Raw genomic sequence first — 57671 nt, 5'->3', positions numbered from 1 at the left:
TTCGGTTGACAACCGCGGGAGGCTCGGCCGGTGAGCCTCCTGGAGCCGTTGCGGCACCGCAGTTTCCGTGCCCTCGCCGTCGGGCGGACGCTCGGCACCTTCGGCAATTCGGTCGCTCCGGTCGCGCTCGCGTTCGCGGTGCTCGACCGCACCGGGTCGGCGGTGGATCTCGGGCTGGTCGTCGGGGCCCGGTCGCTGGCGAATGTCCTGCTGCTGCTTTTCGGCGGGGTCCTCGCGGACCGGCTGCCGCGCGCGGTGATCCTCCAGGGCACCGAGATCGCGGCCGGGCTCAGCCAGGCGCTCATCGCCGCGAGTGTCCTTTGTGGATTCTCCTCGATCCCGTTCCTCGTCGCGCTGGGCGTGGTCAACGGGGCGGTCTCGGCGATGTCGCTGCCCGCCGCGGGGGCGATCACTCCGCAGACCGTGCCGAGGGAACTGCTCGCGCCGTCGAACGCGCTGCTGCGGTTGCTGATCAACGGCGGCCGCATCGCCGGGGCCGGAGTCGCCGGGGTCGCGGTGGCGGCGACCGGATCCGGCTGGGCGCTGGCGCTGAACGCGCTGCTGTTCTTCGCCGCCGCGCTCGCCTATCACGCGGTCCGGTTGCCGCGGACCGAACGGGCATCGGGCAGCAGGCCGATCGCCGACCTGATCGACGGGTGGCACGAGTTCCGGTCCCGCACCTGGGTGTGGGCGGTGGTCGCGCAGTTCGGCGTCGTCAACGCCGCCGGGTTCGGCGCGCTCTCGGTCATCGGGCCAGTCGTCGCGGACGAGACCTTCGGACGGTCCGGCTGGGGCCTGGTGCTGGCGGTGCAGACCGCGGGCGCGTTCCTCGGCGGGATCGTCGCCGCGCATTGGCAGCCGCGGCACGCCCTGTTCATCGGGGTGGCCCTGGTGACGATGGACGCGCTGCCGGTGCTGACGCTCGGCTGGTGGCCGTCGCTCGTCCCGCTGCTGATCGCGATGCTGGCGGCCGGACTCGCGATGGAGCAGTTCAGCGTCGCGTGGGACGTTTCGCTGCAGGAACACATCCCGCCCGACCGGCTCGCCCGCGTGTACTCCTACGACATGGTGGGTTCGCTCGCCGCGATGCCGCTCGGGCAGATCGCGGCGGGACCCCTCGTGCAGCACTTCGGCCGCGAGCCGGTGCTCGTCGCGTGCGGGGTGCTGGTCCTCGTTTCGACCGGGCTCGCCCTGTGCAGCCGCGAGATCCGGCAGCTCACGAACCGGCCGTCGGCACCGGCCGCACCGACAGGAAGTTGACCGCGCTCGCGCTGAACACCAGCTCGTCGTCGCCGTTGAACAGTTCCATCCGGGTGCGCACGAGGCCGCGATCGGGCTTCGACTTCGACAGCCGCGCCTCGGTGACGGTCGCCCGCATCCGCAGCCGGTCCCCCGGCCGCACCGGGCGCGGCCAGCGCAGCTCGTCGACGCCGGGGCTGCCGAGGCTCGCTACCGACGACAGGTAGTGGTCGGCGAACATCCGCATCATCAGGCTCGACGTGTGCCAGCCGCTCGCGATCAGCCCGCCGAACGGGCCCTCCTTCGCCGCCACCGGGTCGACGTGGAAGCTCTGCGGGTCGTACTTCCCGGCGAACTCGATGATCTCCGCCTCGGTGACGGTCGTGTCGCCGAACTCGTACACCGATCCCTCGGGGTAGTCCTCGAACCAGCGGTCGTCGATGGGCGCGGTGAACTCGGTCATACGCGACAGCCTGCCACAGCCAGCCGCCCCGGAAACGTGCCGAGAGTCTCCCGGGCGAACGTCACGGAGCGGCCCAGGGCCGGACCTCCTCCAGCAGCTTCGCCACCGCCAGCACCAGGTCGTCCGAATGCCGCGGGCCGACGATCTGCAGGCCGACCGGGAGGCCCGATTCGGTGCGTCCGGCCGGGACGCTGATCGCGGGCTGCTGCGTCATGTTGAACGGGTAGGTGAACGGCGTCCACTCCGGCCATTCGGTCATCCCGCTGCCCGGCGGCACGTCATGGCCTGCCTCGAACGGCGGGATCGGGACGGTCGGCGTGAGCAGCACGTCGTAGCGGGTGTGGAACTCGCCCATCAGGATGCCGAGCGCGGCGCGTTCCGCGGTGGCGTCGAGATAATCGCCCGCCGAATAGGTGCGGCCCTGTTCCCACACGCGGCGCAGGCCCGGATCGATCCGCGACTCGCTGCCCGGCGGGAACGCTTCGAGCGACTTCGCCGCGCCTGCCGACCACAGCACGTCGAAGGCGTCCTTCGGATCGGCGAATCCGGGGTCGGCCTGCTCCACCTGCAGTCCGGCGTCGGCGAGGGACTGCACCGCCGACTGGACGATCGCCGCGACTTCCGGGTCCACGTCGGCGAAACCGAGCGCCGGCGAGTACGCGGCGATCAGCCCGCGCACGTCGCGCCGCACGGCCTCGCGGTACGCGCTGATCGGCGGCGCGAGCCCGGTCGGGTCGCGGTGGTCCGGGAGCGCGAGGACGTCCAGCAGCAACGCCGTGTCGTCCACGCTGCGCGCCATCGGCCCGGCGTGCGCGAGCGGGCCGAACGGGCTCGCCGGGAACAGCGGGACCCGGCCGTGGGTCGGCTTCATGCCGACGATTCCGCAGAACGACGCGGGAATCCGGATCGAGCCGCCGCCGTCGGTGCCGACGGACAGCTCGCCCATCGCCGCCGCGACCGCGGCCGCGCTGCCGCCGCTGGACCCGCCCGCCGTCATCCGCGGGTTCACCGGATTGCGCGTGATGCCCGCGAGCGCGCTGTCGGTGACGCCCTTCCACGCGATCTCCGGCGTGGTCGTCTTGCCCAGCACGACCAGGCCCGCCTCGCGCATCCGCGCCATCACCGGGCTGTCGACCTCCCACGGCTGGTCGGCCGGGATGCTCGTGGAACCGCGCAGCGTCGGCCAGCCCTGGGTGAGGAAGATGTCCTTGATCGACGCCGGGACACCGTCGAGCGCGCCGATCGGATTCCCGTCGCGCCAGCGCGCCTCGGCCGCTTTCGCCTGTTCGAGCGCGCGTTCGGCGTCGACGAGGCAGTAGGCATTGACCTCGCCGTCGCGGTCCTCGATGTTCTGCAGGGCGCTCTTCGTCGCCTCGACCGGCGACAGTTCCCCGGTGGCGTAGGCGGCGACGAGTTCGCTGGCGGTCAATTCCCGGTCGCCCATCCGGCGCCTCCCTGCGATTCGGACGGCACGTAGCCGAGCCGTTTGTCCACGACGTTCCACAGCGGTTCCCCGGCGAGCCAGCGCCGGAAGTTCCCCGCGAACACCTCGACCAGCGTCCGCCGCCAGCCGATGAAATCGCCCGACATGTGCGGGGACAGCAGGACGTCCGGCATGGTCCACAGTGGACTCTCGGCGGGCAGCGGCTCGGTTTCGAAGACGTCGAGCGCGGCGCCGGCGAGTTCCCCCGCCTGCAGCGCCGCGATCAGATCGGAGGTGACCACCAGTTCGCCGCGGCCCACGTTGACGAACCGCGCGGACGGTTTCATCGCGGCGAACGCGGCGGCGTCGAACATGCCCTTGGTCTGGTCGGTGAGCGGCGCGACCGCGACGACGTAGTCGAACTCGGGCAGATACCGCGTCAGCGCGGCGGATTCGTGCACGACGCCGAAGTCCGGGTCCCCGACCCTTGCCCGCCGTCCCGCCCCGGACACACGCATCCCGGCCGCGCGCAGCATCCGCGCGATGGCCCTGCCGATCGGGCCGGTGCCCACCACCAGCACCTCCCGCCCGGCGATCCGCTCGGTCTCGCGGTGCTTCCACGTGCCGGCGCGCTGCAGGTCGAGCGAGCGCGCGAAGTCCTTGGCGAACGACAGCACGACGCCGAGCACGTACTCGGCGATGGCGTCGTCGAACACCCCGCGCGAGTTCGTGAGCACGACGTCGCTCTCGCGCAGCCCCGGGAACAGGACCGGGTCGACGCCGGCGCTCGCGATGTGCAGCCACTTCAACCGGTCCGCGGCATGCCAGGCGCCGGGGACGGCTCCGGACAGGAAATCGTAGACGAAGAGCGCGTCGGCACCGGCCAGCGCATCGGCGAGGCCGCGCTCATCGGTGTAACGAACTACCGCCGCGTCTTCGATAGCGGCCATGTCCGGTGGATGGTCTGCCCCGCAGAGCACTGCCAGTACGGGGTTTTCCGGGGCGATCACGATTGACACGGTAAAAGTGGCTCGTATGATTGTCAACAATCCGAGGACCACCCCCGGAGCACCGGACGGGCATCGGCACAGCGTATTCCGGAGGCTGAACCTTGGATCTGGACTTCCTCGCGTTCGAGGGCCCGCTCGCCCAGCGCGGCATCGGCGTGATCGCGCCGTTCGACCTCGCGCTCGAGCGCGAACTGTGGCGCTGGGTGCCGATGGAGGTGTCGCTGCATCTCGCCCGCACCCCCTACGAACCGGTTCCGGTGAGCATGGAGATGGCACAGCTGGTGAGCGACAGCAGGCACCTCGCCACGGCCACGCGCGACGTGCTGCACGTGGAGCCGGAGGTGGTCGCGTACCTGTGCACCTCGGGCAGCTTCGTGAACGGCATCGACTACGAACGCTCCCTCACCAAGGCGATCTGCGACGCGGGCGCGCCGGACGCGGTCACCACCTCCGGAGCCCTCGTCGAGGTGCTGCACCAGCTCGACCTGCACCGGGTCTCGGTGCTCACGCCCTACGACGCCGACCTCACCGGCAAACTCCACGATTTCCTCGGAGAGGTCGGCGTGACCACGGTGTCGAGCGACCATCTCGGACTGGGCGGCGGCATCTGGAAGGTCAGCTACCGCACCATCGCCGAGCGCATCCTGGCCGCGGACCACCGCGACGCCGAGGCGATCTTCGTCAGCTGCACCAACCTCCCCACGTTCGATCTGATCGAACCGCTGGAAAAGGCGCTCGGCAAACCCGTGCTGACCGCCAACCAGCTGACGATGTGGGCCTGCCTGCGCCGGATGCAGCTGCCCATCGTGGGACCCGGCCAGTGGCTGCGGGAGGTGTCTTGACCCGTCCCGCTAATATTGTCGACAATTTGCGCATCCCGGAGGTTTCGTGACCACGATCGGCTTCATCTACCCCGACCACGCGGCCGAGGACGACTACCCGCTCGCGGAACAGCTTCTCGGCGGCTCCGACGGCGACATCAGCCTGCCGGTCGCGCACATCTACGGCACCGACCTGCACGCCGTGCCGGAACTGCTCGACCTCGGCAGCGAAGCCCGCCTCGCCGAAGGCGCCCGGCTGCTCGCGAAACACCAGCCGGAAGCGGTGGTGTGGGCGTGCACGTCCGGCAGCTTCGTGTACGGCTGGGACGGCGCGCGCACCCAGGTCGACCAGCTCGCCGCGGTCGCCGGGGTCCCGGCTTCGAGCACGTCGTTCGCCTTCGTGCACGCGGCGAAAGCCCTTGGCGTGCAACGAGTCGCGGTGGCCGCGAGCTACCCCGACGACGTCGCGCGGCTGTTCGTGGACTTCCTCGCCGCGGGCGGCGTCGAGGTGGTCTCGATGTCGAGCGCCGACATCGACACCGCCGCCGAGGTAGGCCAGCTCGCCCCCGAGGCCGTGGTGGACCTCGCGGTAAGCCACGACCATCCCGACGCCGACGCGGTTCTGGTGCCCGACACCGCGATGCGCACGCTCGGCGAGATCACCGACATCGAAGCGAAGCTCGGCAAGCCGGTGCTGACCGCCAACCAGGTGACCGTGTGGGAAGGCCTGCGCCTGACCGGGTCGACCCGGCTGGTGCGCTCGCTGGGCGCGTTGTTCCGGACGAGGGGCTGACCCGTGGTCGCACTCCCTGACATAGAACCGGTCAGCCGCGAATCGACCGCCGCCGTGATCGCGCGCCAGTTGCGCGACGCGATCATGACCGGCGCGCTGCCGCCGGGCACCCAGCTCGGCGAAACCGACCTCGCCGCCCGCTTCCAGGTCTCGCGCGGCCCGCTGCGCGAGGCGATGCAGCACCTCGTGTCCGAGGGTTTGCTGCGCAGCGAACGCCACCGCGGCCTGTTCGTGATCGACCTCGAACCGGCGGATGTCTTCGACATCTACCTCGCCCGCTCGGCGGTCGAACGGGCCGCCCTGCTGTGCGCGTTCCGCGGAGACCGCGAGGCGGTGGCGACGACGCTCGAACAGAACGTGGCCGACATGGCTGCCGCGGCGGACGATCCGGCCGCGTTGTCGGAGGCCGATCTGCGGTTCCACGAAGCGCTGATCAATGCGTCCGGCAGCAAACGCCTGGTGCGCATGGCCCGGACGCTGCTGATCGAGACGCGGATGTGCCTGACGCTGCTGCAGAGCACGTATCAGGGCGTGGAGGACCGGCTGGAGGAGCACACAAGGATCATTGAAGCCCTTCGGTCGGGTGACGAGGAAACGGCGCTGCACTTGCTGGACGCGCACATGGAGGACGCGATCAGCCGGTTGCTTCCGGGGCGGAGTTTGAAGGACGGAGTCGCGGCCGGGGAGTGAGGCAGGCGGGATTTTCGGGCGGCTGCCGCTTGACCCTCGCACCGCACAGAGCGCACCGCCGGAAATCACGCCGCACTGCCCGAGTACCGCATGGGCATCCGCAATCCGCGCTTGGCCTGGGGCGGCTCGGGTGTCTCCGCACCCGGCTTGGATCCTTATCCCCGTGGTATCGAACCGCGCGATGGCCCGTTCCTCATGGGCGAACCGGTGCACCGCCACGAAACCGAAAGTGCCGCAAGCCAACGCGAGCAGCAGCAGCGGAACGGCTGAGTTCTCGTCGAGGTCTCGATAGCTCAAGGCCGGGCCCCCACCGCTCCGCGATGGCGAACAGCAGGTGCGCCTCAGAGCACTTCGAGCGTGATCCAGTACCGCCGCACCGGCCCGTGGCCAGTCTGGCGGACCTCCTCCAGCACGCCGCCCGCGCGTTCGATCGTCCTGGCGGACGCCAGGTTCTCGGCCGCGCACACCAAGAGCACGCGAGGCAACTCCAGACGCCGGGCCTCGGGCAGCATCTGTCGCAACGCCCAGGAAGCGAGACCCCGGCCGCGCGCCGAGGGGCGGATGCCGAAGCCTAGGTGTCCGGCCCATTCGACATATTCGGCCGGCCCAGTGCGCAGAGCGATTCCGCCGAGTACCTGTCCGTCCTCGACCAGCCAGCGGCAGACGGCGTGGGCTCCCGGCAAGGAAGCGACCCAGGCGGCGAAGCCAGCCGGAGAATCGACCTGGTCCGACGCGGACAGGCCGAACCCGTCCTCGTGCAAGCCCGGTCCCCATTCGCGATGCGCTGCCAGCCACGGGCGGTGCAGGCGGACAGTGGGGGCCAGAAGTTCGGGCATGCTTCGACCTTACCGGCCACCAGCGAAGAAAACCCTGGCACAGCAGGAAAAACTCAGCCATGCCGCACCCCCAGCACGGGCTGCCCGCCGCGGCCGGAGTTGTATTGCGGAGACCACGGGAACCAGCCCGCGGAGTCGGCGTAGACCAGCTGCCTGGCTTCGATTCCCGTGCCATAGCAGCACACCGCGATGTCCAGGTGCGCCGCGGGATCGCTGAGCTGGACGATTTCCAGCCGGGGCAACCGGGGCAGCAGCCACTGTTCCCCGGGCACCGGCGGACCGGTGTGCAGCGACTCTTCGGCCGCGGCGCTGAGCAGCCGCACCGCCTGGTGCGGCAGCAATCCGGTGACGACCAGCTCGGGCAGGCCCTGCACGGTCAGGCCCGCGGTGTACGCCCAGGGCGGCCGGGAACCCGTTCCCAGCACGCCCTGGACGCACCAGCCGTTCTCCCTGATCTCGTCGAGCACCTCGATCAGGTACTGCTCCTCCGGTCTTCCCGGTTCCTCGCACCTCTGGCACATCGGCGCCTCCTCCCCTCGGGGACCCGTCGGCGGGTCAGGGAAGAGTCAACCGCGCGGCACCGACGAAAAATCAGCGGAGCGAAGCGGCCACCGCGGTGCCGAGCGCGGTTGTGGTAGCGGTTCCGCCGAGGTCGGGGGTGAGCGTTTCGCCCGCGGTCAGCACCTCGTCGACCGAAGCGCGGATCGCTTGTGCGGCAACGGTTTCCCCGAGGTGATCGAGCAGCATCGCCGCGGCGAGGATCTGCGCGACCGGGTTCGCGATGCCCTGTCCGGCGATGTCCGGAGCACTGCCGTGGACCGCCTCGAACATCGACGGAAACTCACCTGATGGGTTGATGTTTCCGGACGGGGCCATGCCCAGTCCGCCGGTGATCGCGGCCGCGAGATCGCTCAGGATGTCGCCGAACAGGTTCGACGCCACCACCACGTCGAGCCGGTCCGGAGCCTGCACCATCCGCGCGGCGAGCGCGTCCACATGGCACTGTTCCGCGCGGACGTCCGGGTACCGCGCCGCGACCTCGGCGAAAATCTCGTCCCAGTAAGGCATCGAGTGGATCAGCCCGTTGGACTTCGTCGCCGAGGTGACGTGCTGAGACCGCGTGCGCGCGAGTTCGAAGGCGTACCGGATGATCCGTTCCACCCCGACCCGGGTGAACACCGATTCCTGCAGCACGAACTCGTCCGGCCGCCCGGCGTTGTGCCGTCCGCCGATCGCCGAGTACTCGCCCTCGGAGTTCTCCCGGACGATCACCATTTCCAGCTCGTCGGCCTTCCGCCCGGCCAGCACCGAGGACGTCCCCGGCAGCAGCCGGACCGGACGCAGGTTGACGTACTGCTGGAACGCCCGCCGCAACGGGATCAGCAGGCCCCACAGCGAAACGTGGTCCGCGACGCCGGGGAAGCCGACGGCGCCGAGCAGGATGCCGTCGAAACCCGACAGCTGCTCGACCCCGTCCTCCGGCATCATCGCGCCGGTCTTCGCGTACCGCTCGCAGCTCCAGTCGAATTCGGTCCACTCCAAGGAGAATCCGTACTTGTCCGCGGCCGCGTCGAGGACCCGGCGCGCCTCGATCGTGACGTCGACCCCGATCCCGTCGCCCGGGATGCTGGCAATCCGGTGTGTCACAGGCTCACCGCGATGTACTTGGTCTCCAGGAACTCGTCGATGCCGACCGTGCCGCCCTCGCGGCCGAGACCGGACTGCTTGACGCCGCCGAACGGGGCCGCCGGGTTGGACACGATGCCCTGGTTGAGGCCGATCATCCCGGCCTCCAAGCGTTCCGACACGCGCAGCGCGCGCTTCAGGTCGCTGGTGAACAGGTAGGACACCAGGCCGAATTCGGTGTCGTTGGCCTTCTCGACCGCCTCGTCCTCGGTGTCGAACGGCGTGATCGGCGCGACCGGGCCGAAGATTTCCTCGCTGGCCAGCCGGGCGTCCACCGGCACGTCGGTGAGCACGGTCGCCGGGTAGAAGTGCCCCGGACCGTCGACCCGCGAGCCGCCGGTGAGCACCCGCGCGCCCTTGTCCGTGGCGTCCTTGACCAGTTCGGTCACCTTCTTCACCGCGGCCTCGTCGATGAGCGGGCCGACCACGACGCCTTCGTCGGTGCCGCGGCCCATCGGCAGCGCCTGCATCCGCTCGGTGAGCCGGCGGGAGAACTCCTCGGCGACGCCGCGCTGCACGTAGAACCGGTTGGCCGCGGTGCACGCCTCGCCGATGTTGCGCATCTTGGCCTGCATCGCGCCCTCGACCGCGGCGTCCAGGTCCGCGTCGTCGAACACGACGAACGGCGCGTTGCCGCCCAGTTCCATCGACGTGCGCAGCACCTTCTCCGCGCACTGCTCCAGCAGCTTGCGCCCGACCCCGGTCGAACCGGTGAAGGACAGCTTGCGCGCGCGGCCGTCGCGGATCAGCGGCTCCATCACGCCGCCGGCGTCCTTGGTGGTGACGACGTTCAGCACGCCTTCGGGCAGTCCGGCGTCGGCGAGGATCTGGGTGAGCGCGAGCATCGACAGCGGCGTCTGCGCGGCGGGCTTGATCACCATCGTGCAGCCCGCGGCGACGGCCGGGCCGATCTTGCGCGTGCCCATCGCCATCGGGAAGTTCCACGGCGTGATGAGCAGCGTCGGACCGACCGGCTGGCGCGCGATCAGGAACCGGCCCGAACCGTTCGGGGCCACCGCGTAGCCGCCGTCGATCCGCACCGCCTCCTCGGCGAACCAGCGGAAGAACTCGGCGGCGTAAGTGATTTCCCCGGCGGCCTCGGCCAGTGGCTTGCCCATCTCCAGGGTCATCAGCAGGGCCAGCTCGTCGCGGCGCTCGATGAGCTTGTCGTACGCGCGGCGCAGGATCTCGCCGCGCTCCCGAGGGGCGACCGCGGCCCAGTCGGCTTGCGCCGCGACCGCCGCGTCGAGCGCGGCGAGACCGTCTTCCGGTGCGGCGTCCGCGACCTGGCACAGCACCTCGCCGGTGGAGGGGTCCTGCACGTCGAAGGTCTTCCCGCTGCGCGCGGCGACCCACTTGCCGCCGATGAAGAGTTCCTTGCCGACCGCGTCCACGACGCCGTTCTCGGTGATCCCGCTCATCCAGCTCGCTCCTGTTCCTGTTGTCCCGAACTCATGCTATGGATATTGTCAACAATCGACAACCGTCTCCACCCGCACCCAGGAGGGCGCCGCATGGCCCAGCTTTCCCCGCTGCTCAAGCAGGCAACGCCCGTCGTCGTCGACCACGGTGAAGGGGTTTACCTCTACGACGTGGACGGGAAACGTCACCTCGACTTCACCGCGGGCATCGGGGTGACCAGCACCGGGCACTGTCACCCGCGCGTCGTCGAAGCCGCGCGCGAGCAGATCGGCAAGCTCGTGCACGGCCAGTACACGACGGTGATGCACCAGCCGCTGCTCGAACTGACCCGCAAGCTCGGCGAGGTGCTGCCGTCCGGGCTCGATTCGCTCTTCTACGCGAACTCCGGCAGCGAGGCCGTCGAGGCCGCGCTGCGGCTGGCCCGGCAGGCGACGAAGCGGCCGAACGTCATCGTGTTCCAGGGCGGTTTCCACGGCCGCACGGTCGCCGCGGCGTCCATGACCACCTCGGGCACGCGGTTCAGTGCGGGCATCTCGCCGCTGATGTCCGGCGTGCACGTCGCGCCGTTCCCCTACGCCTACCACTACGGCTGGGACGAGGAGACGGCGACGAAGTTCGCCTTGCGCGAGCTGGACTATCTCTTCCAGACCGTCTCCGCGCCGAACGAGACGGCCGCGTTCTTCATCGAGCCGGTGCTCGGCGAGGGCGGCTACGTCCCGGCCAACACCGAGTTCATGGCCGGGCTGCGCGAGCGCGCCGACCGGCACGGCATCCTGCTGGTGCTCGACGAGGTGCAGGCCGGGTTCGGCCGCACCGGCAAGTTCTGGGGCCACGACCACTTCGACGTCCACCCGGACGTCGTGCTGATCGCGAAGGGCCTCGCGAGCGGCTTCCCGCTGTCGGGCATCGCCGCTTCGGAAGAGCTGATGGCGAAGGCGTACCCGGGTTCGCAAGGCGGCACGTACGGCGGCAACGCGGTGTCGTGCGCGGCGGCGATCGCGACGCTCGACGTCATCCAGGACGAAGGCTTGGTCGAGAACGCCGCGGAGCGTGGCCGTCAGCTTCTCGAGGGCGCGCGCGTCATCGCGGACAAGACGCCGGCTATCGGCGACGTACGCGGTCTCGGGCTCCTCGTGGGCACCGAGTTCACTACCGCGGACGGCGAACCGGACACGGCCACCGCGCAGGCCGCGCAGCAGGCAGCCGCGAAGAGCGGACTGCTGCTGCTCACCTGTGGTGCGTACTCGAACGTCGTGCGCATGGTGCCGCCGCTGGTCGTCAACGCGGAACAGGTCGACGACGCCCTGCGCATCTGGGGCGAGGTCGTCACGTCGGTCACGGGGAGCTGAGGCATGGCGCGCTACATCACCATCAGCCTCGACAAGCGCGGCGTCACCTGTCGCGCCCGGCTGCTCGACGACGAAGCACCGCGCACCTGCAAGGCGGTGTGGGACGCGCTGCCGCAGAGCGGTTCGGCCTATCACGCGAAGTACGCGCGCAACGAGGTTTACACGCTCGTGCCGCCCTTCGCGGAGCCTAAGCCGGGGCGCGAGAATCCGACCATCACCCCGATTCCGGGCGATGTCGTCTACTTCGGATTCGAGGCGTGGGAAATCGGCAATCCGGCGTACGGCTACGACGAAGGCAGCGAGGCGCACAGCGACCAGGGTGCCACGGATCTCGCAATTTTCTACGGACGCAACAACCTGCTGATCAACGGCGACGCGGGCTGGGTGCCCGGCAACGTGTTCGCGACGATCGAGGAAGGCCTGTCCGAGATGGCAGCGGCCGCGCAGGATCTGTGGCTGCGCGGCGTAGAGGGCGAGACGCTGTCGTTCGCGCGGGCGGACTGACAGTCAGACGGCATCGCGCAGGTGGGGTCGTGAGTGTTCATGCCGGTTAGAACCGTCACGAACACTCACGACCCCCGGCCGCCGAGACGGGCCACCGGCAGGGCAGAACTCTCGCGCACCGCCGACTCCGCACCCGCTGCAGGGAAACCCCCATCGGGCCAAAATGTTCCTCCAGAGTGAATCCGGGTTGACCCTCCGCGATCATGATCTGGACCCGATATTCGCCGCCGGACAAGGGATTCAGCCCTGTTGATCACCCAGCGGTGTGAACCTCGGCAACTCACCAATCGTGGCTTCGCATTCACCGTTTCGAGGGGCCGCGCCGCCCGGTTGCCGCAGTGCGCGTCTGCTACCCAGGGTGATCGGAGCCGGGGTTCGCTACGAACCGTGGCGAAGAGTCCACAATGCACCCCCGGCGACAAACCCGAAAGCCTTACATGTTTAACATGGGAAGATTCTTCGGCCGCCGATCCCTTGCCAGCACAGGGAAAACCGCGTTTTGACACCGCGGCAGCGCCGGTGGAAATCTGCGATGGCTCCTCGCGAGAGCACCAAGGAAGAACAATCCGAACAAGGAGCCCCTCAATGCAGATGTTCACCCAGCACGTGCACCACGGCCACGACCTGATCTCGGGTCTGCTCGCGCACCTGGCGCACGTGCTCGGCTGGCTCGTCTGACCGGCACCGAGGATTAACCCAGGGGCCGGCCTGTTGGCGCGGGCCGGTCCCTGCTTGGGTTCTCCCCCCTTCCTGGCCACGCGCGCGGCGTGGCCTTTTTCGTGCCCGCGTGCGCTAACGTGAAACTTATTCATGGCCAGTCCGGCGGCAGAACGGCTAGGCTTCGGCCACGACGTACGCGCGCGCACGAGGGAGTGGCATGAGCGAGATCGCAACACAGCTGGCAGGGGCCGTCGGAGCGGGGAACCTGCTGACCGGTGACGCGATCTCCGACGACTACGCGCACGACGAGGCGCTCAGCACGCCAGGCCAGAAACCGGCGTACGTCGCGAAGCCTGCCACTGCCGAAGAGGTCTCCGAGCTGCTGAAGATCGCCGCCGCCGAGGGCATCCCGGTGACCGCGCGCGGGTCCGGCAGCGGGCTGTCCGCCGCGGCGCGTCCGGTCGAAGGCGGGCTGGTCGTCTCGTTCGAGCGGATGAACTCGGTGCTCGAGATCGACACCGGCAACCACGTCGCCGTCGTCCAGCCGGGCGTCACGCTGGCCGAACTCGACGCGAAGACCGCCGAACACGGCCTCACCTACCCCGTTTATCCCGGCGAACTGAGCGCGAGCGTCGGCGGCACCGTCGGCACCAACGCCGGCGGCATGCGCGCGATCCGCTACGGCATCACCCGCGGCAACGTCTCCGGCCTCCAGGCGGTGCTCGCGACCGGCGAGATCATCCGCGTCGGCGGCCGGATGTCGAAGATCTCCAGCGGCTACGACCTCACCCAGCTGATCATCGGCTCGGAGGGCACGCTCGCGCTGGTGACCGAGGTGATCGTGAAACTGCAGCCGCGGCTGCCGCACGGCGCGACGGTGCTCGCCCCGTTCGACGATTTCGCCCAGGTCATGGCGGCCGTGCCGAAGATCGCCGCGAGCGGTCTCGCCCCGCAGATCCTCGAGTACATCGACAACATGACGATGGCCGCGATGGTCTACAACGACAAGCTCGAACTGGGCGTTCCGGCGGAAATCCGCGACCGGACCCAGGCGTATCTGGCCGTGGCGCTGGAAAACCGGGTGGCCGACCGGCTCGGCGAGGACGTCGAAGCGCTCGGCGAACTGCTGGTCGAACTCGGCGCTGCCGATGCGTACGTGCTCGAAGGCGGTGCCGCGCGCAAGCTCATCGAAGCCCGCGAAAAAGCCTTCTGGAACGCCAAAGCCGCGGGCGCGGACGACGTGATCGACGTGGTGGTGCCGCGGACCGCGATGCCGCGGTTCCTGGACAAGGCCCGCGAGCTGGCGATGGCCACCGGCGGCGGCGCGATCGGCTGCGGGCACGCCGGCGACGGCAACGTCCACCTGGCGATCTTCTGCAAGGACCCGGACACGCGCTCGCAACTGCTGACCGACATCTTCGGTTACGCCTATGAATTGGGCGGCGCGATCTCCGGCGAGCACGGACTCGGCCGCACCAAGACGAAGTACTACGCCAAACTCGAGGACCCGGCGAAGCTCGATCTGCTGCGCCGGGTCAAGGAAAGCTTCGACCCGGCCGGGATCCTGAACCCCGGCGTTCTGTTCGCGCAAACCGGAAAGTGAGCACAGTGAGCACGCTCAACGGCGCCCAGTCCCTCATCCGCACGCTCGTCGACAGCGGGGTCGACGTGTGCTTCTCCAACCCCGGCACGTCGGAAATGCATTTCGTCGCCGCGCTCGATTCGGTGCCGGAGATGCGCGGCGTGCTCGCGCTGTTCGAGGGCGTCGTGACCGGTGCCGCGGACGGGTACGCGCGGGTCGCGGGCAAGCCCGCCGCGACGCTGCTGCACCTCGGCCCCGGGCTCGGGAACGGCCTGGCGAACCTGCACAACGCGCGGCGCGCGCACACGCCGGTGGTCAACGTGATCGGCGACCACGCCACGTATCACAAGCAGTACGACGCTCCGCTGGAGTCGGACATCGACGCCATCGCGGGCTCGCTCGAAGGCTGGGTGCGCCGGTCCGGGCACACGAAGGATGTCGGCGCGGACGCCGCGGCGGCGGTCGCGGCGGCACAGGACGCACCGGGCCGGGTCGCGACCCTGATCCTTCCCGCCGACGCGTCGTGGGGCGAGGGCGGCGAAACGTGCGAGCCGATTCCGCCGCGCGTGCCGCAGACGGTCGATTCGACGACCGTGCAGAAGATCGCGGACCTGCTGCGCGGCGGCGAGCCGGTGGCGTTGCTGATCGGCGGATCCGCTTGCCGCGAAGCGGGTTTGCGCGCGACCAGCCGGATCGCGGCCGCGACCGGGGTGAAGGCGTTCGCCGAAACGTTCCCTGCGCGGCTGGAGCGCGGCGCCGGGCTGCCCGCCATCGAACGGCTGGGTTATCTCGCCGAGCACGTCAAATACCAGCTGGACGGGATCAAGCACCTGATCGTCGCGGGCACGAGGGCGCCGGTGTCGTTCTTCGCCTACCCCGGCATGCCGAGCGAGCTGACCCCGGAAGGCGCCGACGTCCACGTCCTCGCCACGGCGGGCCAGGACGTCTCCGCCGCGCTGGAAGCGGTCGCCGCGCTGGTGGCCGCGGACACCGAGCCGGTCTTGCAGGAGGCCGGGCGGCCGGCACTGCCCGCCGGTCCGCTCACCCCGCAGAACTGGGTCGACGTCATCGGCGCGCTGCTGCCGGAGAACGCGATCATCGTGGACGAGGCGAACACGTCCGGGCTCATGCTCCCCGCCGCGACCGCGGGCGCGCCGCGGCACGACGTGCTGACCCTGACCGGCGGCGCGATCGGCTACGGCATGCCGGTGGCCGTCGGCGCGGCGATCGCGGCTCCGCAGCGGCCCGTGGTCAACCTCGAATCCGACGGCAGCGCGATGTACACGATCTCCGCGCTGTGGACGCAAGCGCGCGAGAACCTCGACGTCACCACAGTGGTGCTCAACAACAACGCGTACGCGATCCTCCGGATGGAACTGCAGCGGGTCGGCGCGGCCGGAGACGGGCCGCGCGCGAAGGACCTGCTGGACATCGGCCGTCCGGACCTGGACTTCGTGAAGATCGCCGAGGGCATGGGCGTCCCGGCGACCCGGGCGACGACCGCGGAAGAACTGGCCGAACAGTTCCGGCGCGCGATCGCCGAACCGGGGCCGCACCTGATCGACGCGGCCGTTCCGCCGCTGCTCTAGACGCGGGCGAGTTCCGGGCTGGCGGGACGGAACCGCGGCACCACCGCGGTCAACGCCAGCCCGGCCGCCGCCGCCACCGCGGCGACCGCGAACGTGGCGCGGAAACCCGCGAGCGAGGGCACGGTGAACGAGCCGACGGTGATTGTCAGGTGGGCGAGCATCGTGGCCATCACGGCACTGGACGTCGAGGTGCCGACGGACCGCATGAGCGAGTTCAGCCCGTTCGCCGACGCGGTTTCGGTGACCGGCACCGCGCTCATGATCAGCGCTGGCATAGCGGCGTAAGCGATTCCGACGCCAGCCCCGATGATCACCGACGCGATGATCAGCTCGACCGCGTTGGCCATCAGGAAAATCGCGAAGACGTAGCCGACCGCGATCACGATCGCGCCGGTCATGAGCGTGACACGCGCGCCGTAGCGGTTGGTCAGCCGCGCGGAGACCGGGGACAGCGCCATCATGACCAGGCCGTTCGGCGCGAGGCACAGCCCGGCTTCCACCATGCTGAGCCCGAGACCGTAGCCGGTGGCCGAAGGCGCCTGCAGCAACTGCGGGAACGACAACGACATCGCGTACATCGCGAAGCCGACGAGGACCGACGCGAGGTTCGTGAACAACACCGGCCGCCGCGCCGAAACGCGCAGATCGACCAGCGGGTCGCGACGACGCAGCTGATACCAGCCCCACGCCGCGAGAACGACCGCGGCCGTCGCGGCGAACCCGAGCGTCGCCGGACTGCCCCAGCCCCACTCGCCGCCCTTCACGATCGGCAGCAACAGGCTGGTGAGGCCGACGATCAACCCGAGCGTGCCGAGGAAATCGAACGGCGCGGGCGTGCGGACCGGCGATTCCGGCACGAACCGCAGGATCAGCAGTGCACACCCGAGTCCGAGCCCGGCCGCGCCCCAGAACAGAACGTGCCAGTCCGCGTGCTCGGCCACGATCGCCGCGACCGGCAACCCGATCGCACCGCCGACGCCGAGCGTCGCGCTCATCAGCGAAATCGCGCCGCTCACGCGTTCCGGCGGCAGTTCGTCGCGCATGATGCTGATGCCGAGCGGAATGACGCCCATCGCGCAGCCCTGCAACCCGCGGCCGACGATCATCAGCGCGAGCGAACTGGTGAGCGCAGAGACCACGGACCCGGCGATCAGCACCGCCAGGCTCACCAGCAACACGCGACGCTTGCCGTAGAGATCGCCGAGCCGCCCGGCGACCGGCGTGCACACCGCAGCGGCCAGCAGCGTGACGGTGATGACCCACGACGCGTCCGTCGGCGTGGTGTCGAGCAGTCTCGGGAACGCCGGGATCAACGGGATGACCAGCGTCTGCATGAACGAAGCGACCAGCCCGCACGACGCGAGCACCACGATGATCGGCCCCGAACCCGCCCGCGCCACCACGTCCCCCGTCCCGTATGCCGTACCGGATTCGCACGCTACCGGTCGGGACGGGAGGAACGGGCGGTTCGTGATCGATCCGACTTACCGGGATGGTCCGTTTGGCCCAATGCCGGGTTGGGTCAGAGCCACTGTTTGACGCCGCCGTGGCCGGAGCAGGTGCCGGAACGGTGCTGGCTGTAGCTGTAGGTGCCGTCGTTGCAGAGCGCGGTCGCTCCCGAAGGGTTCGAAGACGGATTGTGGACGCAGGTTCCCGAGGAGTTGCGGTAGTAGCCGGGGCCGCAGTCGGCGGGCACGGGATCCGGGGTCGTTGGCTGTGCCGAAGGCGCAGCCTGGTACGGCGGAGCGGCCTGATCGGGCACCTGGAATGTGGGTACCTCGAACGTCGGCACGTCGAACGTGGGCGCCTGGATCTCCGGCGCGGCCGGGGTTTTCGGCGCGGCCTTGGGTTTCGCCGCGGTCGTGGGCGGCGCGAACTGCTGCTGCGTGGTCTCCGGCGACGTGACCGACGTCGTCGAGGTTTCGGAGTACGTGTCCGGCTCGCTGTACGTGGTCGACGGCGAGTAGTCGCTCGGCACGACCGAAGCCGGGTCTTCCGCCGGCGCGGTTGCCGCTCCGCACCCGGCGACCAGAACACCCGCGGCCAGAGCCATCCCCAGTTTTCGCCACATGCGGAACCTCCCTCACGATCCAGGTAATCGGAGAGGTCGAGAAGCCGCGGAAAACTGTTACAGCGGCCGCCTGCGCACCCGCAGGGCATCGCCTGAACGCGGCGAGACAAAACGGCTACGCCGGCCCGCGGAAAACCGCCGCGGGCATTTGGCCGACCGCCCGCGGTTCAGCCGTCCGCGGGACACCACGGATCCGGCGCCCGGAAGACCGCCTTGCCGCAGAAGCCCTGCAGTTCCGGGTCGACCTCGCCGCCTTGGACGCGCAGTACCGCGAGGGGTTTGTCCTGCGGGACGTGCCTGCCGATGTCTCCGCCGTAGTCGATGGTTCCGCTGACTCCTTCGATGTATTTGTTGGTCTGGTTGGCGTCCGGCCGCGAGGTGTGAATCGCGGCGATCTCGCGCCATACCGCGCCGGGCGTTACCGGGATGTTCGTTGACGTCTCGCGCAGGTACGCGGTCGCGGTGATCATCACCAATGCGGCGTCGTAGGACAGCGCGGCGTGACCGTCGAACGATCGGCCTTTTTCCGTGTGCTCGAAGGCGAACTTGGCGTTGAGCGTGGTGTAGAAGTCCCGCGCGAGGCCTTTCGCGGGCGTCGCCGGGGCGCTCGCTAGCGCGAGATAGTAGTAGGACAACGCGCGATTGCCTTCCCGCGAAACGGAATTCGCGACGTAACGGGAGACGTCGTCGTCGCCGATGATCGTCGCTTTGCTGCCGCATTGCGCGGCTCCGGCGAGGAATTCGCCGAAGTCCGGGACGCCCCGGCCGGCGAAGAACGCGAAGCCGTCGTAGGAGCAGATGTCCCGTCCGGCTGCCCCGGCCTTGCCGACAGTCCGGTTGCCGGACGGGGCCTTCGCGTCTCCGCTGTTCGGTTCGAACGCGCGTGCCTCGACGGTGAAACCCGCGTGTTTGAACGAGGTCAGCACATCGTCGCGGAGGTTCGTGCTGTAGTAATCGGTGTCGTCGTCGGGGTAGTAGACGCGGAGCGACCGGGGGCCGGGGCGCTGGGCGGCGAACGCCGCGGCCACCGCGGCTTCCCGGCGGTTCTGGGGCGCGACCTGGTAGTAGATCGGGTTCTGGTCCGCGAGCTGATCGGCGGTGAGCGTCGCGGCGACCACCGGAATGCCCGCGTCGGCCAGCGCGCGGATCGTGTCGGAGGTCGGGCGGCTGCTCATGTCGAGTCCGACCACGCCGACGATGCTGGGGTCCTGTTTCGCCATTTCCAGCAGCGTCCTCGCGACCGCAGCGCCCTGGAGCATTCCCCTGCCTCCGTTGGCGATCAGCATGCGCACGATCGGTTCGGCCGCGGCGGTCGCGTCGAGTTGCCGCGACTGCGCGACCGCGAACCCCTCCAGCGATTCCCGTTCCGCGGTGAGCCCTTCGGCGGTGTCGTTCGACGACGTCAGCGCCTCCAGGTCGACCAGCGTGATGTACGGCCGTTCCGGATGCTGCTGGTGCAGTTCCTCTGCCCGCCGGTTCTGGTCCGCGATCACCGCCTCGACCTGCTGGATCGTCCCCTCCTTGTCGACCGGGGAGAACAGCGTGAAGGTGCCGTCGGACACCCCGACGCACTGGTCGTCCACCCGGGTCAGCCACTCGCTCGACGTGCCGCAGTGACTGTCCAGAAAGGACTGATAGCGCACGACGGCGAACCCGGCGACCAGCGCGAGCACGACCGCGGGCACCCCGGCCCGCACCCAGCGCGTCGTCCACCACGCCGCCCGTCCGCGTCCGCCGGACAGGTCGTAATGCTCGCCGAGGGCCAGCATTCGCTTGCGCACCTCGGTTTTTTCGGTCTCGGTCTGCGGTGCGTCGAGCCCGATCGGCAGGTACCACGCGGTGGGGCGGCGGGCGCGGCGGTCCGCGCCGAGCCGGTTCTGCCACACCCGGTACGCGTCGGCGGCGTCGGCGGCGTGGTACTTCGGCCGGTCCTCGCTCGGCGCGGCATCCGGCGGCGGCGCCTGGCTCGCGCTGACCACGAGCAGTGGGTCGAAGAGTCCGACCTGGTTGCGGACTTCGTTGATCAGCTCCAGCAGCCGGTAACCGCCGTTGGCCGGGCCGACCTCGTCGAGCAGCAGCACCGGATACGTCATCCGGCGACGCCGCCAGAACTGCCACGGCCGCAGCCGGTACTCGCGCCGCAGGTCCTCCAGGAACGCGTTGACCAGCAGCCGAGCGACGTACTGAGGCGATTCCTTCTGCCATTCGCCGTCGGTGAGCCGCATCGCGAAGCGAACGAAGCTGCCCGACATCTCCGGGGCGAGATGCGGCTGGCGCAGGAACCAGCGATACCGTCCGGACAGCCCGGGGACGCGCCCGGTGACAGCGATCCGGAAGGTGCCGATCGTCAGCCAGCGCAGCAGCAGCAACGGAAACCGCCAGGTCGGATGCTGCGGCACCAGTTCGCGGCTGACGCTCTCGATAGCCGAGCGGAACCGGATCAGCAGGCCGTTCTCCTGCAACTCGCGCAGCAACGTGCGTTCGGGATCGGTGTCGTCGTCCGGAAACTGCTTCGCCATGAGCTGGTCGACCAACGTGAACAGCCGGAACCGCAACCGGCTTTCGCGCGTGCGGCCGCTGCGGACGAGGGTGTTGCGGACGCGCCACAGAAGATCGCGCACCACCTCGACGCTCGCCTCGGTCGCTTTGCCCGGCGTGTCGACGTCCGGCCGGTCGGCAAGCGAGAAATAAACGGAACGCACGGTGCCCGCCGGTTTCGCGTTCTGCAACCGCGAACCCAGCTCTTCGAGCACCCCCTCGCGCGCCTCTCCTACGAGGCACACCATCGGGAGCCCGCGCCGCTCGGCACGTTCTCGGTGATAACCGGGACGCCATTCTCCGTCGTCCCGCAATTCCCGCGGCCGGTCGCCGACGCGGGGCCGCTGATAAAGCGCCCCGATCAGCTTGACGAGCCGATCCGCACCAGCGAACGCGAGCTGCTCCCCCGCGACGGCCACCGTCTGGTCCATGCCGAAGTATCCCATGCGGCGGCCGGGAGGGGTCCCGGATTTATGCCGACATGGCAAGGGTTATTCGATTTGTTCCGGACCGCGTGCGGCCGTTCGGGTGGCCGGGGTTCAGCCGTTCGCTGGACGCGCGGTTGCGCTCAGCTACCCCCGCGGCGATCAATTCACCACTGCTACGAAAAACGTAGAATAAGTCCGCAATAAATAGGGAATTAACTGTTCGCGAGGCGCTTAATCGTTCCCAGCATCCTCCGCATGCCGAGGACGTGCCCGCCGCTCCCGATGACGAGCAAGCGGTAGCCGGACCCGAGCACCCCGGGAAACCGCGCTCGGCTCTCAGCGAGGATCAGGGTCTGTCCTCGAGCCTCGGGTTCAAGCCGGAAAGTAAGGCGATACTCGGAAAACCGGTGCCGTCCGGCCAGCGCGAGCAGCCTGGGCGGTTCGGCGGCGGCGACCCGGAACCCGGGGACGGTCGCCCCCTCGGCGAGCGGACGGGAGCCGGTCGCCTTCCAGTCGTCGGCGCCGACGGCCCAGGCGTAGCCGGTGGCCAAGCGGCCGGAGACACGTTCGATGACCTGGTTGACCGCACGCCAGGCGGTCTCGGCGTCGGCGTGGACGACGACCCGGTGTTCGTCCAGGAACGGCAGTTGCTCTTCCGGCATCGTCACCTCCGCGAAAAACGGGGCCGCCCCGGGAGAATCCCCGAAGCGGCCCCGTCGTCACAAGATCTTTATTCGTAGATCTCGCCCTTGGCGGCCTTCTCCACCAGCGACTGCGGCGGCTCGAAGTGGCTGCCGTACCGCGCCGCCAGCTCGCGGGCCCGGTCCACGAAGCCCTGCAAGCCGCCCTGGTACTGGTTGATGTACTGGATCACGCCACCGGTCCAGGCCGGGTAGCCGATGCCGAAGATGGACCCGATGTTGGCGTCCGCGACCGAGGTCAGGACACCCTCGTCGAAGCACTTCACCGTTTCCAGCGCCTCGGCGAAGAGCATGCGCTCCTTGAGGTCCTCGAACGGCACGTCCGCCGAACCCGAGTTGAACGCCTCGCGCAGACCCGGCCACAGACCGGTGCGCTTGCCGTTCTCGTCGTACTCGTAGAAGCCGGCCCCGCTGCTGCGGCCCTTGCGGTCGTACTTGTCGAGCATCGTGTCGATGACGGCCTCGGACGCGTGCGCGTTCCAGGTGCCGCCAGCGGCCTCGATCGCGGCGCGGGTTTCCGCGCGGATCTTGCGCGGCAGCGTCAGGGTCAGCTCGTCCATCAGCTGCAGCGGCGGGGCCGGGTAGCCGGCCTGCGAACCCGCCTGCTCGATCGACGCCGGTTCGACGCCCTCGCCCAGCGCGGCGACCGCCTCGTTGATGAAGGTGCCGATGACCCGCGAGGTGAAGAAGCCGCGGCTGTCGTTGACGACGATCGGGGTCTTGCGGATCTGCAGCGTGTAGTCGAAGACCTTCGCCAGCGTGGCGGGCGACGTCTTCTCGCCGCAGATGATCTCGACCAGCGGCATCTTGTCCACCGGCGAGAAGAAGTGGATCCCGATGAAGTCCTCGGTGCGCTGCACGCCCTCGGCGAGGGTGGTGATCGGCAGCGTCGAGGTGTTGGAACCCAGCACCGCGTCCGCGTTGACGATGCTCTCGATCTCGCCGAACACCTTGTGTTTCAGCTCGACGCTCTCGAACACGGCCTCGATGACGAAGTCGACGCCCGCGAAGTCGGCCGGGTCGGCGGTCGGCTTGATCCGCGCCAGCAGCGCGTCCGACTTCTCCTGCGTGGTCTTGCCGCGCGAGAGCGCCTTCTCCTCGAGCTTGACCGCGTAGCCCTTGCCCTTGTCGGCCGCCTCCTGCGAGACGTCCTTGAGGACCACGTCGATGCCCGCCTTCGCGGACACGTAGGCGATCGCGGCGCCCATCATCCCGGCGCCGAGCACGCCGACCTTCTTGGCGGTGAACTTCTCGAACCCGTCCGGACGCGAACCGCCGGAGTTGATCGTCTGCAGGTCGAAGAAGAACGCCTTGGTCATGTTCTTCGAGACCTGCCCGGTGGCCAGGCTCACGAAGTAGCGCGTCTCGACCGTGATCGCGGTGTCGAAGTCGACCTGCGAACCTTCGATCGCGGCGGCGAGGATCGCGCGCGGCGCGGGCATCGGCGCGCCCTTGAGCTGCTTGCGCAGGTTCGCCGGGAACGCGGGCAGGTTCGCCGCGAAGCTCGGGTTCGACGGGGTGCCGCCCGGGATCTTGTATCCCTTGACGTCCCACGGCTGCACGCCGGCATCGGGGTTGGCCTTGATCCACGCCTTCGCGGCGGGCACCAGCTCGTCGACGGTGTCCACGACCTCGTGCACCAGGCCGATCTCCAGCGCCTTGCGCGGCTTCATCCGCTGGCCCTGCAGCAGGACGTTCAGCAGCGCGCTCTGGATGCCGAGCAGCCGCACGGTGCGGACCACGCCGCCACCGCCGGGCAGCAGGCCGAGGGTGACCTCGGGCAGGCCGATCTGGCTGCCCTTGACGTCGGCCGCGATCCGGTGGTGCGTCGCGAGCGCGAGTTCGAGGCCGCCGCCGAGCGCCGCGCCGTTGATGGCCGCGACGACCGGCTTGCCGAGCTGCTCGAGCCGGCGCATCTGGCCCTTCATCGCGGTGCTGGACGCGGTGATCTCGGCCGCGTGCTCCGGCTGCGCCTGGATCAGGTCGCGCAGGTCGCCGCCGGCGAAGAAGGTCTTCTTCGCCGAGGTGAGCACGACACCGGCGATGTCGTCCTTCTCCGCCTCGAGCCGGTCCACGGTCGCGGCGAGCGACTCGCGGAAGGCCTGGTTCATCGTGTTGGCCGACTGGTCCGGGTCGTCCAGGGTCAGCGTGACGATGCCGTCGGAATCCTTGTCCCAACGGATGGTTTTGCTCTCGGTCATCTCGGTCCTCACACCCGCTCGATGATGGTCGCCACACCCATGCCGCCGCCGATGCACAGGGTCACCAGCGCCCGGCGCGCCTCGCGGCGCTCCAGCTCGTCGACCACCGTGCCGACCAGCATCGCGCCGGTGGCGCCGAGCGGGTGGCCCATGGCGATCGCGCCGCCGTTGACGTTGATCTTCTCGTCCGGAAGGTTCAGGTCCTTCTGCCACTTGAGCACGACGGAGGCGAACGCCTCGTTGAGCTCCCACAGGTCGATGTCGTCCGGGGTCAGGCCCGCGGTCTTCAGCACCTTCTCGGTGGCCGGGGTCGGACCGGTCAGCATGATCGTGGGCTCGGAGCCGATCGAGGCGGTGGCGACGATGCGCGCCCGCGGCGTGAGGCCGAAGGTCTTGCCCGCCTGCTCGGAACCGACCAGCACGATGGCCGACCCGTCGACGATGCCGGACGAGTTGCCGCCGGTGTGCACGTGGTCGATCTTCTCGACCTGGTGGTACTTCTGGAGCGCGACGGCGTCGAAGCCGCCCATCTCGCCGATCGTGGTGAAGGCGGGCTTGAGCTTCGCCAGACCCTCCACAGTGGACCCCGGACGGCGGTGCTCGTCGTGGTCGAGGATCGTGACGCCGTTCATGTCCTTCACCGGCACCACGGACTTCGCGAAGTAGCCGCCGGACCAGGCCGCCTCGGCCTTCTCCTGCGAGCGGACCGCGAAGGCGTCGACGTCCTCGCGGGAGAAGCCCTCCATCGTCGCGATCAGGTCCGCGCCGATGCCCTGCGGGGCGATGTAGTGGTCGTAGGCGGTGGCCGGGTCCATGAACAGCGCGCCGCCGTCGGAACCCATCGGCACGCGCGACATCGACTCGACACCGCCCGCGATGACCAGCTGGTCCCAGCCGGAGCGGACCTTCTGCGCCGCGACGTTCGTGGCCTCGAGCCCGGACGCGCAGAACCGGTTGAGCTGCACGCCCGCGACCGTCTGCGGCAGGCCCGCGACGAGCGCGGCGGTGCGCGCGATGTCCGCGCCCTGCTCGCCCACCGGGGACACGACGCCGAGCACGATGTCGTCGATCGCCTGCGGATCGAGGTTCGGGTGGCGGACCTTCAGCTCCTGGATGAGGCCGACCACCAGGTCGACCGGCTTGGTGCCGTGCAGGGCACCGCCCTTGTTCTTGCCCCGGGGCGTGCGCAACGCCTCGTAGATGTAGGCCTCGCTACTCACTGAACACTCCTCCGCGAAGCGGCGTGGTTGGACACTGCGGTGTATCTCGCCGCCGACTATACCGGCCAGTAGGTGCTAATGGCCATTAACATAAGCCCGATGAACCCCATGGTGTCAATGGGTTGCCGTAGTTTCGATTAGCGCTATGGTCAGTTCACCATGAGTACGTCTCCCGCCCGCGGCACGCGACCTCGCGACCGCAAGGCCCAGCTCGCTGCCGTCGCGGCCGAGCTGTTTCGCGCGCGGGGGTTCCACGGCGTCGGGATCAATGACATCGCCGCTTCGGCGGGCGTCACCGGACCCGCGCTGTACCGGCATTTCGCCGACAAGCAGGCGATCCTCGCCTACGTCGTGCTCGCCGGGATCGACGACATGGAGACGGCCACCGCGGCCGCGCTCGCCGATTCCGCGCCGCCGCTTTCCCAGCTGGAAGCCCTGCTCACCGGCCTCGCGACACAGGCGGTCGAGCGCAGGGAGATCGCCGCGCTGTGGCGCTGGGAAGGTCCGCATCTGCCGCGCGAGCAGCGCCGGGAGATCCGCCGCCGGTCCGGCGCGGTGCTCGACGCGTGGACGAAAGCGCTGCTCACACTGCGTCCGGAGCTGTCCGCGGACGAGGCCGAACTGCTGTGCTGGGCCGCGCTCTCGGTGTTCGGGAGCGTCGCGGTGCACCACACGTCGGTGGCACGCAAACGCTTCGTGCCGCTGCTGGTCGAACTGGCGCAGACGGTGCTCAACGTCTCACTGCCGGTCCCGGACGAGCCCGCGCCGCCGGTCGCGAGCAGCCTTGGCACGCCGTCCCGTCGCGAGCAGGTGCTGACCGCCGCGACCGGGCTCTTCGCCGAACGCGGCTTCCACACGGTGAGCATGGAAGACATCGGCGCGGCGGCGGGCATCGCCGGGCCCAGCGTGTACCGGCACTTCCCCAGCAAGGCCGCATTGATGGTCGCGATCGGACACCGCGCCGCCGACCGGCTCGCACTGGCCGCCGAGCAGGCGTTGCGGGCCCCGGACGAACGGTCCGCACTGGGCAAGCTCGCCGCGTCGTACGTGCATGTATTGCTGCGCACGCCGGAACTGCTGGTGTCCTTCACCGCGGATCGCGCGACCATGCCCGAACGCGACAAGGCCGATCTGCGCCGCGTCCAGCGGGACTACGTCGACCAGTGGGTTTCCTTGCTGTGCGCGGTGTTTCCGGAACTTCCGGCCCGCGAGGCGAAGATCCGCGTGCATGCCGCGCTGACCATCGCGAACGATCTCAGCCGGACCGGCCGGATCAAGAGCAGGCCGCATTTGCAGACCGAACTGACGACGGTGCTGCACGCCGTTCTCGGGCTCGGCTGAGCGCAGGCCCGGAGGCCACGCGGACTTCGAAAGTGGTCTTCTGTTTTGCCTGGTTACTTCACTAGTGAAGTACTTCATAGGTGAAGTCACAACTTCAGAGAGAAGAGAACCTCGCGAGGTCGTCGCACGCTGTCAGCGAAACCGCGCCGATCGATCGCCCATTCGTGTCAGCATCTGCCGTGCCCACGAGACGGTTGCATCTGGTTCGCGCGGACGAAGACCACCGCGTCACGACCCTTGAGCTTTTCTTCGACCTGGTCTTCGTCTACGCCATCACGCAGACGACCGAACTGATGGCCGGACATCTGAGCCTCCTCGGCGTCGGCGAGGGACTGCTGGTGCTGATGGTGCTGTGGTGGTGCTGGTGCAGTTACGCGTGGCTCGGCACGACCATCCATGTCGACCACGGCATCGCCCGGCTGGCGATGTTCGGCGCGATGGCGGTGATGTTCCTCGTCGCGCTCGCGGTGCCGCAGGCGCTCGCCAACGAACCGGGCGGGCTCGACGGGCCGTTGCTGTTCGTCGCCTGTTACGGCGTCGTGCGGCTGCTGCACATCGTCGCCTACGTCGGGGCCGCGCGGCACGACGCCGAATTGCGCCTGGTCCTGCTGAAGATGCTGCGCGGTCTGCTCCCGAGCCTGGCTTTGCTGACGGTCGCCGCCTTCGTGGGCGGAGCGTGGCAGCCCGCGCTGTGGGTGGTCGCGCTGGCGGTGGACTACCTCAACGTCTATTTGTCCGGTCCGGCGGGCTGGCGGCTGCATTCGCCGGCGCACTTCGCCGAGCGATTCGGGCTGATCGTGATCATCGCGCTGGGCGAATCGGTCGTGGCGATCGGCATCGGGATCGGGCACGTGCCGATCACCTGGCTCGTCGCGGGGTCGGCGATCTGCGGGATCGCACTCGCCGCCGGGATGTGGTGGACGTACTTCGATCTGGTCGCGCACGTCGCCGAACGCAGGCTGGCCCGCGCCGAAGGCCTCTCGCGGACCAAGATCGCCACCGACTCCTACACCTATCTGCACCTGCCGCTCATCGCCGGCATCGTGCTCGTCGCGCTCGGCTTGAAGAAGACATTCCTGACCCTGCACACCAGTCCAGCGGACGCGTTGCACGGCGTCGCGTTGTGGGCGCTGACCGGCGGGCTCGCGCTGTACCTGGTCGCGCTCAGCTCGCTGCGGCGGCGCAACCTCGGCAGCTGGAACCGGCAACGGCTCGTGCTCGCGGCGCTGCTGCTCGCCCTCACCCCGCTCCTCGGTCACGTGCCCGCGGCCTTGCTGCTGCTGATCGTCACGGCCGCGGTCCTGCTGCTCATCGCGTTCGAACGCACATCGCTGGCGCGACGGCCGGTCGCCGAGTGAGCCGGGCCGCACTGGCGGATTCCGCAGCGCCACGCTAACCTACTCGTGAGTAGGTAACGCGAGGGAGATGCTGCATGGCTGCGCCAAGGAAACGAGACGCGATGGGCCTCGGCCTGGCCGCGCTCACCCGGTTGGCCGGGAGCAAGGCGATCGACCGGGTCGGGCTGCGCGGGCCGGTGCAGAACCTGGTCAAGACGGGGACCCGCAGCGGGTTCCGCGCCGCGGGGGCGGCGACCAGGTCGTTCACCTCGGTCCAGCGGCTGGGCAAACCGGCGCGGCTGGCGAAGCCGGACGACCGCGGGCTGTTCGACCTGACGCCGGACGAGGACCAGAAGCTCATCGTCGAGACGGTCAGCGAGTTCGCCGCCGAACAGTTGCGCCCGGCCGCCGCGGACGCCGACGAGAAGCTTGCCGCCCCGGAAGGCCTGCTGAGCCGCGCGGCCGAACTGGGCGTCAGCCTCGTCGGGATTCCGGAAGAGCTGGGCGGCGCGGGCACTGAGCGTTCGGTCGTGACGAACGCGCTGGTCGCGGAGGCGCTCGCGCACGGCGACCTCGGGCTGGCGGTGGCCGTGCTGGCCCCGTCCGCGGTGAGCACCGCGCTGGTCGCGTGGGGCGACGAGCAGCAGCAGGCCGATTACGTGCCCGCGTTCACCGGCGAGCAGGTGCCCGCCGCGGCGCTCGCGCTGCTGGAGCGGACGCCGTTGTTCGACCCGTTCAAGCCCGCCACCAAGGCGAAGCGCACCCCGAAGGGCTACCAGCTCGACGGCGTGAAGTCGCTCGTCCCGCGTGCGGCGGAGGCCGAGCTGTTCATCGTCTCGGCCGATCTGGAAGGTCGCGGACCGGCACTGTTCCTGGTCGAATCGTCCAACGCGGGCGTGACGATCGAGTCCGAACCCGCGATGGGCCTGCGCGGCGCGGCCACCGGGAAACTGCACCTGGAGAAGGTTTCGCTGCCCGCGGGCGCACTGCTCGGCGGAGGCAAGGCGGACGTTTTCACCGAGGTGGTCCGGCTTTCCCGGCTCGGCTGGGCGGCGCTCGCCGCCGGCGTCGGCAAGGCCGTGCTGGACTACGTGGTGCCTTACGTGAACGAGCGCACCGCGTTCGGCGAGCCGATCAGCCACCGGCAGGCGGTCGCGTTCTCGGTGGCGGACATCGCGATCGAGCTGGAGGGCCTGCGCCTGGTCACGCTGCGCGCGGCTGCACGGGCCGAACAGGGCAAGGAATACGCGCGGGAAGCGGCGCTCGCCCGCAAGCTCGCGACGGACAAGGGCATGCAGATCGGCAACGCCGGCGTGCAACTGCTGGGCGGGCACGGGTTCGTGAAGGAGCATCCGGTGGAGCGCTGGTACCGCGACCTGCGGGCGATCGGCGTGATGGAAGGCGCCGTCCTCCTCTGATCCTTTTTCTTGCTCCGAAAGGCAACTCATGATCAACCTGGAAGCTCCGAAGAAGGCCGGCGCGCTGATCAACCAGGCGTACCAGGCCGCGGCCGAGGTGTTCCGGCCGATCTCGCGCAAGTACGACCGCGCCGAGCACACCTATCCGTCCGAATTGGACATGTTCGCCGCACTGCTGGACGGCCTGAACTCCTCCGGCGAGGGCGGCGCGGGCGCGGCCGGCGTCCGCCGGTCCGAAAAGGACGACGGCCCCAAGGGAAACCGCAACGGTGCCAACCTGAACGTGGTGCTCGGCACGATCGAAATGTGCTGGGGCGACGTCGGCCTGCTGCTTTCGATGCCGCGCCAGGGCCTCGGCAACGCGGCGATCGGCTCCGTGGCGACCGACGAGCAGCTCGAGCGGTTCAAGGGCCTGTGGGCCGCGATGGCGATCACCGAACCCGGCTGCGGTTCGGACTCGGCCGCCATCACCACGACGGCTACCGAGGACGGCGACGATTACATCCTGAACGGCGAAAAGATCTTCGTGACGTCCGGCCAGCGCGCCGACGCCGTCGTGGTCTGGGCGACGCTCGACCGCACGAAGGGCCGCGCCGCGATCAAGTCGTTCGTGGTGGAGAAGGGCACGCCCGGCTTCGAGGTCGTGCGCGTGGAACACAAACTGGGCATCCGCGCGTCCGACACCGCCGTGCTGCGCTTCGAGAACTGCCGCGTTCCGCGCGAAAACCTCTTGGGCACGCCGGAAATCGACACGGCCAAGGGTTTCGCCGGGGTCATGCAGACCTTCGACAACACCCGCCCGCTGGTGGCCGCGATGGCGATCGGTGTCGCCCGCGCGGCACTCGACGAAACCCGCCGCATCCTGACCGAAGCCGGCGTCGTCATCGACTACGACCGCCCGGCTTTGACCCAGCACGCCGCAGCCGCGACTTTCCTGCAGCTGGAGGCGGATTACGAAGCCGCGTATCTGCTGACGCTGGAGTCGGCGTGGATGGCGGACAACCGTCAGCCGAACTCGCTGCAGGCTTCGATGGCCAAGGCGAAGGCTGGTCGGACGGTGGTCGATGTGACGCTGAAGTGCGTCGAGCTGGCTGGATCGTACGGGTACACAGAGGAATCGCTGCTGGAGAAGTGGTCCCGGGATGCCAAGATCTTGGACATCTTCGAGGGGACGCAGCAGATCCAGCAGCTCATCGTGGCTCGGCGGGTGCTGGGGAAGTCCTCGGCTGAGCTGAAGTGATCGAGGCCGCTCGGCCCGCTTCTGTGGAGCGGGCCGAGCGGCCTTGTTATTCCAGTTGCTTTTTTCCGGTCGATTGCCCGAAGAAGTACCCCAGTACCAGCAGGAAAGCACTGGAGAGCACCTGGTTGATCTCCACGTGCGCGAACATCGCGGCCACCACGGAGAGCGACATGACCAGCAGGATCGCCGCACCGACGTAGGTCGCGACGGATTCCTTGGCCAGGAAGTTCTGCCAGACCTTGGCTTTGCGCTCGTACTTGTCGATCTCGGCGGCCAGTGCCGCGGCCTTGACCTCCGCGATCTTGCGGCTGGTTTCCTTCAGCTCCCCGTCGATCTCTTCGGTCTTGCTTTCGAACTCGCCGAGCAGCTGGTGGAATTTCTCCTTGGTCCCGGCGTCGTCGACTCCAGACACCGCGTTTCTGAGCTTGTCGATCTCCTGTCCTACGGTCAATCCGTTGATCAGCTCGAGGACCTGCTCACGCCGCTCCAGGGAAATCTTCAGCGCGCTGCGACTGGCATTCACCTTGCGCTGAACGTCCGAGCGTCCTTTGAGCGTTCCCTCCGCTGCCAGCGCCTCCTTGTTCAGCGCGAGTTTCTTCCGCTGCTCGGCGATTACCGCGTCGAGGCGGTCCAATGACGCGTGCAGCTCTTCGACGGACTGCGTCTCGAGCGACGAGCTGTCAAGTCCGGCTTCGACGAACTCCTGTTCCAACCGGCGGTGGCGGCGGTCGGCCTTGTGCGCCTCGGCGGTTTCGCGATCTTCTGGACCGGTCATCGTGTTTCCCGTTCGATCGGGCGGGGGTGACCTACGGGTCGCTCGGAGGCAGGGCACTGTTGCGCTCTGTCGTCCGCCGTCGCCGTTCCGAATCCGAACCGTGACCACGGCCAGTAGCACCCTGATTACCAAAAGCGCAGCATGGTCGGTATTTTGCGCAGGAAACCGCGGTAGATCTCAGTGAATCTGGATATTTTCGAGGCCGCGGCTCACTTTTTCCGCGTAACCGAACCGGCGTCGATCGCGTCCAGAACCGCGTCTCCATTCGCGCGCGCCCACTCCGTCAGGGTGTGGATCGGCTCGATCAGCGTCGCGCCCAGCGGGGTCAGTTCGTACTCGACCCGCGGCGGGGCCTCCGCGTACGCCTGGCGGCGAACGAGCCCGTGCGCTTCAAGCCGTCGCAGCGTCTGGGTGAGCATCTTCCGGGAGATGCCGCCGATGAGCTCGACCAGATCGCCGTGGCGGACCGGGCCTTCGCTGAGGCCCGCGAGCACGACCACGGTCCACTTGTCGGCGATCAAGTCGACGGCCAGTCGCGCCGGGCAATCGGCGAGGAAGACGCCGCGGGAACCGCTCATGGAGTCCAAGGTACCTGCTGGTACCTATCGGAATCCTAGCCTGGTTTTCATCCCCCTCCAGAAACCAGGAGAGTCATGCGAGTCATCACCCAGCAGAAGCTCGGCGGCCCCGAAGTCCTCACGATCGCGGACGCGCCCGAGCCCCGGGTATTGCCGACCGAAGTCCTCGTGCGCGTCAACGCGATCGGGCTCAATCCGTTGGAGGCACGGCTGCGCGACGGCGAGTTTCCCTTGCTCGGCCAGCCGCCGTTCGTGCTTGGCTGGGACGTCAGCGGCGTGGTCGAAGTGGCGTTGACCTGGCGGTTCCGGCCTGGCGACGAAGTGTTCGGGATGCCGTTGTTTCCCCGTGCGGCGAATGCGTACGCCGAGGTGGTAGCTGCTCCGGCCTTGCATCTCGTCAGGAAGCCGAAGGAGCTCTCACACGTCGAGGCCGCGGCGTTGCCGGTCGTCGGGCTGACGGCGTGGCAGGGGCTGGTCGACCTCGGCGGCGTGACGGCGGGCGATCGCGTGCTGGTCCACGGCGGTGGCGGCGGGGTCGGGCATGTCGCGATCCAGATCGCGAAAGCCCTTGGCGCGCACGTGATTACGACAGCCAGCGAGAGCAAGCGGGAGTTCGTCGAGGGGCTCGGCGCCGACGAAGTCATCGACTACACGCGGGTCGATTTCGCTGAGGTGGTCCGCGATATCGACGTTGTGCTCGACACTCTTGGCGGCGACACAGTCGAGCGCTCGCTTGGAGTTCTCCGCGCTGGCGGGCATTTGGTGACGGCGGTCGCGGAGGACGACACCGCGCTCATCGACAAGTTCGAGGCGGCTGGGATGCGGTTCAGCGGCATCGCGGTCGATCCGGATCCGGTCGGGTTGCGCGGGCTGGTCGATCTCGTCGAGCAGGGCAAGCTTCGGGTCCACGTGCAGGAGACGTTCCCGTTCGAGCGCATCGCCGACGCGCATCGGCTGCTTGACGGCGGCCACCTTCAGGGCAAGGTCGTCCTGACAGTCAAGTGACGCCGCGTCATGGTTTCGCAGGCAGGAATGTCACGACGGAGCTATGACGTGACGGCACTGGCCGCTGAACACGGGTCCCGATGGAATCAAGGCAAGGAAAGGGGACCTGATGCGGAAAATTCTCTTGGTCGCCGCTGTCGCCGCGAGTGTGGCGACAGCGGTGGTACCGGCGGCGTCAGCGGCTACCGCGATCAAGTGGGAAGCATGTCCGGCCGACGCGAATCCGGGCCCGGGACTGGAATGCGCGACGCTCAAAGTGCCGCTGAATTACCAGGACCCGAACGACCGCACGATAGATCTCGCGATTTCCCGGCTGCCCAGCAAGAATCCCGAGAAGCGGCGCGGGGTGCTGCTGCTCAACCCGGGCGGACCGGGTGGCGAGGGGCTGGGGTACCCGAGTGTGCTGTCGCTTCAAGTGCCCGGGATTCCGTCGCCGATGCCGAAGGACGTGCTCGAAAGCTACGACCTCATCGGCTTCGATCCGCGCGGGGTCGGGCACAGTTCGCCGGTGACCTGCGACCTCACACCGGAGCAGATGGCGATCGGGAATCTGCCGTATGCCAACGGTCCGCGAGACGTGGTGAAGCAGGCGGCAGTCGCGAAGGCAGAGGCGAAACAGTGCGCTGACGCCAAAACCGGGTGGATGCTGCCGTACACCACGACGGCGAACGCTGCGCGCGACATGGACCGGATCCGCGAAGCGTTAGGCGAGCAGAAGATCTCGTACGTGGGCGCGTCCTACGGAACTTACCTCGGCGCGGTGTACACCACGATGTATCCCCAGCGCAGCGACCGGATCGTGCTCGACAGCAACCTCGGGCCAGGCGGCTACGACATCGACGCGATGCACGGGTTCGGCCGCGGCATCGAGGATCGCTTCCCGGATTTCGCGAAGTACGCGGCGGCGAATCCGCAGTACGGTCTCGGCAGCACGCCGGCACAGGCGACGGCGAAGTTTTACGACCTGGTCGGGCGGCTGGACCGGCATCCGGTCGCCGGGATCACCGGCGGGCTCCTGCGCGGGGCGGCGTTTTCCTTGACCTACAGCGATTTTCAGTTCAAGAAGCTGGCCGCGATGATGCACGACCTGGATCAGGGCAAGGAACCGGCCCAGGACGGACCGGCGGCGAGCGAGAACACGTTCGCTTCGCGGTTCGCGGTGATCTGCGGCGATTCGAGCTGGCCGAAATCGATCGGGGCCTATCAGGTGAACGTGGCGCTCGACCGCGTCCGGTATCCGCTGATCGGAGCCGGCGAGGCGAACATCGCGGCGTGTGCTTACTGGGCCGCGCCGGTCGAGCAGAAGGTGCGGATCACCGGCCGCGGGCCGTCGAATGTGCTGATGGTGCAGAACACGCGCGACCCGGGCACGCCGCTGGCCAACGCACGCAAGCTGCGCGCGGCGTTCGGTGACCGGGCGCGGATGGTGACCGTCGACCAAGGCGGGCACGGGGCTTACGTATTCGCGGCCAACAAGTGCGGGAACAACGCGGTGAACGAATTCCTCGCCACCGGAAAGCGGCCCGCGGCGGACGTTTTCTGCGCGGCTTAAACCTCCAGCACAATCCGGCCTCGCGCCTGCCCTGACTCCTGCAACCGGTGTGCTTCGGCAGCCGCGGCCAGGGGCAGGCGAGTGCCGATCCGGGGCCGGAGGATTCCGGTGGACAGACCCCGGTTGACGACGCGGGCAGCGGAGCCCAGAGCGGTGACACCGGCGTTGCTGATGGCGAACCCGCGGATGCTCGCGTCGCGCGTGTACAGCTCGCCGATCGGCAGCGTCGGTTTCGAGTCCATTCCGGCCATCGCGATGATCCGGCCGCCGCGGGACAGCAGCGGCACCGCCGAGAGCAGATCGTGGCGACCGGCGTTGTCCCACAACAGATCCACCACGGGGAGTTTGCGGTAGAGGTCGGGATCGGCGTAGTCGAAAACCTCGTCGGCACCGCATTCCCGGCACCATTCCGCGTCCTCGGCGCGGGCGGTCGCGACGACGCGCAGGCCTGCGGTCGAAGCAAGTTGGACGACGGCGCTGCCGACGCCGCCTGCCGCGCCGAACACCGCGATCGTTTCGCCGTACCCGGCGCCGGCGTGTTCGAAGAGGCCCAGATACGCGGTGGCGGCGGTGTGCAGAACGGCAACGGCGTCGTCGGAAACCCCGTCCGGCAAGCGATAAAGCCGCTCCTCGGGCACCGCACAGTACTCGGAGAAGGAACCTTGCCGGCCGTCGTGGCCGAGGCTGTTGCACCACACGCGGTCACCGGGCGCGAAGCGGTCTGCTGGCGAGGAGACAACAGTTCCCACCAGATCCCGGCCGATGACGAACGGATACGAAAGGGCCGTGGGATAAGCCCCGGAACGGATGAAGGTGTCCACGTGGTTCACCGTCACCGCGGACACTTTCACCAGCACTTCGCGCGGCCCCGGCTCGGGGTCCGGGAGCTGACCGACCTTGATCTCGGAACTGTCGCCGGGCGACGTCACGTATGCAGCGATCACCGGTTCACCGTACCGCCGGTTTTTCACCGACTTCGCGCGGATATCGGATTGATCTCCGCCGCGCGCAATTCGCCCGGAAAGCCGCGGAAATGCCCTAATCTGCCCGGCATGACCGCTCCGGTGGCGCCGGCCGACCTCAAACAGGCCCGCATCTTCATGTGGATCCAGGTAGCGCTGAGCGCGATCGGCCCGCTGCTGCTGGCCGGGATGGCCGGCGTCTCGCTGGTCGAGCTGATCAGCCTCACCCAGCTCTACATCGCGATCACCTACGCGACCGCGATCGCGCTCGCGGTGTGCGCGGTCGTATTGCCCAAGCGCCGGCAATGGGCTTACGTGACCGCCGCGGTCATCGAAAGCCTGCTGGTGCTGAACAGCCTGGTCACGCTGCTCAGCAAAGGCCTGCCCGGCATTCTGCCGCTGATCTTCGCCGGGCTCGCGCTGCGTGCGCTGCTCACCCGCGACGTGCGGACGTGGTTCTTCCCGCAGCAGCCGTCAGCCGGCTGACCGATCGTCCAGGAACTCGTCCAGGTACCGCCAGGTCGTGCCTCGGGCCCGGCGTCCGGTGAGCACGCCGAGGTGCCCGCCGGGCGCGGTGCGGAACCGGACCTCCGGCGCGTTTTCCAGCAACTGCACCACGCGTTCCACCGACGCGCGCGGCGCGATGGTGTCGTTCTCGCCCGCCACGACGAGCATCGGCACCTTGACATCGGACAGGCCGATCTTGCGGCCGTTCAGGTCGACGGTGCCCTCGGCGAGGTCGTTGGTGCGGAACAGGCGGTGGTACAGCTGGCCGAACGTCCGCCCGGGGTAGGCGTACATGTTGCCCATGAAGTGGTCCACGGCCTCGATCTGCGCGAGATAGTCGCGATCGTCGAGGTTTTTCAGGATCGCCAGCGGTTTCGTGATTTCCTTGGAGATCCCGGTGGCGCGGAACACCCGGGTGACCAAATAGGACGGTGCGCCGCCGAACACCCGGTACACCGGGGTGAGCAGATGCCCGCCGGTCAGGTCCACGAGCGGGCGGAACGGCGCGACGATCGGGATCGCGGTGAAATCGACCGGCGAGCCGACCGCAGTGATCGAGTCGATCGGAAGGTCCGGCTGGTCCGCGCTGACCAGCATCGAGAAGATCCCGCCGAGCGACCACGACACCAGGTGCACGCCCTGTCCGCCGGCGTCCTCGCTGACCTTCCGGATCGCCCTCGGCAGCACCTCGTCGATCCAGTGCTCGATGCCGAGGCGGCGGTCGGAGAAGGCGACCATGCCGTAGTCCACGAGGTAGGTCGGCCGCCCGCCCTCGACCAGGTGCTCGATGAGACTGCAGCCGCGGCGCAGGTCGAAGCACAGCGCGGGCGCGGCCAGCGGCGGAACCAGCAGCACCGGCGGGCCCGACGTCGTGGCCGCGCCGTGCGTCATCCGGTACACCGACCGGTTGGGCCCCTGGTCGATCAGCACCCTCGGCATCGGCCGCAGATCGGCGACCCCACCCTGGAAAACCTTGCCCACGACATTGGCCGCCGCGGCAGCCAACCGGGCCGGTGGGGAAACCATTCAGCGCCTCCTGGAACTCGTCGTCTGCCGGGCATCTTGCCGTGCGTGCGGGCGCGGCATCAACACGCCACTCCCGCAAGCACCTGGCAAGCGCACGTCCGCCTCAGACGCTCCCACCAGGCGGGATGGACGGCGCGCTCCGGGCGGCGCGGCCCTCGTACTCGGCGCGCTCGGGCGAATGGGCCGCCGACGCCAGCAGCTGGTCGCCGCCGAGCGCGCGCACCAGCCATTCGCCGAACGCGCGCGGGAACAGCCGGGTGATCCGGCCGGTCAGATCGAGCGATTTCGGGACGAAGACATCGAACTTCGGCCGCTCCAGCGCGCCGACGATCGCCGCCGCGACGTCGCCGGGCCCCACCGACTTGATGAACCGCGCCTCGCCAAGGCCCGACGCGAGTTCGGTGCGCACCACCGCGGGCATCACGCACGACACCTCGACACCCGTGCCGCGCAGCTCCAGCCGCACTGCCTCGGACAACCCGACCACCGCGTGTTTCGTAGCGCAGTACGTGGCCGCCCCGGAGAATCCGGACTTTCCGGCCATCGACGCCACGTTCACGATGTGCCCGCGGCCGCGCGGCTTCATCCGTTTGACCGCCTCGCGCGTGCCGTGCACGACCGCGTGGACGTTGATCTCCAGCAGCCGCCGCGTAGCCGTGTCGTCCTCCTCGTCCAGCGGCGAAAGCGGCATGATCCCGGCGTTGTTGATCAGCACGTCGATCGGCCCGATGGTGCGTTCGACGTCGTCAAGGAACGCGGTGAAGGCGGCCGTGTCGGTGACGTCCAGCGGCGACGCGACCACGTCCGGGCCCAGCTCACCAGCGGTTTTCTCGGCGCGGACCCGGTCGAGATCGCCGAGCACGAGCCGGGAGCCGCGCCGGTGCAGCGCGGCGGCGGTGGCCGCCCCGATGCCCTGCGCGCCGCCCGTGACGACAACGACCTTCCCGGAGAGCGACTGCCTGGCCATGGCGGACTCCTCGGTCTATTGACACTTAGCCAATATCGTCCTCCGGATCACTCCGCGCCGCTATCCCCCAACCCGTTGCTCAAGAACCTGGCCGAGCCAGCCGTCGACGGTGAACTGCTCGGTCGGCTTGAAGCCCTGGCTCTCGTAGTAGCGGGGCAGATCGCCGTCGCCACCCGCCCAGCAGTCGACGCGCACGAGGTCGATCCCGCGCCGTTTCGCCTCGTCCATCGAGTGCCGCAACAGCCGCGAGCCGACCCGGTGCCCGGTGAACTGGCGCGAGGTGATCAGCAGCCGCACGTACAGTTCGGGCTCGTCGACCTGCGGGGTGTAGGGCATGGGCTGCCCGAGGATCAGCGCGCCGGCGGGTTTTCCGTCGATCTCCGCCATCCGGAACCCGGGCTCGGCCACGAACTCGCGCACGCGTTCGACGCGTTTCGGGTTCGTGCTCCACGGCTGCGTGCCCCATTGGCCCGCGCTGCCGCGCGCGACCAGCCATGCGACGGCGTCGTCGAAAAACCCCAGCAGAACGTCTGCGTCTCCGGCGGCCCCAGGCCGGATAGTGAACTCCATATCCCCACCATAGGGACAGGTGAAGCAGCGCCGCCGGAACTCCGCCCGGACGCCCCGGCGGCGCTGGGTCTCAGGCGCCGACCCCGAGGTGACGCGCGATCAGCATCTTCTGGACCTCGCTGGTGCCCTCGCCGATCTCGAGGATCTTCGCGTCGCGGTAGAAGCGGCTGACCGGGAATTCGTTCATGAAGCCGTATCCGCCGAAGATCTGCGTCGCGTCACGGGCGTTGTCCATCGCCGCGTTCGACGCGACCAGTTTCGCGATCGACGCTTCCTTCTTGAACGGTTCGCCGCGCAGCATCTTCGACGCCGCCTGGTAATACGCCAGCCGCGCGGTGTGCGCGCGGACCTCCATGTCCGCGATCTTGAACTGGATCGCCTGGTACTCGCCGATCCGGTGGCCGAACGCAACGCGGTCCTTCGCGTACTTCAGGCATTCGTCCACGCAGCCCTGCGCGAGCCCCACGCTCAGCGCGGCGATCGCCACCCGGCCCTCGTCCAAAATGGACAGGAACTGCGCGTAGCCGCGGCCCCGCTTGCCGACCAGGTTCTCGGCGGGCACCCGGACGTCGGAAAAGGACAGTTCGTGGGTGTCCGAGCAGTTCCAGCCGACCTTCGAGTACTTCGGGGCCACCGCGAAGCCCGGCGTGCCGGACGGGACGATGATCGCCGAGATCTCCTTGCGGCCGTTCTCCATCACGTCGGTGACCGCGGTGACGGTGACCAGCTTCGTGATGTCGGTGCCGGAGTTGGTGATGAACGCCTTGCTGCCGTTGATGACCCACTCGTCGCCGTCGAGCCGGGCGCGCGTGCGGGTGGCCCCGGCGTCGGAGCCGCCGCCGGGTTCGGTGAGGCCGAACCCGCCGAGCGCCTCGGCCGTGGTCAGCATCGGCAGCCAGGTTTCCTTCTGCTCCTGGGTGCCGAAGCGGTAAATGGGCATCGCGCCGAGCGAAACCCCGGCCTCCAGCGTGATCGCGACCGAGGAATCGACCCGCGCCAGCTCCTCCAGCGCGAGGCACAGCGCGAAGTAATCCCCGCCCATGCCGCCGAATTCCTCCGGGAACGGCAGGCCGAACAGGCCCATCTCGCCCATCTTGGCGACCAGCTCGTACGGGAATTCTTCCTTCTCGTACAGCGGGCCGATGACCGGGGCGACCTCCGCCTGCGCGAAGTCCTCGACCGTCTTGCGAAGCGCCTCGTACTCGTCGTCCAGCCGGAAGTCGATCACTGCTTCTCCTCCGCCGCGCTCACCACGGCCAGCGTCTCGTCGAGCGCGACCTGCTGGCCGACCCGCACCGAAAGCTCAGTCACCACACCGTCGATCGGCGCGGTCACGGTGTGCTCCATCTTCATCGCCTCGACGACCAGCAGCGGCGTCCCCGCGCTCACCACGTCGCCTTCGGCGGCCTTCACCACCAGCACCGTTCCCGGCATCGGGCTCTTCACCGGACCGGCGCCCGCCGCCTCGCCGCGCGAGGACAACGTGAATTCCTGGTCGGCGAACGCGAACGACTTGCCTTCGCGGGCGAGCCACACTGTCCGTTGTGGACCGTCCGCGCAGCGGTACCGCTCCACGCCGTTCGCCCGGCGCACCTCAAGCAGGTCGCCCTCGCGACGGGCGGAAACGCGAACCGGCTCGGCGTCGTCCACCTGCACCGAAGCGTCCGACGGCGTGCCCTCGACCCGCACCACGGCCTGGTTTTCCCCAGTCCGCAAACGGAAAGTGATGCCGCCGGGACCGCTGAGCCGCCATCCGCTCGGGATGTCCCACGGGTCCACGACCGTGCCGGTCGGCTGCAGCGAGATCAGCCGGTCCATGGCCGCGGCGACGAAGAACCCGGCCGGTACTTCCGAGGAGATCAATTCGGACAGTCGCCGGTCGACCAGTTCGGTGTCCAGCTTTCCGGCGCGGACGTCCTCGTCGGCGAGCAGGCCGCGCAGGAAGTCGATGTTCGTGCCGAGGCCGAGCAGCGCGGTGTCGGCCAGCGCGCGGTCCAGTTTCTGCAGCGCCGACGCGCGGTCCGGGCCGTGCGCGATGACCTTCGCCAGCATCGGGTCGTAGTTCGAGCCGACCACCGCGCCGACCGACATCCACGAGTCCACCCGTACGCCGTCGCCGGAGGGCTCGTGCACGGCCAGCACCGTGCCGCCGGTCGGGATGAACCCGCGCGCCGGATCCTCGGCGTAGACGCGGGCTTCGACCGCGTGCCCGTCGAGGCGCACGTCCTCCTGCGTCAGTCCGAGTGGCTCCCCTGCCGCCACCCGCACCTGCCAGGACACCAGGTCGAGGCCGGTCACCATTTCCGTGACCGGGTGCTCGACCTGCAGCCGGGTGTTCATCTCCATGAAGAAGAACTCGTCCGGATTGTGCGCGGACATGATGAACTCGACCGTGCCCGCGCCGACGTAGCCGACCGACCGCGCGGCTTCCGCGGCCGCCGCGCCCATTTTCGCCCGGGTCGCCTCGTCCAGCAGCACCGACGGCGCTTCCTCGATGATCTTCTGGTGCCGCCGCTGCAGACTGCACTCGCGTTCGCCGAGGTGCAGCACAGTGCCGTGGGTGTCGGCCAGCACCTGGATCTCGATGTGCCGCGGCGTGGTGACGAACCGCTCCATCAGCAGCGTGTCGTCGCCGAACGAACTCTTCGCTTCCCGGCGCGCGGACTCGACCGCAGCGTCCAGCTCGGACTCTTGGTGCACCAGGCGCATGCCCTTGCCGCCACCGCCCGCGGACGGCTTCAGCAGCAGCGGATAGCCGACCTTCGCGGCGGCTTCGGCGAACCCGCCCTCCGGAATGTCCACATCGGACGCACCGGGCACGACCGGGACCCCGGCCGCGGACACCGTGGCCTTCGCCCGGATCTTGTCGCCCATCTTGTCGATCGCTTCCGGCGGCGGGCCGATGAACACCAGCCCGGCCTCCGCGCAAGCCCGCGCGAACGCGGTGTTCTCGGCGAGGAAGCCATACCCCGGGTGCACCGCCTGTGCGCCGGTTTCCTTTGCCGCGGCGACGATCGCCGGGATCGACAGGTAGCTCTTCGCCGCTTCGGCCGGGCCGAGGCGCACCGCGGTGTCGGCCTCGCGGACATGCCGGGCGTCGGCATCCGCGTCGCTGTACACCGCGACCGAACGAATCCCGAGCGCACGCAGCGACCGGATTACGCGAACCGCGATCTCCCCGCGGTTGGCGACCAGAACAGTGTTGAACAGAGAACCCTCGAACATGCCCTATCACATCCGGAAGACGCCGTAGTTGACCTCGGGCAAGGGAGCGTTGGCCGCGGCCGAAAGCGCGAGCCCGAGCACCGTGCGGGTGTCCGCCGGGTCGATCACGCCGTCGTCCCACAGCCGCGCGGTGGAGTAGTACGGGCTGCCCTGTTCCTCGTACTGTTCGCGGATCGGGTCCTTGAAGGTTTCTTCGTCCTCTGTGGACCATTCGCCGCCGCGGCCCTCGATCGCGTCGCGGCGCACCGTCGACAGCACCGAGGCCGCCTGTTCGCCGCCCATCACGGAAATCCGCGCGTTCGGCCACATCCACAGGAACCGCGGCGAATACGCGCGACCGCACATGGAGTAGTTGCCCGCGCCGAAGGAGCCGCCGATGATCACGGTGAACTTCGGCACCCGCGCGCAGGCCACCGCGGTGACCATTTTCGCGCCGTGCTTGGCGATGCCGCCCGCCTCGTACGCACGGCCGACCATGAAGCCGGTGATGTTCTGCAGGAACACCAACGGGATCGAACGCCGGTCGCACAGTTCGATGAAGTGCGCGCCCTTCATCGCGGACTCGGCGAACAGCACGCCGTTGTTCGCGATGATGCCGACCGGATGGCCGTGGATGTGCGCGAATCCGGTGACCAGCGTCGAGCCGTATTCCTTTTTGAACTCCGCGAACCGGCTGCCGTCGACGACGCGGGCGATGACCTCGCGCACGTCGTACGGGGTGCGCGAATCCGTGGGCACCACGCCGTACAGCTCGCGTTCGTCCGCCGCGGGCGGCTCGATCGCCTTGACGTCCCACGGCCGCGGCGTGCGCGGGCCGAGCGTCGAGACGATGTCGCGGACGATGCGCAGCGCGTGCGCGTCGTCGTCCGCGAGGTGGTCGGTGACGCCGGACTGGCGCGCGTGCACGTCGCCGCCGCCCAGCTCCTCGGCCGTGACGACCTCGCCGGTCGCGGCCTTCACCAGCGGCGGGCCGCCGAGGAAAATGGTGCCCTGATTGCGCACGATGACCGCTTCGTCGCTCATCGCCGGGACGTACGCGCCGCCCGCGGTGCACGAGCCGAGCACCGCGGCGATCTGCGGAATGCCGCGCGCGGACATGGTGGCCTGGTTGTAGAAGATCCGGCCGAAGTGCTCGCGGTCCGGGAAGACCTCGTCCTGGCGCGGCAGGAAGGCGCCGCCCGAGTCGACCAGGTAAATGCACGGCAAGTTGTTGTGCAGTGCGACTTCTTGCGCCCGCAGGTGCTTCTTCACCGTCATCGGGTAGTAGGTGCCGCCCTTGACCGTGGCGTCGTTGGCGACGATCACGCATTCGCGGCCGGACACGCGCCCGATCCCGGTGATGATGCCCGCGGACGGGGCCTCGTCGTCGTACAGCCCGGTCGCCGCGAGCGGGGAAAGCTCCAGGAACGGGGATCCCGGGTCCAGCAGCGTGTCCACCCGGTCGCGCGGCAACAGCTTGCCGCGTTCCACATGGCGGGCGCGCGACTTCTCCGGCCCGCCGAGCCGGGCGGCGGCGAGCCGCTTGTGCAGATCCTCGACCAATTCTCCGTGCGAAGTGACGCTGCGGGTGAAGGTGTCGCTGTTCGGATCCGCGGAACTGCGCAGTACCGGCGTGTCCATGGCTCTCCGTCGAGACGTTAGCGGTCGTTAACTCCGCCGGAGATGTTAGTGCTCGTTAACCGCCGTGTCCAGTCCCACGCGAAGCGCCCCAATGTGGCATTGGGTGCATGCGACGCACCGAACGCCACATTGGGTGCGTCAGATGCACCCAATGCCACATTGGGGCGGACACGGGCGGGTGAGGCGAGACAGTCAGCCCGCGACGGCGTCGGAGATCCAGCCGGCCACCGGCAGATCTCGTTCGAGGCATTCGACCGACAGCCGGATCGTCCAGCGCAGTGCCTGCAGCAAGAGGCTGTCGACCTCGTTCGGCGCGGCGCTCGCCAACGCGATCTCGACCTGTTCGCGCGCGGCGGCGGTGTTGCCGTGCACCTCGGCGAGCAGCGTGCGGACGGCGGTGCGGACCGGCGGGTCGGCCTGGTCGATCGAAACCTCTTCGCCCGCCTCGTCGAACACCTGCACCTTGACCGGCGCGGTGCCGCCGTCACCGAGGGTGGACACCATGGCGCTGCACTCGCCGAAGAGCAGCAGCATCAGCTCTTTGGTTTCCTCGTCGCGTTCGCCCGGCTCCTGCGACGAGGGCGTGACCTCTTCCAGCGCCTCCGTGTCCTCGCCAAGGCTGATGGCGACGAGCGCGCGCTGTGCCTTCTCGACGAGCCGCTGCTCGCCCTCGCTCCGGTCCGCGGTCACGTGCCTATCAAACACCAGACCGGCGGTCGGCGGGATACCCCGGATCGCGGGCTCAGCCCGCCGCGGAAAGGGCGCCCAGCGCGAGCCGGCACAGCAGATCGGCGAGCGCTCCGTCACCGAGATGGCGGTTGTAGGGCGTCGAGTTGATCAGGCCGAACACGGCGTGTGCCGCCGACCGCGCCTGGCGTTCGCCGAGGCCGGGCACAGCTTCGCGAATCGCCCGCACCCACACCTCGACGTACTGCCGCTGGAGCGCGCGCACCTGTTTCCGGTCACCGTCGGTGAGATTCGCGAGATTGCGCTCCTGCACGGTGATGAGCGCCGGATGGTCGAGGGCGAAGTCGACGTGGAACCGCACGAGCGCGGCCAGCAGCTCGTCCGGCGTGCCGCCCGCCGCGGCGCGCGCGGTGCCGCCTTCGAGCAGGAAGTGGCTGATCGAGTTCAGCATTTCCCCGAGAATCGCGTCCTTGCTGCGGAAATGCCGGTACAGCGCGGGACCGGAGATGCCGACGGCCGCGCCGATGTCGTCGATGCCGACGCCGTGGAAACCGTGGTGGGCGAACAGCTCGGCGGCGGCGGAGAGGATCTGTTCCCGTCTGTTCGGCTTCGCGCCGTTCACCAGTGGGAGGGAATTCGCCGGCATCCGCACATAGTAGGTCCCGTGGTTAGCGAGCGCTAACTTCCGGTCCTACTTCCTGCTTGAGCCAAGTGGACGCACCCGGATTTCAGGGGTGTCTCGTGGGGATTGCACCTGGTAAAGCTTTACCGCGTCAAGCTGTCACGACAGGAGTGACCTATGGCTGCAAACACCCGTCAACCATCACGACGCATCCTTCGGATGTGCGCGGCCCTGGGGGTCGCTCTCGCTGCCTCGCTCGGCTTCGCCACCGGTGCGAGCGCTGCGTCGCAAAACTACGTCGCGCTCGGCGACTCCTACTCCTCCGGAGTGGGCGCCGGGAGCTACGGTGATTCCGGCAGCTGCAAACGCAGTGCCAACGCGTACGGCCAGCTGTGGGCCAACGCCCACTCCGGCACCAATTTCACCTTCCTCGCCTGCTCGGGCGCGAAGACCGGCGACGTGCTGAACCAGATCGGCTCGATGCCGTCCAACGCCACCTTGATCACGCTCACCGTGGGCGGCAACGACGCCGGGTTCACCGACGTGATCAAGACGTGCACGCTCGGCAGCGACCAGACCTGCGTGGACCGGGTCAACACCGCCAAGACCTACGTCCAGAACACCCTGCCCGGGCTGCTGGACAAGGTGTACTCGGCGGCCAAGAGCAAGGCTCCCGGGGCTTCGCTGGTCGTTTTGTCCTACCCGCGCTTCTACACCGTGCCGGGTTCGTGCAGTGTCGGGCTGAGCGACACGAAGCGGTCGGCGATCAACTCCGGGGCGGACACGCTCGCTTCGGTGATTTCGTCCCGGGTTTCCGCCGCGGGCGGGAAGTTCGTGGACGTCCGGTCGGCGTTCGTCGGGCACAACATCTGCTCGTCGGCGAGCGACTACCTGCACAGCTTGACGTGGCCGGTGGACGAGTCGTACCACCCGACTGCGGCCGGGCAGCGGGGCGGCTACTACTCGCCGCTGACCTCCGCGATCGGCTGACGTTTCGCAGAAACGCGTGAAGGCCGCCTCGAGTTGGCTCGAGGCGGCCTTCACCGCGTTCTCAGCCAAGCAGAGTCTTGACCAGCGCGGCGATCTGCTCGGTCTCGATCAGGAACGAATCGTGGCCGTACGGTGAAGTCAGCACCGTGGCCTCGCCGCCGGCTCCCGCCGCGATCTCGTGTGATTGGTACGGCGGGTAGAGCCGGTCGCTGTCCACCGCGGCGACCACGGTGCGCGCGGTGACCCGGCCCAGCGCAGCGGCTACCCCGCCTCGGCCCCGGCCGACGTCGTGGGTGTTCATCGATTCGGTGAGCACCACGTAGGAACCCGCGTCGAACCGGTGGGCGAGCTTGTCCGCGTGATGGTCCAGATAGGACTCGACCGCGAACCGGCCGCCGGCCAGCGGATCCTCGTCCTGCTGCGGACGGTTCCCGAAACGCGTCTCCAGTTCGGGTTCGCAGCGATAGGTGACGTGCGCGATCCGCCGGGCCACGCCCAGTCCGCGGTGCGGGCCTTCGGCCGCGGTGTAGTAGTCGCCGCCGTGCCAGGCCTGGTCGCCTCGGATCGCGTGCAGTTGCGGGGCCGCCCAGGCGATTTGCTCGGCGGACGCACGCGCGGTCGAGGCGAGAACGAGCGCCGAGGCGACCCGATCGGGTTGACTTACCGCCCATTCGAGAGCGCGCATCCCGCCCATCGAGCCGCCTGCGACGGCGGCCCAGCGTTCGATGCCGAGTGCGTCCGAAAGCTCCGCTTCGGCATTGACCTGATCACGGACGGTCAAAGCCGGGAATCGGCTGCCCCACGCCTTGCCGTCCGGAGCGGGCGAGGACGGGCCTGTCGACCCCTGACAGCCACCGAGCACGTTAGGGGCGACGACGAACAGTTCGCCGGTGTCGAAAGCCTTGCCGGGACCGATCAGTCCGTCCCACCATCCGGGACTCGGATGCCCGGGTTCAGCGGGGCCGACGACATGGCTGTCGCCGGTGAGAGCGTGCTCGACGAGGACCGCGTTGGATCCGTCGGAGTTGAGCGTTCCCCACGTTTCGTACGCGAGGGTGTAGCCGGGCAGGGTGGCACCGGCCTCCAGCGCGAGTGCGCCGGGGCCGGTGAACCACTGCCGTCTGCCGGGTGGGTCGCCCGCCCGCCACGCGCCGGTGACGGGCGGAAGACTCGCGCCGGGATCCGTCACAGTGCCGCCTTGGCGGCGCGGAAGCCCGCCTCGAGGTCGGCCTTCAGGTCCTCGATTCCTTCCAGTCCGACGGCGAGCCGCACGAGGCCCGGCGTGACGCCCGCGGCGACCTGTTCCTCGGGGCCGAGCTGGCTGTGCGTGGTCGAAGCCGGGTGCACGATCAGGCTGCGCACGTCGCCGAGGTTCACCAGCTGGCTGTGCAGTTCGGTGCCGTCGACGAACTTCCGGCCCGCCTCGACGCCGCCGCGCAGCTCGAACGACAGCACCGCGCCGACGCCGCGCGGCAGGTACTTCTGCGCCGCCGCGTGGTACGGGCTCGACGGCAGGCCCGCGTAGTAGACCTTCTCGACCTCGTCGCGCTCTTCCAGCCATTCCGCGAGCGCCTGCGCGTTCGCGGAGTGCCGCTCCACGCGCAGCGACAGCGTCTCGATGCCCTGCAAGATGAGGAAGCTGTTCAGCGGAGCGATCGCCGCGCCGGTGTCGCGCAGGATCTGCACGCGCGCCTTGGCCGCGAACGCGCCAGGGCCGAGCGCCTCCCAGTACTTGAGACCGTGGTAGCTCGGGTCGGGCTCGTTGAAGCCCGGGAACCGGGACGGGTCCTTGCCGAAGTCGAACGTGCCGCCGTCGACCAGCACGCCGGCGACCGTCGTGCCGTGGCCGCCGAGGTACTTCGTCGCCGAGTGCACGACGATGTCGGCGCCGTGCTCGATCGGGCGGACGAGGTACGGCGTGGGCACGGTGTTGTCCACGACCAGCGGGACCCCGGCCTCGTGCGCGACGTCGGCGACCTTGCGGATGTCGAGGACGGCGCTGCTCGGGTTGGCCAGCGTCTCGGCGAAGAACAGCTTGGTGTTCGGCCGGACCGCGGCCCGCCACTGCTCCGCGTCGTCCTGGTCGTCGATGAAGGTGACCTCGATGCCGAGCTTCGGCAGCGTGTAGTGGAAGAGGTTGTAGGTGCCGCCGTACAGCGAGGGGCTGGTGACGAAGTGGTCGCCCGCGTTGGCCAGGGTCAGGATCGCCGCGGTGACCGCCGCCGAACCGGACGCGAACGCGAGGCCGGCGACGCCGCCTTCGAGAGTGGCGACGCGCTGCTCCAGGACGTCCTGGGTCGGGTTGTTGATGCGCGTGTAGATGTGGCCGGGCTCGGCGAGGCTGAACAGATCCGCCCCGTGCTGCGTGTCGCGGAAGACGTACGACGTGGTCTGGTAGATCGGCGTCGCGCGGGCGCCGGTCGCCGGATCGGGCGCCGCCCCCGCGTGGATCTGCTTGGTCTCGAAGGACCAGCTCGTGGTGTCTTCCGGCATCTGCTCGCTCCTAGCGGTCGGGATCGGGTCGGCTGGGCGCGACGCTAACCAGGCCGGACGAAACGCCCAACCGCTCTCACGAGATGAGAGTCCTACGCACCCGGACGTATGAACAAGTGCCGAGCGCTGACGGACGACGCGACAGTGCTGTGCCGCGCACGCTGAGCCGCATGGACTGGAGAATGCGCCCGGTGACCCGGAAGTGGTTCCTCTTCGGCCACGTCGTCACGTCGGTCGGCTGGATCGGAGCCGAGATCGCGGTGCTGATCTGCAGCGTTCTCGCGATCGCCGGCCTCGATCCGGTGACCACGCGCAGCGCGAACGTCATCGCCGGAGTGCTGGCCGGGACGCTCTACTTCCCGGCCAGCCTGCTCGCCCTGGCCACTGGGATCGTGCTCGGCCTCGGCACGAAGTGGAAGCTGGTGCGCTACCACTGGGTGCTGTGGAAACTGCTGGCGACGCTCGCCCTCTTCGTCGGCGGCAACCTCCTGGTGGTCCCGTCTTTCGTCGCGCACGGCGAGCAGGCGTCGCGCGGTGAGCTTGTCGGGGCGAGCGCGGTGTCGGGCACTGGGGCGATGAGCGTCGGGCTGACGTTGCTGCTGGGCGCGACGCTGGTGTCGTACTTCAAGCCGTGGCCGAAGGTGTTTCGCGCTAACTAGTGCCGCGGGTGGCGAAACCGGTGCAGTCTTCTACCGTTCCAGCAAGAACGTCAGAAGCGCTGGAGGTAGCTGTGGTTTCGGTGCGCAGCGTCGTGGACCGGGTCGGTCCCACGCTGCTCCACGCGCTTCTCGTGCCCGAAGGCTGTCCCGCGGTCGGCGACGTGGTGATCGCCGAACCGGGCGCGGAGTCCGCCATCGCGGCCGGTGACCTGGTGCTGGGCGTCGCCACGATCGAGCAGGCCGACGCCGCCGCGCTCGTCCGGGTGAGCGCCGGACGGGGTGCGGCGGCGGTGCTGCTGAAACCGCCGCTGGCGGCGAAACAGTCGGTGCGGCGCGCGGCGAAGGCGGCGGGGATCGCGTTGATCCAGGTGCACGCGGCGACGTCCTGGGCCCAGCTGGTCTGGCTGTTGCGCACGGTCCTGGACGCGCTCGCCGACGAATCCGAAGCACTCGAAGAAGGCGGCGACCCTGGTTCCAGCGACCTCTTCCGGCTCGCCGACGCCGTGGCCGCCGTGGTCGACGCGTCGGTGACGATCGAGGACACCAACTCGCGCGTCCTCGCCTATTCCGCGCGCCAGGACCTCACCGACCCGGCGCGCGTCGCGACGATCATGGGCCGCCGCATCCCCGACGACGTCCTGGCCCGGTTCCGCTCGCGCGGCGTGTTCCGGGAGCTTTCCCGCGGCAGGCAGACGATCTTCGTCCCGGCCCAGCGCGACGGCACCCTGCCCCGGCTGATCGTCCCGATCCGGATGGGCGGCGAACTGCTTGGCTCGATGTGGGCGGTCGTCCCCGGTCCGGTTTCCGAGGAACGCGCGGCGGCTTTCGCGGACGCGGCCCCAGTGGTCGCGCTGCACCTGCTGCGACGACGCGCGCATACGGACGCACAACGCCGGGCTTCCGCCGAGTTGCTGCGCGCGGTTTTGGAAGGACAGGTCCCGCCGCGCCGGGTGGTCGCCGAACTGGATCTGTCCGACGAGCCGCACCGGGTCGTCGTCGTGGACGTCAGCGGCGGCGACAGCCGAGATGCCGAGGGCTTGCTGCTGGCTTTGCTGGAACGGATTTCGCAGGGTTTCGGACGCCGTCCAGTCGCGGCTGACCTGGGTGGGTTGCTGTACGTGGTGGTACCGGACCGCCCCGGCGAGGGCGGCTGGCCGGAACTGCGGGAGGCATTGCTCGCCCAACCCGCTTCCCGCCGAGGCGGCCTACCGCGCGCAGCCGCGGGTGCGCCAGGCGACCCGACCGCGCTGGCCGCGTCGCGAGCCCAGGCCGACGAGGCGCTGGGACTGCTGCGGGCCGGACTGGTCGAGGGCCGCGTCGTGGCTTACGACGAGGCTTGGACGGCGCTGGTTTTGCACCGCGCCGCCGCCGGAGCAGCGGCGGCGCAGGTGTCGGAACTCGGCCCGCTCGGCGTGCTGCGCGCACACGACGAGTCGAGCAATGCCGGGTACGTCGACACTCTTTACGAATGGCTCCGGCATCCGGGCGACCCCCGCGCGGCCGCTGAACGGCTGCGAATTCACCCGAACACGTTGCGGTACCGGATGAAACGGCTGCTGGAGCTGGTTCCGCTGAACCTCGACGATCCGGATGTCCGGCTTGCTTTGCTCACCCAGCTGATCGCACTGCGCTGGAGTTGACGCGGTAGCTGAGATCGTTGGCGCGCAAAGATTCCGGCTCCATCCGGATCCAGACCGTGCCGCGCTCGGCCGGATCGTCGAGCAGATACGCGCGGAACCGCGGATCCCACCCGGACTCGTCCGGACCCAGATACCGCGCCAGCTTCCGCCGTCCGCGCGGCACGTCGAACGGCTCGACGGCGGCCTGCCCGCGCGCGATCACCTGCCGCACCAAGCCGGTCGCGAGATCGCAAACGTCGACAGTCATCGCGATCCGCGGCTCCGTGCGCACCCGGTCGGGCAGTCGTGACCACGGGCCGCTGAGGATCCAAAAGGCCCCGTCCTCCCAGAGGTACCAAGTGGGCCGAACGGTTGGACCCGCGGTGGCGACCCGTGCGGTCAGCGGCTGCGCGAGGAAGCTGTCGACGTCGAAATCGGTCACGCGACCAGCAGCGTCTTCCCGATCGTGCCGCGCGATTCGATCGCCGCGTGCGCATCAGCCGCACGCTCCAACGGAAACCGCTGCCCGATCACCGGAGTGAGCTGCCCAGCCGCAGCAGCCGCCAGTGCCGATTCGGTGAAGCCGCGCATCGCCGCCGCGTCGCCGATCGACCGGACCAGCTTCACGCCACGCGCCGCGGCGTCCTCTTCGGACACTTCCGTCCATGAACCGCTTGCCAGACCGTAAATCGCCATCCGCCCGCCAGGCCGCACCAGAGAGAACGCCGCCGTGCCGACCGCGCCTCCCACGCCGTCGAACACCACGTCCACCTCCCCGGCCTCCGCGGTCCACTCCGGATCGGTGTAATCAACGGCCAAGTCCGCGCCCAATTCCCGGGCACGGGCAAGCTTTTCGGCCCCGCCCGCAGCAGCCACGACCTCCGCGCCCGCAGCCTTCGCCAGCTGCACCAAGAGACTGCCGACCCCTCCGGCGGCCGCCTCGACGAGCACCCTTTCCCCCGGCGCGACCGCGGTCGCGTGCACGAGCCCGGTCGCGGTGCGGCCGTCGGCCAGCAATGCGACGGCCGCGTCGAGGCTCAGCGCGTGCGGCACCGGGAACACCAACGCCGCGTCCACGACCACGCGCTGCGCGTAACCGCCGCTGCCGCCGGTCGAGGTCACCACGCGTTTCCCGACCAGCGCCGGGTCCACGCCCTCCCCGGCGCGGCTGATCACACCCCCGACGCCGTTGCCGGGCACCATCGGAAGCGTGCTGCCGAACGGCCCCGTCCCCGTCGCCCGGAACTGCGTTTCCACGAAGGTGACGTTGGCGAACGCCACCTCGATCAGCACCTGTCCCGGCCCGGGAGCCGGATCCGGAGCCTCCCCCGCCTCCAGCACCGCCGGCCCGCCGAACTCCCGCAGCCACACCGCTCGCATGTAAGCCCTTCCTCGAAGTCTCCGCCGGGTGCCAGCCAACTACCTCAAGTGCGGTCGAGGTCAAGGGCGTTGTCCTGGCAGCACTACTGACCCGGCGCAAGACTGTGGCGGCGGGATGATGACACCGCCGTCCGGGTAGATCACCGTGAGTGGCAACACCTTCGACAGAACCGCCGCCAGGAGGCAAGCAGTGCGCATCGCCGTTCCCCGTGAGATCAAGAAGCACGAGTACCGGGTCGCGTTGACCCCGGCAGGCGTGCACGAACTGGTCGGTCGCGGGCACGACGTCTTCGTCGAGACGGGTGCCGGGACCGGGTCGTCCATCACGGACGAGGAGTACGTCGCCGCGGGCGCGAAGGTGCTCGCCACCGCGGAGGAGACGTGGGCCGAGGGCGAGCTCGTGCTGAAGGTGAAGGAGCCGATCGCCGAGGAGTACCCGCGCCTGCGCAAGGATCTGGTGCTGTTCACCTACCTGCACATCGCCGCGGACCGTCCGCTGACCGACGCGCTGCTGGCCGCGGGAACCACCGCGATCGCGTACGAGACGGTGCAGAAGCCGAACGGCGCGCTGCCGCTGCTGGCCCCGATGTCCGAGGTCGCGGGCCGGCTGGCCCCGCAGGTCGGCGCCTACGCCCTGATGAAGCCGAGCGGCGGCCGCGGCGTCCTGCCCGGCGGCATCCCCGGCGTGCACCCGGCGCGCGTGGTCGTCATCGGCGGCGGCGTGGCGGGTCTCAACGCCGCTCGCGTCGCACTGGGCCTCGGCTCCGACGTGGAAATCCTCGACACCAACGTCGACCGTCTCCGCCAGATCGACAACGACTTCGGCGGCCGCATCCGCACCGTCACCTCGAACCGGCTCTCCGTCGAAGAGTCGGTCCTGGAAGCGGACATGGTCATCGGCGCGGTCCTGGTCCCCGGCGCGAAGGCCCCGAAGCTGGTCTCCAACGACCTGGTCTCCCGCATGAAGCCGGGCAGCGTTCTCGTGGACATCGCCATCGACCAGGGCGGCTGCTTCGCCGACTCGCGTCCGACCACGCACGACGACCCGACCTACACGGTCCACAACTCGGTCTTCTACTGCGTGGCCAACATGCCGGGCGCAGTCCCGCGCACGAGCACCTACGGCCTGACCAACGTCACCCTCCCCTACGCGGTGCAGCTAGCAGACAAGGGCTGGAAAGCCGCCCTCTCCGCAGACCCCGCCCTGGCCCTGGGCCTGAACACCCACTCCGGCGCCCTGACGAACGCCCCCGTAGCCACCGCCCACTCCCTCCCCCACACCCCCGTCGAAACCGCCCTCGCCTAACCAGCCACGGCAAAGCGGCGAGGGCCGAAAGCCCTCGCCGCTTTTCTTATGTCCCAACGCTTTTTGTTCCACCCAACCGCCGCCGAACGCACCGTGGGGGTCCGGGGGGCTCGGCCCCCCGGGTAATACGACGCCCCTTCCCGGGCGAAGCGCCGCCAGGCGCGAGCAGAGGAAGGGAAGAAGGGGCGACCCGCTCAACCAGCCTGGGGGTCACTGGGAGCGGGTCGCCGGGTACTAGCTTAAAGAACATTGGGCGGGAGCGCTCGTTCGGGGGTGGATTTCGCCGGGGTTCTTCCCGGTGACCAGGTGAACGTTCAACCTTTCACCTTTGCCGCCCGGACCAGGGTTTCCCTGCTCCACGAGGCTTCCAGGGCCTTTCGGAACCCGCTGGCGTGCCGTTCGTCACCTCTGCCCGCGGGAGCGCCGGTTGTGCCCGTTTGGTCCGGGCCGCCGGCTCGCTCGGGAATAAATTGTCGGTGCCGCTCCCTAACCTTGTGATGTGACCACCACTGCGACGCCTGCGCGTCAAGACCGTCCGATTGCTGAGACGGCGCCCCGACCGGTCGGCTGGGTGCGCCGGTTGTCCGCTGCCTGCTGGGAGCATCGCGGCGTTGTCGTGCTCGCGATGACGGCGGCGGTGCTGAGCGTCGGGGTGCAGGCGGCGAGTCCGTTGCTGGTGCGCTCGGCGGTGGACGACGCGGTGGCCGGGCATACGTCGCAGCTGGCCGGACTCGCGGTGGGGCTGGTGGCGTTGCAGATCGTCGCGTTCGGGTCGGCGTTCCTGCGCCGGTATGTCGGCGGCCGGCTGGCGCTGGACGTGCAGCACGATCTGCGCAACCGGGTGTTCGGCGCGGTCTCGCGGCTGGACGGCGGGAAGCAGGACGCGTTGCGCACGGGGCAGGTCGTGTCGCGCGCGATTTCGGATCTGCAACTGGTCACCGGGTTGCTGATGCAGGTGCCGCTGTCGGCCGGATCGGTGATTTTCGCGGTGCTGTCGCTGGGCGCGATGCTGTGGATGTCGCCGCTGCTCACGCTCATCGCGCTGGTGGTCGCGCCCGCGGTCGGGATCGTCGTGGCGTTGAGCAGGCGGCGGTTGTTCCCGGCGACCTGGTCGGCGCAGCAGCGCGCGGCGGATGTCGCGCAGCACGTCGAGGAAACCGTCACCGGCGTGCGCGTGGTGAAGGGGTTCGGGCAGGAGGCGCGCGAGGTCGCGCGGCTGGAGCGCACGGCCCGGAAGCTTTTCGCGGAGCGGTTGCGCGCGGCGAAGCTGTCCGCGTTGCCGACAGCGACCACGTCGGCACTGCCTGCCGCGGGTCAGGTCGCGGTGCTGGCGATCGGCGGCATGCTGGCGTTGAACGGGCAGATCAGTCTCGGCACGTTCCTCGCGTTCGCCACCTATCTCGCGGCGTTGATCGGCCCGGCGCGGTTCCTGTCCGGGCTGGTCGTGCAGGCGCAGCTCACGCGCGCCGGCGCGGAGCGGGTGTACGAGCTGATCGACGCGCAGCCGGAGGTCACCGACAGCCCGGACGCGCGGCCGCTGCCGCCCGGCACGCTGGGCGTCGAGCTGAACGACGTGAAGTTCGGCTACACCCGCAGCGATCCGGTGCTCGACGGGCTCACTCTCGAAGCTCGCCCCGGCGAAACGCTCGCACTGGTGGGCACGGCGGGGTCCGGCAAGTCCACGATTTCCATGCTGCTGCCCCGGTTTTACGACGTGCACTCGGGTTCGGTGCGGGTCGGCGGGCTGGACGTGCGCGACGTGCCGTTGAAGGACCTGCGCCAGGCGATCGGCGTGGTCTTCGAGGAAGCGTTCCTGTTCTCCACCTCGGTGCGGGACAACATCGCGTACGGCCGCCCGGACGCGAGCGACGAGGAGGTCTTCGCGGCCGCCCGCGCGGCGGAGGCGGACGAGTTCATCCGCGCGCTGCCGGACGGATACGCCACCGAGGTCGGCGAACGCGGGCTCACGCTGTCCGGCGGGCAGCGGCAACGGCTTGGGCTGGCCCGGGCTCTGCTCACTGACCCGCGCGTGCTGATCCTGGACGACGCGACGTCGGCGATCGACACCGTCACCGAAGCCGCGATCCACGACACGCTGCGCGCGGTCACCGCTGAACGCACCACGTTGCTCATCGCGCACCGCCGGTCAACGCTGCAACTGGCCGACCGGATCGCGGTGCTGGATCAAGGTCGAGTCGTCGACGTCGGCACCGAGGAGGAACTGCTGGCGCGGTGCGCGCTGTTCCGCGAACTGGTCGCGGGTCCAGGCGACGACGTCGAAAAACCGCACCGCTGCGACAACCTCGAGCCGGGCGCGGACGGCACCACGGCAGTCCTGTGGCCCACGGACGAACGCGACGAGGTCGACGCTCTCGCCGAGGCCGCGCAGTCCCGCGGCGGCATGCCAGGCGGCGGCAGCGGGTTCGCGGGCAGCGGCGGCGCCGACGTGCCACCGACCCCGGAACTGCTGGAAGGCGTCCGCCGGCTGCCTCCGGCCACCGACCGGCCCCGGCTGTCCGATGTGGACGTCACGACCCCGGACCCCGGCTTCAAGCTGTCCCGGATCCTGCGTCCGGTGCGCTGGCCGCTCATCGGCGTGATCGGTCTGGTCGCGGCCGACGCACTGGCCTCGCTCGCGCTGCCCGCGCTGTACCAGCGCGGCGTCGACCACGGTGTCCTGCCCGGGGTGGCGAGCGTCGTGTGGCTGCTGGCCGGGATCGGTGCGCTCGTCGTGGCGGCCGACTGGTTCGTGGTGCGCTGGCAAACCCGGCTCACCGCCCGCGTCGGCGAGACGGTGCTGTACTCGCTGCGCGTGCGCAGTTACGCACACCTGCAACGGCTCGGGCTGGACTACTACGAGCGCGAACTGTCCGGGAAGATCATGACCCGGATGACCACGGACGTCGACGCGTTGTCCACGTTCCTGCAAACCGGCCTCGCCACCGCGGTCGTCAGCGCGCTGACGTTGGTGGGCATCACGGTCGCGCTGCTGGTCACCGATGCCGCGCTGGCCGTGTACGCGCTGGCCATGCTGCCGATCCTGCTCGTAGCCACGCTGATCTTCCGGCGGGTCGCTTCGCGTGCGTACAGCGAGGCGCGCGAGAAGGTGAGCGTCGTCAACGCGGACATGCAGGAGAACGTCAGCGGTCTGCGCGTCGCTCAGGCGTACACGCGCGAAGAGCGTTCGGCGGAGGTGTTCGCGTCGCGCAGTGACGACTACCGTCGGTCGCGGCTGCGCGCGCAGCGGTACATCGCGACGTACTTCCCGCTTGTCTCGCTGCTGTCGGATCTGGCGACGACGACGGTGCTGGTCGTCGGCGCACACCGGGTCGCCGGCGGCACTCTCGAAGCCGGTGTTCTGCTCGGATTCTTGCTGTACCTCCAGCAATTCTTCTCGCCGATCCAGCAACTGTCGTCCGTGTTCGACGGCTACCAGCAGGCCCGCGTCGGTCTGAGCCGCATCGGCGATCTGCTGCGCACACCGACGTCGGTACCCCCGGCCGAGCAGCCGGTCGAACTGCCCGCACACCTGTCCGGCGAAGTGCGGTTCAAGGACGTCGATTTCTCCTACGCCGGGGCGGAAAAGCCCGCACTGGAGAACCTGACGCTCGACGTCGCAGCGGGCGAAACCGTCGCACTGGTCGGCGCCACCGGCGCAGGCAAGTCCACTGCGGTGAAGCTCGTCGCGCGCTACTACGACGCCACCGGCGGCGCGGTGTTGATCGACGGCGTCGACGTCCGCGAGTACGACCTGCCCGCATTGCGCGCCCGGATGGGCGTGGTGCCACAGGAAGCGCACCTGTTCTCCGGCACCGTCGCGGACAACGTGCGGTACGGCCGTCCCGAAGCCACCGACGCGGAAGTCGAGGCCGCCGTACGCGCTGTCGGAGCCCTGGACGGAGTAGCCGCGCTCCCCGCCGGTTTCCGGCAACCAGTAGGCGAACGCGGCCGCTCCCTGTCCGCCGGGCAGCGGCAGCTCGTCGCACTCGCCCGGGCCGAACTGGTCGACCCGGACGTGCTCCTGCTGGACGAAGCCACCGCCGCCCTGGACCCAGCCACCGAAGCCACGGTCCTCCGCGCCACCGAGCACCTCGCCCGGCGCCGGACCACCTTCGTAGTCGCCCACCGCCTGGCAACCGCCGCGAAGGCCGACCGGATCGTCGTGCTCGACCACGGCCGCATCGTCGAACAGGGCACCCACCCCGAGTTGGTGGCTGCGGGCGGACATTACGCCCGGCTGTGGGCACTGGGATGAGCCAGAAGATGCTGCGGCGCTAGACCACGGGGCCTGCGCCGCTTCGAGGATGCCGATGCATCGCGCGAGCGCCCTTGCCTATCGGGCGCTCGCGCGATGCCTGGCCTCAGCCCGTCTCCGGCAACGGCCGTCGAACCGTCCCCGCGCAGCGGGCCGCTGCCGCGCCGCGCGCGCTCGCGGTCAAGAAATCTTGCGACGATAAATCACATTGGCGAAGAAGTACGCCACCGCCAAAATCCCCACACACCACGCCAGCGCGGTCCAAATACCCGCACCGACCGGGCGCTCGGCGAACAGATCGCGGATGGTGT

49 protein-coding genes (1 of these 49 cut by a window edge) are annotated in these 57671 nt (G+C 69.2%); 20 read left to right on the top strand and 29 right to left on the bottom strand.

What is annotated here, in order from left to right:
* Positions 1-30: 30 nt before the first annotated feature.
* Entirely contained in the window at positions 31-1260 is a 1230-nt protein-coding gene (locus H4281_RS07520) for an MFS transporter (RefSeq protein WP_182890094.1), read from the top strand.
* Here the strand turns inward: H4281_RS07520 and H4281_RS07515 are convergent.
* The 3 genes from H4281_RS07515 to H4281_RS07505 form a co-directional block, all read right to left on the bottom strand.
* On the bottom strand, positions 1217-1702 hold the full coding sequence (locus H4281_RS07515; protein WP_182890093.1) for a MaoC family dehydratase: 486 nt from the start codon (positions 1700-1702) through the stop codon (positions 1217-1219). The two genes, H4281_RS07520 and H4281_RS07515, sit on opposite strands and share 44 nt — an antisense overlap.
* 61 nt (positions 1703-1763) lie before the next feature.
* The gene (locus H4281_RS07510) at positions 1764-3146 is read right to left on the bottom strand and encodes an amidase (RefSeq protein WP_182890092.1); all 1383 of its coding nucleotides are present in this window, start codon (positions 3144-3146) and stop codon (positions 1764-1766) included.
* A complete protein-coding gene (locus H4281_RS07505) occupies positions 3128-4075 on the bottom strand; it encodes a D-2-hydroxyacid dehydrogenase (protein WP_220506781.1) in 948 nt (315 codons plus the stop codon). Before H4281_RS07505 ends, H4281_RS07510 begins: the two co-directional genes overlap by 19 nt.
* 161 nt (positions 4076-4236) lie before the next feature.
* Here H4281_RS07505 and H4281_RS07500 point away from each other — a divergent pair, with 161 nt between their 5' ends.
* The 3 genes from H4281_RS07500 to H4281_RS07490 are packed head-to-tail and all read left to right on the top strand — an operon-like array spanning position 4237 to position 6439.
* A complete protein-coding gene (locus tag H4281_RS07500) occupies positions 4237-4977 on the top strand; it encodes a maleate cis-trans isomerase family protein (RefSeq protein WP_182890090.1) in 741 nt (246 codons plus the stop codon).
* Positions 4978-5023: 46 nt separating this feature from the next.
* Positions 5024-5749: a maleate cis-trans isomerase family protein gene (locus tag H4281_RS07495; RefSeq protein ID WP_182890089.1), complete on the top strand. Its 726-nt coding sequence runs from the start codon at positions 5024-5026 to the stop codon at positions 5747-5749.
* A 3-nt stretch (positions 5750-5752) separates the two neighbouring features.
* Positions 5753-6439, top strand: a complete 687-nt coding sequence (locus H4281_RS07490; RefSeq protein ID WP_182890088.1) for a GntR family transcriptional regulator — start codon at positions 5753-5755, stop codon at positions 6437-6439.
* Positions 6440-6780: 341 nt separating this feature from the next.
* Here the strand turns inward: H4281_RS07490 and H4281_RS07485 are convergent, their stop codons facing one another.
* The 4 genes from H4281_RS07485 to H4281_RS07470 all read right to left on the bottom strand — a co-directional run bounded on the left by H4281_RS07485 (position 6781) and on the right by H4281_RS07470 (position 10382).
* A complete protein-coding gene (locus tag H4281_RS07485; protein WP_182890087.1) occupies positions 6781-7275 on the bottom strand; it encodes a GNAT family N-acetyltransferase in 495 nt (164 codons plus the stop codon).
* A gap of 53 nt (positions 7276-7328) precedes the next feature.
* Complete coding sequence (locus H4281_RS07480; RefSeq protein WP_182890086.1) at positions 7329-7796, bottom strand: DUF4262 domain-containing protein; 468 nt, start codon at positions 7794-7796, stop codon at positions 7329-7331.
* 70 nt (positions 7797-7866) lie between these two features.
* Complete coding sequence (locus H4281_RS07475) at positions 7867-8922, bottom strand: tartrate dehydrogenase (protein WP_182890085.1); 1056 nt, start codon at positions 8920-8922, stop codon at positions 7867-7869.
* The gene (locus H4281_RS07470; RefSeq protein ID WP_182890084.1) at positions 8919-10382 is read right to left on the bottom strand and encodes an NAD-dependent succinate-semialdehyde dehydrogenase; all 1464 of its coding nucleotides are present in this window, start codon (positions 10380-10382) and stop codon (positions 8919-8921) included. Before H4281_RS07470 ends, H4281_RS07475 begins: the two co-directional genes overlap by 4 nt.
* 93 nt (positions 10383-10475) lie before the next feature.
* On the opposite strand from H4281_RS07470, the gene H4281_RS07465 reads away from it, so the two are divergent.
* From H4281_RS07465 to H4281_RS07450, 4 genes are all read left to right on the top strand, one after another.
* On the top strand, positions 10476-11732 hold the full coding sequence (locus H4281_RS07465; RefSeq protein ID WP_182890083.1) for an aspartate aminotransferase family protein: 1257 nt from the start codon (positions 10476-10478) through the stop codon (positions 11730-11732).
* 3 nt (positions 11733-11735) lie between these two features.
* On the top strand, positions 11736-12236 hold the full coding sequence (locus tag H4281_RS07460) for a DUF3830 family protein (protein ID WP_009082826.1): 501 nt from the start codon (positions 11736-11738) through the stop codon (positions 12234-12236).
* 877 nt (positions 12237-13113) lie between these two features.
* Positions 13114-14499: an FAD-binding oxidoreductase gene (locus tag H4281_RS07455; protein WP_182890082.1), complete on the top strand. Its 1386-nt coding sequence runs from the start codon at positions 13114-13116 to the stop codon at positions 14497-14499.
* Between the two features lie 5 nt (positions 14500-14504).
* A complete protein-coding gene (locus H4281_RS07450; RefSeq protein ID WP_182890081.1) occupies positions 14505-16067 on the top strand; it encodes an acetolactate synthase large subunit in 1563 nt (520 codons plus the stop codon).
* On the opposite strand, the gene H4281_RS07445 is transcribed toward H4281_RS07450, so the two are convergent.
* From H4281_RS07445 to H4281_RS07420, 6 genes are all read right to left on the bottom strand, one after another.
* A complete protein-coding gene (locus H4281_RS07445; RefSeq protein ID WP_446680383.1) occupies positions 16064-17470 on the bottom strand; it encodes an MFS transporter in 1407 nt (468 codons plus the stop codon). The genes H4281_RS07450 and H4281_RS07445 overlap by 4 nt on opposite strands.
* A 119-nt stretch (positions 17471-17589) precedes the next feature.
* Positions 17590-18138 carry a DUF3761 domain-containing protein gene (locus tag H4281_RS07440; RefSeq protein WP_182890080.1) on the bottom strand — a complete coding sequence of 183 codons (549 nt, stop codon included), beginning with the start codon at positions 18136-18138 and terminating at the stop codon, positions 17590-17592.
* A 167-nt stretch (positions 18139-18305) separates the two neighbouring features.
* Entirely contained in the window at positions 18306-21107 is a 2802-nt protein-coding gene (locus tag H4281_RS07435; protein ID WP_182890079.1) for a type 1 periplasmic-binding domain-containing protein, read from the bottom strand.
* Positions 21108-21316: 209 nt separating this feature from the next.
* On the bottom strand, positions 21317-21766 hold the full coding sequence (locus H4281_RS07430) for a hypothetical protein (RefSeq protein ID WP_182890078.1): 450 nt from the start codon (positions 21764-21766) through the stop codon (positions 21317-21319).
* Positions 21767-21834: 68 nt separating this feature from the next.
* Entirely contained in the window at positions 21835-24006 is a 2172-nt protein-coding gene (locus H4281_RS07425; protein ID WP_182890077.1) for a 3-hydroxyacyl-CoA dehydrogenase NAD-binding domain-containing protein, read from the bottom strand.
* A gap of 8 nt (positions 24007-24014) precedes the next feature.
* Positions 24015-25226 carry an acetyl-CoA C-acetyltransferase gene (locus tag H4281_RS07420; RefSeq protein WP_037817122.1) on the bottom strand — a complete coding sequence of 404 codons (1212 nt, stop codon included), beginning with the start codon at positions 25224-25226 and terminating at the stop codon, positions 24015-24017.
* A 159-nt stretch (positions 25227-25385) separates the two neighbouring features.
* Here H4281_RS07420 and H4281_RS07415 point away from each other — a divergent pair, with 159 nt between their 5' ends.
* From H4281_RS07415 to H4281_RS07400, 4 genes are all read left to right on the top strand, one after another.
* Positions 25386-26567, top strand: a complete 1182-nt coding sequence (locus H4281_RS07415; protein ID WP_182890076.1) for a TetR/AcrR family transcriptional regulator — start codon at positions 25386-25388, stop codon at positions 26565-26567.
* A gap of 179 nt (positions 26568-26746) precedes the next feature.
* Positions 26747-27925 carry a low temperature requirement protein A gene (locus H4281_RS07410; protein ID WP_182890075.1) on the top strand — a complete coding sequence of 393 codons (1179 nt, stop codon included), beginning with the start codon at positions 26747-26749 and terminating at the stop codon, positions 27923-27925.
* A gap of 101 nt (positions 27926-28026) precedes the next feature.
* Positions 28027-29322, top strand: a complete 1296-nt coding sequence (locus H4281_RS07405; protein ID WP_037817128.1) for an acyl-CoA dehydrogenase family protein — start codon at positions 28027-28029, stop codon at positions 29320-29322.
* A gap of 28 nt (positions 29323-29350) precedes the next feature.
* Entirely contained in the window at positions 29351-30562 is a 1212-nt protein-coding gene (locus H4281_RS07400; protein ID WP_182890074.1) for an acyl-CoA dehydrogenase family protein, read from the top strand.
* A 46-nt stretch (positions 30563-30608) separates the two neighbouring features.
* Here H4281_RS07400 and H4281_RS07395 read toward each other — a convergent pair whose 3' ends face one another.
* Together H4281_RS07395 and H4281_RS07390 are read right to left on the bottom strand one after the other, a co-directional pair.
* Positions 30609-31337: a hypothetical protein gene (locus H4281_RS07395; protein WP_182890073.1), complete on the bottom strand. Its 729-nt coding sequence runs from the start codon at positions 31335-31337 to the stop codon at positions 30609-30611.
* Positions 31338-31546: 209 nt separating this feature from the next.
* A complete protein-coding gene (locus tag H4281_RS07390; protein ID WP_182890072.1) occupies positions 31547-31915 on the bottom strand; it encodes a winged helix-turn-helix transcriptional regulator in 369 nt (122 codons plus the stop codon).
* A 75-nt stretch (positions 31916-31990) separates the two neighbouring features.
* Between H4281_RS07390 and H4281_RS07385 the strand changes: the two genes are divergently transcribed.
* Complete coding sequence (locus H4281_RS07385) at positions 31991-32920, top strand: NADP-dependent oxidoreductase (protein WP_182890071.1); 930 nt, start codon at positions 31991-31993, stop codon at positions 32918-32920.
* 109 nt (positions 32921-33029) lie between these two features.
* On the top strand, positions 33030-34472 hold the full coding sequence (locus tag H4281_RS07380) for an alpha/beta hydrolase (RefSeq protein ID WP_182890070.1): 1443 nt from the start codon (positions 33030-33032) through the stop codon (positions 34470-34472).
* Here H4281_RS07380 and H4281_RS07375 read toward each other — a convergent pair.
* The gene (locus tag H4281_RS07375; protein ID WP_182890069.1) at positions 34469-35416 is read right to left on the bottom strand and encodes an NADPH:quinone reductase; all 948 of its coding nucleotides are present in this window, start codon (positions 35414-35416) and stop codon (positions 34469-34471) included. The genes H4281_RS07380 and H4281_RS07375 overlap by 4 nt on opposite strands.
* A gap of 108 nt (positions 35417-35524) precedes the next feature.
* Here H4281_RS07375 and H4281_RS07370 point away from each other — a divergent pair, with 108 nt between their 5' ends.
* Positions 35525-35920, top strand: a complete 396-nt coding sequence (locus H4281_RS07370) for a hypothetical protein (RefSeq protein WP_182890068.1) — start codon at positions 35525-35527, stop codon at positions 35918-35920.
* Here H4281_RS07370 and H4281_RS07365 read toward each other — a convergent pair.
* The 8 genes from H4281_RS07365 to H4281_RS07330 form a co-directional block, all read right to left on the bottom strand.
* The gene (locus H4281_RS07365) at positions 35909-36967 is read right to left on the bottom strand and encodes an alpha/beta fold hydrolase (protein WP_182890067.1); all 1059 of its coding nucleotides are present in this window, start codon (positions 36965-36967) and stop codon (positions 35909-35911) included. The two genes, H4281_RS07370 and H4281_RS07365, sit on opposite strands and share 12 nt — an antisense overlap.
* Before the next feature lie 103 nt (positions 36968-37070).
* A complete protein-coding gene (locus H4281_RS07360) occupies positions 37071-37934 on the bottom strand; it encodes an SDR family oxidoreductase (RefSeq protein ID WP_182890066.1) in 864 nt (287 codons plus the stop codon).
* 60 nt (positions 37935-37994) lie between these two features.
* Positions 37995-38504: a GNAT family N-acetyltransferase gene (locus H4281_RS07355; RefSeq protein WP_182890065.1), complete on the bottom strand. Its 510-nt coding sequence runs from the start codon at positions 38502-38504 to the stop codon at positions 37995-37997.
* Between the two features lie 70 nt (positions 38505-38574).
* Entirely contained in the window at positions 38575-39732 is a 1158-nt protein-coding gene (locus tag H4281_RS07350) for an acyl-CoA dehydrogenase family protein (protein WP_182890064.1), read from the bottom strand.
* Entirely contained in the window at positions 39729-41714 is a 1986-nt protein-coding gene (locus H4281_RS07345; RefSeq protein ID WP_182890270.1) for an acetyl/propionyl/methylcrotonyl-CoA carboxylase subunit alpha, read from the bottom strand. Before H4281_RS07345 ends, H4281_RS07350 begins: the two co-directional genes overlap by 4 nt.
* A 21-nt stretch (positions 41715-41735) precedes the next feature.
* Positions 41736-43349, bottom strand: coding sequence for a carboxyl transferase domain-containing protein (locus tag H4281_RS07340; protein ID WP_182890063.1), 1614 nt, complete (start codon positions 43347-43349; stop codon positions 41736-41738).
* Positions 43350-43541: 192 nt separating this feature from the next.
* A complete protein-coding gene (locus tag H4281_RS07335) occupies positions 43542-44039 on the bottom strand; it encodes a hypothetical protein (RefSeq protein ID WP_086024916.1) in 498 nt (165 codons plus the stop codon).
* 52 nt (positions 44040-44091) lie between these two features.
* The gene (locus tag H4281_RS07330; protein ID WP_037817267.1) at positions 44092-44682 is read right to left on the bottom strand and encodes an SACE_7040 family transcriptional regulator; all 591 of its coding nucleotides are present in this window, start codon (positions 44680-44682) and stop codon (positions 44092-44094) included.
* A 195-nt stretch (positions 44683-44877) separates the two neighbouring features.
* Here H4281_RS07330 and H4281_RS07325 point away from each other — a divergent pair, with 195 nt between their 5' ends.
* Entirely contained in the window at positions 44878-45648 is a 771-nt protein-coding gene (locus tag H4281_RS07325; protein ID WP_182890062.1) for an SGNH/GDSL hydrolase family protein, read from the top strand.
* A gap of 61 nt (positions 45649-45709) precedes the next feature.
* On the opposite strand, the gene metX is transcribed toward H4281_RS07325, so the two are convergent.
* Both metX and H4281_RS07315 read right to left on the bottom strand, forming a co-directional pair.
* Positions 45710-46837 (bottom strand): homoserine O-acetyltransferase MetX, encoded by a 1128-nt coding sequence (gene metX, locus H4281_RS07320; RefSeq protein ID WP_182890061.1) that lies wholly within the window; start codon positions 46835-46837, stop codon positions 45710-45712.
* Positions 46834-48141, bottom strand: a complete 1308-nt coding sequence (locus H4281_RS07315; RefSeq protein WP_182890060.1) for a bifunctional o-acetylhomoserine/o-acetylserine sulfhydrylase — start codon at positions 48139-48141, stop codon at positions 46834-46836. The genes metX and H4281_RS07315 overlap by 4 nt, the downstream gene beginning before the upstream one ends.
* A gap of 170 nt (positions 48142-48311) precedes the next feature.
* On the opposite strand from H4281_RS07315, the gene H4281_RS07310 reads away from it, so the two are divergent.
* Both H4281_RS07310 and H4281_RS07305 read left to right on the top strand, forming a co-directional pair.
* Positions 48312-48800 (top strand): hypothetical protein, encoded by a 489-nt coding sequence (locus H4281_RS07310; RefSeq protein ID WP_182890059.1) that lies wholly within the window; start codon positions 48312-48314, stop codon positions 48798-48800.
* Positions 48801-48871: 71 nt separating this feature from the next.
* Positions 48872-50440: a PucR family transcriptional regulator gene (locus tag H4281_RS07305; RefSeq protein WP_182890058.1), complete on the top strand. Its 1569-nt coding sequence runs from the start codon at positions 48872-48874 to the stop codon at positions 50438-50440.
* Here H4281_RS07305 and H4281_RS07300 read toward each other — a convergent pair.
* Positions 50409-50861 (bottom strand): pyridoxamine 5'-phosphate oxidase family protein, encoded by a 453-nt coding sequence (locus H4281_RS07300; protein WP_182890057.1) that lies wholly within the window; start codon positions 50859-50861, stop codon positions 50409-50411. The genes H4281_RS07305 and H4281_RS07300 overlap by 32 nt on opposite strands.
* Positions 50858-51799 (bottom strand): zinc-binding dehydrogenase, encoded by a 942-nt coding sequence (locus H4281_RS07295; RefSeq protein WP_182890056.1) that lies wholly within the window; start codon positions 51797-51799, stop codon positions 50858-50860. The genes H4281_RS07300 and H4281_RS07295 overlap by 4 nt, the downstream gene beginning before the upstream one ends.
* A 190-nt stretch (positions 51800-51989) precedes the next feature.
* Between H4281_RS07295 and ald the strand changes: the two genes are divergently transcribed.
* Both ald and H4281_RS07285 read left to right on the top strand, forming a co-directional pair.
* Positions 51990-53105 (top strand): alanine dehydrogenase, encoded by a 1116-nt coding sequence (gene ald, locus H4281_RS07290; RefSeq protein ID WP_182890055.1) that lies wholly within the window; start codon positions 51990-51992, stop codon positions 53103-53105.
* Positions 53106-53643: 538 nt separating this feature from the next.
* Positions 53644-57360 (top strand): ABC transporter ATP-binding protein, encoded by a 3717-nt coding sequence (locus tag H4281_RS07285; protein ID WP_182890269.1) that lies wholly within the window; start codon positions 53644-53646, stop codon positions 57358-57360.
* A gap of 180 nt (positions 57361-57540) precedes the next feature.
* Here H4281_RS07285 and H4281_RS07280 read toward each other — a convergent pair whose 3' ends face one another.
* A protein-coding gene (locus H4281_RS07280) for an ABC transporter permease (protein ID WP_182890054.1) crosses the window boundary here: on the bottom strand, positions 57541-57671 show its 3' portion. It continues 631 nt past the right edge of the window; 131 of the gene's 762 nt are visible here — the last part of the coding sequence; its start codon lies off the right edge, out of view; it ends in the stop codon at positions 57541-57543.

The sequence above is a fragment of the Amycolatopsis dendrobii genome (assembly GCF_014145675.1).
GTDB lineage: Bacteria > Actinomycetota > Actinomycetes > Mycobacteriales > Pseudonocardiaceae > Amycolatopsis > Amycolatopsis dendrobii.
The sequence above is the reverse complement of the archived record's forward strand: the minus strand, read 5'-3'. Positions and strand labels throughout refer to the sequence as shown.

Coding starts and splice junctions, on each gene's coding strand:
- H4281_RS07480 (WP_182890086.1), bottom strand. CDS start 7,796: ATGTGCCAGAGGTGCGAGGAACCGGGAAGACCGGAGGAGCAGTACCTG.
- H4281_RS07340 (WP_182890063.1), bottom strand. CDS start 43,349: ATGGACACGCCGGTACTGCGCAGTTCCGCGGATCCGAACAGCGACACC.
- H4281_RS07400 (WP_182890074.1), top strand. CDS start 29,351: ATGATCAACCTGGAAGCTCCGAAGAAGGCCGGCGCGCTGATCAACCAG.
- H4281_RS07510 (WP_182890092.1), bottom strand. CDS start 3,146: ATGGGCGACCGGGAATTGACCGCCAGCGAACTCGTCGCCGCCTACGCC.
- H4281_RS07315 (WP_182890060.1), bottom strand. CDS start 48,141: ATGCCGGAAGACACCACGAGCTGGTCCTTCGAGACCAAGCAGATCCAC.
- H4281_RS07385 (WP_182890071.1), top strand. CDS start 31,991: ATGCGAGTCATCACCCAGCAGAAGCTCGGCGGCCCCGAAGTCCTCACG.
- H4281_RS07295 (WP_182890056.1), bottom strand. CDS start 51,799: ATGCGAGCGGTGTGGCTGCGGGAGTTCGGCGGGCCGGCGGTGCTGGAG.
- H4281_RS07425 (WP_182890077.1), bottom strand. CDS start 24,006: ATGACCGAGAGCAAAACCATCCGTTGGGACAAGGATTCCGACGGCATC.
- H4281_RS07485 (WP_182890087.1), bottom strand. CDS start 7,275: ATGCCCGAACTTCTGGCCCCCACTGTCCGCCTGCACCGCCCGTGGCTG.
- H4281_RS07310 (WP_182890059.1), top strand. CDS start 48,312: ATGGACTGGAGAATGCGCCCGGTGACCCGGAAGTGGTTCCTCTTCGGC.
- H4281_RS07330 (WP_037817267.1), bottom strand. CDS start 44,682: ATGCCGGCGAATTCCCTCCCACTGGTGAACGGCGCGAAGCCGAACAGA.
- H4281_RS07515 (WP_182890093.1), bottom strand. CDS start 1,702: ATGACCGAGTTCACCGCGCCCATCGACGACCGCTGGTTCGAGGACTAC.
- H4281_RS07470 (WP_182890084.1), bottom strand. CDS start 10,382: ATGAGCGGGATCACCGAGAACGGCGTCGTGGACGCGGTCGGCAAGGAA.
- H4281_RS07455 (WP_182890082.1), top strand. CDS start 13,114: ATGAGCGAGATCGCAACACAGCTGGCAGGGGCCGTCGGAGCGGGGAAC.
- H4281_RS07370 (WP_182890068.1), top strand. CDS start 35,525: ATGACCGCTCCGGTGGCGCCGGCCGACCTCAAACAGGCCCGCATCTTC.
- H4281_RS07395 (WP_182890073.1), bottom strand. CDS start 31,337: ATGACCGGTCCAGAAGATCGCGAAACCGCCGAGGCGCACAAGGCCGAC.
- H4281_RS07440 (WP_182890080.1), bottom strand. CDS start 18,138: ATGTGGCGAAAACTGGGGATGGCTCTGGCCGCGGGTGTTCTGGTCGCC.
- H4281_RS07430 (WP_182890078.1), bottom strand. CDS start 21,766: ATGCCGGAAGAGCAACTGCCGTTCCTGGACGAACACCGGGTCGTCGTC.
- H4281_RS07390 (WP_182890072.1), bottom strand. CDS start 31,915: ATGAGCGGTTCCCGCGGCGTCTTCCTCGCCGATTGCCCGGCGCGACTG.
- H4281_RS07355 (WP_182890065.1), bottom strand. CDS start 38,504: ATGGAGTTCACTATCCGGCCTGGGGCCGCCGGAGACGCAGACGTTCTG.
- H4281_RS07460 (WP_009082826.1), top strand. CDS start 11,736: ATGGCGCGCTACATCACCATCAGCCTCGACAAGCGCGGCGTCACCTGT.
- H4281_RS07415 (WP_182890076.1), top strand. CDS start 25,386: ATGAGTACGTCTCCCGCCCGCGGCACGCGACCTCGCGACCGCAAGGCC.
- H4281_RS07465 (WP_182890083.1), top strand. CDS start 10,476: ATGGCCCAGCTTTCCCCGCTGCTCAAGCAGGCAACGCCCGTCGTCGTC.
- H4281_RS07435 (WP_182890079.1), bottom strand. CDS start 21,107: ATGGACCAGACGGTGGCCGTCGCGGGGGAGCAGCTCGCGTTCGCTGGT.
- H4281_RS07365 (WP_182890067.1), bottom strand. CDS start 36,967: ATGGTTTCCCCACCGGCCCGGTTGGCTGCCGCGGCGGCCAATGTCGTG.
- H4281_RS07380 (WP_182890070.1), top strand. CDS start 33,030: ATGCGGAAAATTCTCTTGGTCGCCGCTGTCGCCGCGAGTGTGGCGACA.
- H4281_RS07360 (WP_182890066.1), bottom strand. CDS start 37,934: ATGGCCAGGCAGTCGCTCTCCGGGAAGGTCGTTGTCGTCACGGGCGGC.
- H4281_RS07505 (WP_220506781.1), bottom strand. CDS start 4,075: ATGGCCGCTATCGAAGACGCGGCGGTAGTTCGTTACACCGATGAGCGC.
- H4281_RS07325 (WP_182890062.1), top strand. CDS start 44,878: ATGTGCGCGGCCCTGGGGGTCGCTCTCGCTGCCTCGCTCGGCTTCGCC.
- H4281_RS07405 (WP_037817128.1), top strand. CDS start 28,027: ATGGGCCTCGGCCTGGCCGCGCTCACCCGGTTGGCCGGGAGCAAGGCG.